The sequence below is a fragment of the Pseudarthrobacter sp. L19 genome, from assembly GCF_050859435.1.
GTDB lineage: Bacteria > Actinomycetota > Actinomycetes > Actinomycetales > Micrococcaceae > Arthrobacter.
This window is the reverse complement of record NZ_CP193935.1, coordinates 288,358-346,028: the sequence shown is the minus strand read 5'-3', so window position 1 is coordinate 346,028 and position 57,671 is coordinate 288,358. Positions and strand designations below refer to the sequence as shown.

Here is a 57,671-nt window from a genome sequence, read left to right as displayed (position 1 = left end):
GTCGGCCTCCGCGGCGGAGAACCCGGCGCTGACCGGCTCGACGCGGAGGAAGACCGCACCGGACGCCTTGGCGCGGGCCGTCAGCGAGGCCAGGGCGGCGTCGAAGGCGGGCACCGACACGGCCACGGGGCCGTAGGGGACGTACAGGAGCTTGCCGGCCGGGTTGCTTTCCTCGATGGCGAGGTAGCTCCAGCCGTCGCCCGATTCCTCGTGGACGGTGCGGCCCAGGTCGCGCTGGACGCGAGCCCAGTCCGGGCCCTGCAGGAAGTGGTCCATGATCAGGCCTTCATTCCGGTGGTCACGGCAAAGACGACGGCCGGTTCGGCGGTGTCCCCGGCCGGGTGTACGTTGACCGGCGCCTCGGCGGCGGGCACGAAGGCGCTGCCGCCGCGGTCCAGCCGGAGGTCGCCCTTCGGCGAGTCGAGCGTCACGGACCCGGCCACCACGATCAGCACCGCCGCGCCCGACTGGGCCAGCGGAACGGCCTCGCCGCCCGGGGCGAGTTCGATGCGCTGCAGCGCGAATTCCTCGAACGGCGGCCGGTACAGTTCCTGGCCCAGCATGGTCTGCTCGGCGTGCAGCTCCGGCACGCCCACGGCTTCGAAGGCGATGGTCTGCAGCAGCTCGGGCACGTCGACGAACTTGGGGGTCAGGCCGCCGCGCAGCACGTTGTCCGAGGAGGCCATCACCTCGATCCCGAGGCCGTGCAGGTAGGCGTGCACGTTGCCGGCAGGCAGGTAGACGGCCTCGCCGGGGGCCAGGGAGATCCGGTTCAGCAGCAGCGAGATCAGCACGCCGGGGTCGCCGGGGTATTCGGCGTTGAGAGTGCCGACGGTGTCGAGCGCGGCGGCGTCGGGACCCTCCGGGGTGCCGGCGGCCAGCAGTTCGACGACGGCGGCCGTCGCGACGGCCACCTCGTCGCCCCCGCCGATCAGCCGTTCGAACGCGGCGCGCAGGGCCTGGCCCTCCTCCGGTCGGCCGAGGTCCCCGACCAGCTGCGGCAGCAGGGCCGGGACCTCGCGGCCGACCTGCTCGAAGGCCCGGGCCAGGTCCTCGAACACGGCGCGGGACGCGGCCGCCGGCCGGAAGCCGCAGAGCGCCTCGAACGGGGTGAGCGCGAAGATCATCTCCGGCTTGTGGTTGTCGTCCTTGTAGTTGCGGGTCGCGGCGGCACGGTCGACGCCGGCGGCCTCCTCGCGCGCAAAGCCTGACCGTGCCTGCTCCAGGGTGGGGTGCACCTGCAGGGAGAGCGGGTGGTCGGCGGCGAGGACCTTCAGCAGGAAGGGCAGCCGCGGGCCGAACGCGGCGACGCTCTCACTGCCCAGGAAGTGGGCCGGGTCGCCGGCGATCAGCGCGTCCAGTGCCAGCGGTGCGCCGTCGTCCGCTCCCGCCGCGGTGGAGGGGGAGTCCGGGTGTGCCCCGATCCACAGCTCGGCTTCCGGGCCGCCGGAGGCCGGGCGGCCCAGCAGGCCGGCGATCGCGGTGGGGGAGCCCCAGGCGTAGGGGCGGAGGACGTTTTCGAGTGCGTACATGGATCCTTATCCTAAAGCGGGGCGCACTGGCCGTTGGTGGCGACCAGGTTGCGGATCGACTGCTCGTCGCCCTGGCGCTTGAAGTCGTTGAGCATCTCCTCGGTGATGGGTTCACCGTCCGGCGTCGTGGTCACCGGGGTGAAATCCGAGGACGACGGCGATGGCGCCGGCGACGTTCCGGGCACCGTGCGGAGGTGCGGTCGCAGCCGACAGCCCGGACATGGTTCCGGCGGCGGAGAGCGGGCCGGGGAGCGCGGCCGGGCGCAGCAGCTCATCGGTGCCGGCGGCCGCCTGCGGGGCCGGGCCAAGGAGCTTGTCCACGGCCTGGTGGATCCGGTCGAAGTCCGGGACGGTGGAGAAGTAGGCCTCGAAGTCCGGCGGCCCGATGGTCAGGCGGCGGACCGGCTGGCCCTTGGACTTCATGGCGAGGTCCACGAAACTGCCCAGCTGCCCGGCGGAGACGTTGGAGTCCACCACCTTGGTGCCCGCCTTGACGATGTCTTCGAACTTTGTCAGCAGGGTGCCCGGGTCGAGCTGCTTGAGCATGGCCTGCTGGACGCACTGCTGCCGGGCGATGCGGGCGTAGTCGTCGACGAATTCGCGGGAACGGCCGTACCAGAGGGCGTGGTAGCCGTCCAGGGTGTTGTCCCCGGCGGGGATCCAGCCCAGCGGCATGCCGTGGATGCCGTTGGCCTCGTCGATGGTCTCGCCGCTGATCGGCACCCAGCCGCCGGCCTTAATCCGGATCCCGCCCATCGCGTCGATGAGCTTGGCGAAGCCGTCCATGTCCACCAGGACGTAGGCCTGGACCTTGATGCCCAGCGTGCCGGAGACGGCCTCAAGCGTGGCCTGCGCCCCGGGATCCTCGACGCCGGGGTAGAGGTCCTGGTGCTCGTTGGTGACCTCGGTGTTGATCGCGTTGATCAGGCACTCGTCGCCGCAGTTATAGCCGTCCGGGTAGATCTTCCGCATCGGCGAATCGTCGCTGAACCGGGCGTTTTGCAGGTTGCGGGGGATCGAGATGATCGCAGAGGCGCCGGTCTTGGCATCCACGCTGATCACCGAGAGGCTGTCCGGGCGGCGGCCGGTCCGGTCCGCACCGGCGTCGCCGCCCATCATGAGGAAGTTGTAGCGGCCCTCGGAGGGCTCCATCGCGGGGCCGTCGGCGAAGATGGTGCCGATCGCCTCGCGGCCGACATTCAACAGGTAGGCGGTGTAGCCGAGCCCGCCGGCGCTAAGAACCATCGCGACGACCAGGCCGAGGACGACGGCGGCGCGGGTGCGGGCCGCGGGCAGCAGCACCGGCCGGATCAGCCGGAGCGTGTTCAGGAAAAGGGCCGCCCAGCCGATGGCGAGGGCCGCGAGCACGACCACGAGGATCAGCGAGGTGACCGGGTTGGCGACGAGGTTGATCAGCGTGGGCCGTGCGACGGCCAGCAGGATCAGCCCCAGCAGCACCAAGGCCCAGACGGTGAGGGTGACGCGCAAGGCGGCGCGTCCCAGCCGCCGGTCGCCGGCCACCAGCCGTGCGCTGCCGGGAACCAGGAGGGTCAGCAGGATCAGCAGGATCCCGCGGCGAATCAGGGTGGCGGGCGCGGCTCCCCGCGGATACCGGACAGGGTCCGTTAGACGGGTCCGCCCGGGCCGGTCAGTGTCCGGCGCGCCGGCGGATCCTTCGCTCATGGTGGGAATCCTTACCGGCCGCCCCGCGGTTCGGTGTTCTCGGCGGAGAACACCTCGGCCACCTTGGCGCGCAGGCTGGCGCCCTTGGCGGTGGCGGCGTCGTTGAGGTCCTGGGCGAAGCGCAGCAGCTCGGCGCGCAGCTCGGCGGCGAACGCGTCCGTCCCGGCGGCCAGCATGCGCACGGCCAGCAGGCCGGCGTTGCGGGCGCCGCCGATGGAGACGGTGGCCACCGGCACGCCGGCGGGCATCTGCACGATCGAGAGGAGCGAATCCATGCCGTCGAGGGTCTTCAGCGGCACGGGCACCCCGATCACCGGCAAAGGGGTCACCGAGGCGAGCATCCCGGGCAGGTGGGCCGCGCCGCCGGCGCCGGCGATGATGACCCGGATGCCGCGCTCGTGGGCGGTCTGCCCGTAGCGGATCATCTCGGTGGGCATCCGGTGGGCGGAGACGACGTCGGCCTCGAAGGGGATGCCGAACTCGGCCAGCGCCTCGGCGGCGGCCTCCATGACCGGCCAGTCCGAGTCGGAGCCCATGACGAGCCCGACGAGCGGGGCGGCGGTGGTGTCAGTGGTGGTCATTCGGTCTCCCCGGTGGTCTCGGGCGCGGCGGCCTGGGGCCGGCCGTCCCGGATGATGGCGGCGACAGCGCCGGCGCGCTGCCGGACGGAGTCGACGTCGGCGGTGGAGCCGCCGACAAGGTTGACGTGGCCGATCTTCCGGCCCGGCCGCACGGCCTTGCCATAGCTGTGGACCTTGGCGGCCGGCTCGGTGGCCAGCGCCGCGGGGTAGGCCGAGTAGAGGTTCTGGTTGGCGCCGCCGAGAAAGTTCTTCATGACCACCACCGGGCCCAGCAGGTCGGTGGCGCCCAGCGGCAGGTTCAGGATGGCGCGCAGGTGCTGTTCGAACTGGCTGGTGACGGAGCCGTCCTGGGTCCAGTGGCCGGTGTTGTGCGGGCGCATGGCCAGTTCGTTGATCAGGAAGCCGGAGCCGACGCCGGGGGTTTCGAACATCTCCACGGCCATGACGCCGGTGACGCCGAGTTCATTGGCGATCCGCACGGCGGCGTCTTCCGCCGCGGCGGCGACCTCCAGCGGGATGTCCAGGGCGGGGGCGATCACCTCGTCGCAGACGCCGTCGACCTGGATGGTGTGCACAACGGGCCAGGCACGGCATTCGCCGTCCGGGGTGCGGGCCACCATGGCGGAGAGTTCGCGGCTGAACTCGACCTTGGCCTCGGCCAGCAGCGGGGACATCGACTCGAACCAGTCGGCCGACGCGGCGGCGTCCACGGCCGAAGCGATGACGCGCACGCCCTTGCCGTCGTAGCCGCCACGCGGGGTCTTCAGCACCACGGGCCAGCCGGCGTCGTCGCCGAACGCGACGAGGGCGTCGACGTCGTCCACCGCGGCCCAGCGCGGGTTCGGCAGCTCCAGCCGGTCGATCGCGGCGCGCATCACGAGCTTGTCCTGGGCATTGACCAGGGCGTCGGGGCCCGGGTGGACGTTGACGCCGGCATCGATCAGGGCACGCAGGTGCTCGGTGGGCACGTGCTCGTGGTCGAAGGTGAGGACGTCGAGCCCGCGGGAGAACTCCAGCAGGTGGTCCAGGTCCTTGTAGTCACCGACCGGGGCTTTCGCCACCGCGGCCACCGCGGAGACGTCCTCAGCCTCGGCCAGGACACGGAGTTCGAAGCCGAGAGCGGTCGCGGCTGGGGCCATCATGCGGGCTAGTTGGCCGCCGCCAACCACGCCGATTACTGGAAAAGTCACATCGACCAGCCTACCGAACCCGGCGCCGGACGAGGCCCCGGACCCGTGATTTGGGCCGGTGAGTCCCCGCGGCGGGGCAATCTCCGGGGAAACGGCGCTAAAATAGGCCGTCGGCCACCCGGCCCCACAGACAGCAACGCCCTCGGAGGGTCATGATCACCACACTTGCAGACCGGATCCGCGGGCTCGCCTCGCTCTTTTGGCGCGAAGTAGCGAAGTTCGGAGCCGTCGGCGGTGTCGCCTTTGTCATCGACAACGGCCTGACCTACTACCTGATGCACGGCCCCATGTCCGACAGCGAGGCCAAGGCCCGCTTCGTCGGGGCCACCGTGGCCACCATCTTCTCCTGGATCGCCAACCGCTTCTGGACCTTCCGGCACCGCCGCCAGGCCAACGTGCTGCGCGAGTTTGTGATGTTCGTGCTGATCAACGGCATCGGCATTGGCATCTCCACCGGCCTGACCGCCCTCGCCAAGTACGGCATGGGCATCACCGACAAGAACATGCTGTTCCTGGCCGGCGTCGTCGGCATCCTGGTCGCAACCGTCGTGCGCTTCTTCGCCTACCGGTTCCTGGTGTTCAACAAGGAACTCGACGACGAACCGGAGTTCTCCGGCGACCACGAGATCATCGAACGCCACCCGCACGCCGCCGGTACGTTGCCGGCCGGCAGGGAAACCGGAACCCCGGGCGCGACGCCGGACCGCCGCTAGGCCCCGCAGGCCTGCTTCGCAGGGCAGGCCGTAACGGGTCAGCGGTGACTGATCCGTTCGTCGCCCAGCAGCCGCTCGGTCAGGGCGACGTCCGGGTGCACCAGCACCACGGAGCCGTCGCGGGACCAGGCCCACAGCGCCCGTGACAGCGCAGCCTCCAGGCCGTCCCCGGCCCGCACCAGCAACCGCGGCGCCGCAGCGCCGTCATTAGCGCCGTCGTCCGCACCGCCGTCGTCCGCAACCCCGCGCAGCGCCCCAAAGTCCTCGATCAGCCGGCCGTGCGGATGGTCGACGCCGGCGGCGTCCCGCAGCGCGGTTCGGTCCGGCTCCGGGTCAACGTAGGGCATGAAGAAGTCGCCGTGGCTGCGGACCTCCGCCGAGTAGTCGAGGACGCCGCTGGGGAGTTCGCCCGGCCAGCGCATCGCCAGGGCCGGCAGCGCCACGGCCAGCACGGCGTCGGCTCCGCCGGTGGTCGCGGCCGGGCCGGGATCCGCCGTGGCGAGCAGTTCGGCGTCGCCGTCCGCCAGCACCACCTCCATCCCCAGCTGCCAGGCGGCCAAGGCCAGCACCAGGGATTTCCAGTGCGCCGGCAGGTCCAGCCGCAGTCGCGTCCCCGGTTCGGCGTCCAGTTCGTCCTGCAACAGGTTGCCGGTTTTCGCCACCCAGTTATCCAGGACCCGTCCGGAGAGCTCGACGCGCTCGGCGTCCGGTCCGTACCAGGTCAGGCGCGGGGCGGTGGACTGGCCGGAACGCAGGGCCGACATCAGGTCGGCGGCGGGGATGTTCATGGCGTTCATCTTGCCACGGTGGCCGCCGCACCCGCGTGGCGGTGCCCGGAGCTACCCCGGACATGCAGCAAGTGATCTCGGTCACGCCGCCCCGTGCCGGGTATATCGATGCCGTCATTTGAGTGGCCGCCGCGGGGAGGGGGATGCCACCGATCGTGCCGGAATATCGGCCGAAAGGGAGCAGAAATGGCCATTGAGCCCCCAAAAGTGGTCAGCATGCTTCCCATTTGGCGGGGACGGGCCGCAGGCCGCGCAAAAAATCACGGGCGTGGCGTGCCTCAGGAATTCCCAAGGAATTGATTATTATCCCTGCTGCCGCTTGACTCCCCGATACTTACACACGTGTAATTAGGTAACGAAAGCCACCGCACAACAGCCGGCGCTCAACCGAGTGTCCGTGGGTCAAGCAGGGGCTGCCAATCAGAGAGGGAACGCCAATGGGGCTTGCAGAGCGTATCCATGAAGAGGAAGTTGTCGCCGGCCAGGCGACGGCCAAATACCGTTCACGCGGGGTGCCGAGCGACTGGTACGTAGACCCGGCCGATCCGGAGGCCGCGGACCGCTACAACGGCCAGACCAAGGACGCGCTGGAGGACCAGGCCACTGCCTTCCTCGCAGCCCATGAGGCTCTCCATGCGGGGAACCCGGATCTCGACGACGATCCGCTGGACCCGCCCATGGAGGTGCAGGCCCCCGACGCCGGGACCGTCACCCAGGCGATCTGGATCGGCCTCCCCGCGCAGCAGGACTTCGACGACGAAGGCGAGCTGGGCTGGCAGACGGACGCGCTGTGCGCCCAGACGGACCCCGAGGCATTCTTCCCCGAAAAGGGCGGCTCCACCCGGGACGCCAAGAAGGTCTGCGGCGCGTGCAACGTCCGCTCGCAGTGCCTGGAGTACGCACTCTCCAATGACGAGCGTTTCGGCATCTGGGGCGGCCTCTCCGAGCGGGAACGCCGCAGGCTTAGGAAGCGGGCAGTCTAATTCTTCAAGAAGTACGAGTCACCGCCGTCGTGGTAGCCCACGACGGCGGCGACTCTCCCCAGAACCCTCGCGGCCCTGGCGGCGCAGACGCGCCCCGCGGACGCCGCGATCGGGGTCGACACCGGATCCCGCGACCATTCGGCGGCCCTGTTGGCGCAGGCGCTCGGTGCCGGCAACGTCACCGCCGTCGAACACTCCCGGACCGGTATGGGCGGAGCGGTGCAGGCCGGCCTGTCCGCCCTCGCCCCGCGCCGGGGAGGGCATGGCGGCCGACGCCGAATGGATCTGGCTGCTCCACGACGATGCCGCCCCGGCCCCCGGGGCCCTCGCGGAACTGTTGCACGCCGTCGAACGCGCGCCCTCGGTGACGGTGGCGGGCTGCAAGCAGCTCGACTGGCACTCCGAGCGGCGCCTGATCGACGTCGGACTCTCCATCAGCCGCTGGGCCGAGCGGCTCACCCTGATCGAGGCGGACGAGCTCGACCAGGGCCAGTACGACGGCCGCAGCGACACCTTCGCCGTCAACTCCGCCGGCATGCTGGTCCGCCGGGACGTCTGGGAGGAACTGGGCGGATTCGACCCCGCCCTGCCCGGAACCGGCGACGACGTCGACTTCTGCTGGCGCAACCGCCTGGCCGGCCACCGCGTGGTGGTGGTCCCGGCCGCGCGCATGTTCCATGTGGCGCACCGCCCGCACGGCCAGGGCACCCCCGCCGCCGCCCGAAAGGCCCAGGTCCACCTGCGGCTCAAGCACGCCTCGGCCTGGAAGGTGCCCCTGCATGCCATTGGCGCCCTGCTGGGAACCCTTTTCAAACTTGTCCTGAGCATCGCGCTCAAGGACCCCGGCCACGGCCTGGCCCAGCTGGTTGCCACCCTCGGCGCCCTCGCCCGGCCCGCCGCCGTTCTCCGCGGCCGCCGCAACGCCGCGCGCACCCGCCGGATCCGCCGCTCCGTGATCAAGGGCCTGCAAACCCACCGCCGCGAGGTCTGGGCCCACCGGCGCTCCCTGATCGAATCCCTCGGCTCCGACGAGGCCGAGGGTATTGCGGGCCATGACCCGCTGGGGGAGCAGCCCAGCGGCGACGCCGCCGACGACTTCGCCGCCCTTGCCGCTACGGACCGCGGCTGGGTGGGAGCCGGCGCGCTGCTGGCGGTGCTGCTCGCGGCCGCGGCCTCGGTTGCGGGGCTGCTGAACATCTTCCGGGCCGACGCCGTCACCGGCGGCGCCCTGATCCCGCTCTCCACCGGGCTGGGCAGGATCTGGGACCACGCCACCGGCTGGTGGGTGGAACTCGGCGCCGGGCTGCCCGGGCGCGGGGATCCCTTCGGCTTCGTGCTCTGGTTCCTGGGCGTCCTCGGCGCCGGGAACGCCAACGCCTCGGTCGTGTGGCTGCTGTTGCTGGCCATGCCGCTGGCCGCCTTGACGGCCTGGTTCGCTGCGGGGGCCCTGACCCGGCGGCGCCGGCTGCGGTTCATCGCCGCGCTGGCCTGGGCCGGCGCCCCGGCGCTGCAAGTCGCCCTGAACCAGGGCCGACTGGGTGCCCTGGTGGCCCACGTGATGCTGCCGTTGCTGGTCCTGGCGCTGCTGCGCGCCACCGGCACCGTCCCCGGCCGCGGCCGCTTCGCGGTGCCCGCGCCGGGGGAGCGCCGCTTCACCGAGAAGCCCCCCATCAAACCCGGCATCAACGGGACGCCGTCCTGGACCGCCGCGGCCGCCGCCGGGCTCGCCCTCGCGGCCGTCACCGCCGCCGCCCCCTCGCTCCTGTTGCCCGCCCTGGTCCTGATCGTCCTCGGCGCGGTCCTGCTGGGCCGCCGGGGACGCACGCTCTGGTGGTCGCTGCTTCCGAGCCTGGCGCTCTTCGTTCCGTTCGCCCTCTCCGCCCTGGACCGACCCCGCGCCCTGCTCGCCGACCCCGGCCTGCCGCTCGGCTTCGACGCCGCGCCGCTGTGGCAGCAGGCGCTCGGCCAGCCGCTGCGCTTCGACGCCGGCGCGGGCCTCTCCGGTCTATCCCTCTTCGGTCCCGGCCCCGTGCCGTGGGCGCTGCTGCTGGCCCTGCTCGCCGGGGTCCCCGTCCTGGTGCTGGCGCTCACCGCGCTGTTCCTCCCGGGCCGCCGCGGCACCGGCCGTCGGCCCCGCCTCGCGCGCAGCCTGTGGGCCGCGGCACTCTTGCTGCTGGCCGGAAGCTGGCTCGCCGGCCACCTCGCCGTTGCCGCCAGCGCCGAGGTCCTGGTGTCCCCGTTCTCCGGACCGGCCGTGTCCGCCGCCGCCTTCCTCCTGCTCGGCGCGGCGCTGCTCGGCGCCGAGGCCCTGCTGGACGCCGCGGCCGCAGCCCGCACCCGGCCCGTCACCGCCGAGGCAGAGGCGGGGACCGAGCCGGCCGCCGACACCGCACCAGACCGGCCCACCACCTCCCGGCCGCTTCCGGCCCGCGCATCCGCCGTCCCTGTCTTCCTGGTGAAGGGAGCCGCCGCGGCCGCCGTCGTGCTCCTGGTCGCCGGGCCGCTGGCCGGGCTCGCTGCGTGGTCCGCGCACAACGTACTGCAGACCACGGCCCCGTCTGCCACGGCACCGGCCGCCGGGGCGGCCCCCACCGGAGCCGCAGGAACCGATGCTCCGGCCGCGGGACCTGCCGCCGGCACCGACGCCGCGGATGCCGCCGCCGGTAACGGGGCGCTCGGCGTATCCCGGCTGCTCCAGCCGGGCCGGGCAACGGCGCTGCCCGCCACCGCAATCGACCGCGGCGAGGGTCCCGAACAGACCCGGACCCTGGTGATCTCCACGCAGGACAACGGCGGATTCGCCGCCTCGCTGATGCGCGGCTCCGGCACCACCCTGGACGCACTGTCCGCGATCGCCTCCGCCCGACCCGTGTTCGGGGCGCCGGGCGAGGAATCCGTCCGGCTGGACGACACCGTCAACGGCACGCTCCGCTCCGTGGTCGCCACCATCGTCGCCGGCCAGGGCGTGGATCCGCGCCAGCAGCTGGAGGAATTCGGCGTCGGCTTCGTGGTGCTTTCGGCCACGGACAGCTCCGCCCAGCTGACGGCCAGCCGGATGGACGCCGTCCCCGGCCTCGTCGCCGTCGGGCAGACCGACGTCGGCTGGCTGTGGCGCATCACCCCGCTGCACCGGAGCCAGCAGGGCCCCGCCGACGCCGCGGAGGTGGCACACCGGCTGCGGATCGTCGACGGCGCCGGCGCCACCACCGGCCTGCTGCCCGCCGGACCGCTCGGCGCCGACGCGCCCGTTCCGGACGGCCCCGAGGGCCGGCTGGTGGTCCTCAGCGAACGGGCCGACGCCGGATGGAGCGCCTTCCTGGACGGCAAACGGCTCACCGCCACCACCTCGGACTGGGCACAGGCCTTCACGCTGCCGGCCCGCGGCGGCCAGCTCAGCATCCGCTACGAGAACCCCTGGGCGCTCTGGACCGGCATCGGGCAGGCGGTCGTGATCGGCCTGACCGTGCTGCTGGCCATCCCCATGCCCGCCCGCCGCCGTAGTAATGCCGGCATCTCCCGGGACGAAGCGTCCCTGCGGAAGGAACACCAGCATGCCTGACGAACAGCACCGCGCCGCCCGGCCCGAAACCTCCGGCGAAGGGCGGGCGGACGGCAGACGGGACCGCAGCGCCCGCGGCAGGGAACGCCAGGGAAAAGAGCGCAAGTCCAAGGAATCCCGGCCCACTGATTCCCAACCCACTGATTCCCAACCCACTGGTTCCCAACCCACAGGGCAGCGGCTGAAGACACTGGCCCGCCCGCTGGGTGGAGTCCTCGCAGGCGTGGTCCTGATGGCCGCGGGCGGCGGCCTGGTGGCCGCCACGGCACTGGCACCCCGGACTTCCGGCAGCAGCCCGCTGACGGCACCCCAGGCCGCGGTTCCGGCCGGTAACCTCGTGGCCGTGTGCCCGGCACCGGCCCGGCTGCTCCAGGCCACCCCGGTGGGCACCGACCCGCAGTTCAGCCCCGAGTCGGCCACGGCCAAGAGCGCCGTCTCCGCCCTGGTCCTGGGCAACGGCTCCGGCGTGCTTCCCGGCAGCCGCCTCGCCGGCCTCACCGGCGGCCCCCTGGTGGAATTGGCCAAGGCCCCGGCCGCGCCCGCCAGCCCGGCTCCGGCCCCGCGACCACCCCGCCCGCCCCTCGCGCCGCCGTCGCCCAGCGCGGGATCGACGCCGTGAGCGTCCTCAGCGCGGACGCGTTCGGGGACCAGCAGCCCTCTGCCGCCGCCGCCATGAGCTACGCCGCGGACGACGGCGACCTCCGCGGCACCGCCGCCGCGGCCTGCCAGAATCCCGCCAACGATCTCTGGCTGGTAGGTGCGGACACCTCCCTGGGCCGGACCGCCGTGCTGAACCTGACCAACGCTTCCGGCACCCCGGCGACGGTCAACCTCGACCTCTTCGGCGCCAAGGGCGTCATCCAGGCCCCCGGCAGCCGCGGCCTGCTGGTGGCCCCCGGCGCCACCCGCTCGATCGTCCTGGCAGGCCTCGCGCCGGGACAGGACAGCCTGGCCGTGCGGGTGCGCAGCACCGGCGGCCCCGTGGCCGCAGTCATCCAGCAGAGCGTGCTCCGGGGACTGACGCCCGGCGGCGTCGACTTCATCACCCCCGGCACCGGCCCCGCCACCCGGCAGGCCGTCACCGGGCTGGACATCCAGGACCCTGCGGCCCTCGGCCCGCTCACGGCCAGGTCAGGCTTCGAGGACGCCGGGCCCGCACTCCAGATCGCCGTCCCCGGCGCCGCGGACGCCGTCGTGGAGGTCAAGATGTTCGGCCGGGACGGGCAGAAGCCGCTGCCCGGCGGCGGCGTCGTCACCGCCAAGGCCGGTTCCGTCACCACGGTCCCGCTCGTGGGGGTCCCGGCCGGTCATTACACCGTCTCGGCCAGCTCGGACGTCTCCTTCACGGTGGCCGCCCGCGTGACCCGCGGGCTCAAGGCCGAGGACCCCACGGATGTCGCCTGGGCGCCGTCCGCCATCCGGCTCGGCAGCCAGCATCTGGTGCCCGTCCCGGCGGCCGGCAGCCGCTTCCTGATGTTCGGCGCCCCGGACGGGCGGGCCACCATCTCCTACACACCGGTCACCGCGGACGGCAAGATCCGCAGCGTCACGACGGCGGATATCGCCGGCGGCACGACCGCGTCCGTGCAGATCCCCGCCGACGTGGAAGGCTCAGCGGTGGTGGGTTACCTGGTGTCCGCGGCGGGGGAGGCGGCGTACGGCGCGGTCCTGCTCGAACGCGACGGCAAGGCGGACGTGGCCACCGTGCCCGTGTCCCCGGGCGCGGCCGGCCAGGAAAAGGTCGCCGTTACCCTCGGCTACTAGTAGCGACGGCGGTAGACGGGGTCGAGCGTCTCGGGCGGAACACCCAGCATCTCGGCGGTGCGTTCGACGACGACGTCGTGCACCAGGTCCGCGAGTTCCTCCCGGCTCCCGCACGCCTGCTCCACCACGCGGCGGTAGAGCGTGATCACCGGGCCCTCGCCCGCCGTCGCCGGCGCGTAGGCACCCATCGGCGCGGGCGAGCCCTCGGCCACGAGCTGCTCCAGCTGCGGCGGGATGTCCTCAACAGCGAACCGGACCCCATCCAGCGGCTTGCCCCAGATGTCGTGGAGGCGCTGGGCTGAATCGAGGACGAAGTCGTCGAAGCGCTCCGCCCGGGTCCGGTACCCCGGCAGCGTGGGCATCAGCAGCTCACCGCGCAGGCCACGGCCATGGCGGTTCCTGCGGCGTTCGCGGAAGCCCCGGACACGGCCGCCCTCGGCGGCGCCGGGCTCCGTGAGCCGCACCGTAAAGCCGGAATCGTGGGGCAAAGACTGCATACCTCGACTCTAAACCCGGCGCCCTGATTCCGCGATATGACGGGCCGTACGCGGGCGCGGGCACCTCCTGCGGTGTTTCAATGCGGCCCCGGAACCGTACGGGGGAGTAGTCTGTGGTGTCGTGGGTGCAATTCGTCTCTGTTCAAGGTCCGCCTGCCGGAATTCGGCGGTGGCGACTTTGACGTACGTTTACGCCGACTCCACCGCCGTTCTCGGCCCGCTGGCCACCTACGCCGAACCGCACTGCTACGACCTCTGCGAACAACACGCCGGGTCCCTGACGGTGCCCCGCGGCTGGGAGGTCCTGCGCCTGGCCATGCCCGCGACGCCCGCCGGGCCCGGCCCCGACGACCTGCTGGCCCTGGCCCACGCCGTCCGTGAGGCCGCCGGACGCCCGGCCGCCACCGGCCCGGGTAACGACGCGGCCCAGGCCCCCGGGCAGCGGGCCAGCCATCCCGCCCTGGAGGCCCCGGCCACCCCGGAGGGCACCCGGCGCGGCCACCTGCGCGTCCTCCGCGAACCCTCCTAAGCCCCGAATCAGCGGTAGGCTGGGGAAGAACTTTCCGTAAGCCACCGGCGCCCGACGCGGCGCCCCCAGGGAGCCTTCGCCATGCCAGGTCTTAACGTGCCATTGATCAGTTCCGAACTTCTCTCCGTGCTGCGCTGCCCGGTCACCGGCTCCACCCTGGTGCAGGAGGGCGAGGAACTCGTCGCCACCAGCCCCGACGCGCAAGGCCGCACCCTCCGGTACGGCATCGAAGACGGCATTCCGCTGCTGCTCCCGCCCGAACTCCTGGCCGCCGCCGGCTCCGCCGCGTCCGACCAGCACGACGGCGGCGCGTCCGCCGGACCCCGCCACGCCGCGGACTAGCACCTGCCCCGAGGCGTCCGCGGGGCGCCAATGAGGTGCGCCCGGCCCGCTTCCCATCGGAACCGCCCGCGGCTCCGAACCCCTGACAGCCCCGTGCTTTCAACCCGACGCTTCCAACCCGGCTACTCCAAAGGATTTTCATGACCTTCGATTACAAGATTGCCGATATCTCCCTGGCCGAGGCCGGCCGGCACCAAATCCGCCTCGCCGAGCATGAGATGCCGGGCCTGATGGCCCTGCGCGAGGAATTCGGCCCCAGCCAGCCGCTCAAGGGCGCCCGGATCGCCGGCTCCCTGCACATGACGGTGCAGACCGCTGTGCTGATCGAGACCCTCACGGCCCTGGGCGCCGAGGTCCGCTGGGCCTCCTGCAACATCTTCTCCACCCAGAACGAGGCCGCCGCGGCCGTCGTCGTCGGCCAGGGCACGGTCGAGGACCCGAAGGGCGTCCCCGTCTTCGCCTGGAAGGGCGAGACGCTCGAGGAATACTGGTGGACCGCCGAGCAGATCCTGACCTGGCCCGGCGCGGACAGCAACCCGGACCTGGGCCCGAACATGATCCTCGACGACGGCGGCGACGCCACCATGCTGGTGCACAAGGGTGCCGAGTTCGAGGCCCTGGGCTCCGTCCCGGCCGCCGGCGACGACGAGTCCGAGGAGGGCCGGGTCTTCCTGTCCGTCCTGCGCGCCTCGCTCGAAAAGGACCCGCAGAAGTGGACCCGGATCGGCTCCCGCCTGCTGGGCGTGACCGAGGAGACCACCACCGGCGTCCACCGCCTGTACCAGCTCGCCGAGCAGGGCAAGCTGCTCTTCCCGGCCATCAACGTCAACGACTCGGTCACCAAGAGCAAGTTCGACAACAAGTACGGCATCCGCCACTCCCTGCCCGACGGCATCAACCGCGCCACCGACGTCCTGATGGGCGGCAAGGTCGCCGTCGTCTGCGGCTACGGCGACGTCGGCAAGGGCGCCGCCGAGGCGTTCCGCGGCCAGGGCTCCCGCGTGATCGTCACGGAGATCGACCCGATCTGCGCGCTGCAGGCCGCCATGGACGGCTACCAGGTGGCCACGCTCGAGAGCGTGCTCGCCGAGGGCCACATCTTCATCACCACCACCGGCAACAAGGACGTCATCCTGGCCGAGCACATGGCCGGCATGCGCGACAAGGCGATCGTGGGCAACATCGGCCACTTCGACAACGAGATCGACATGGCCGGCCTGGCCCGGATCCACGGCATCAAGAAGGTCGAGATCAAGCCGCAGGTCCACGACTGGGTCTTCAACGAGGGCACCGACGGGGAGAAGTCGATCATCGTCCTCTCCGAGGGCCGCCTGCTTAACCTCGGCAACGCCACCGGCCACCCGTCCTTCGTGATGAGCAACTCCTTCGCGAACCAGACCATCGCGCAGATCGAACTGTTCACCAAGGCCGGCCAGCCCGAGGGTGAGAAGGAGTACGAGAAGCAGGTCTACGTGCTGCCGAAGATCCTGGACGAGAAAGTCGCCCGGCTGCACCTGGACGCGCTCGGCGCCACCCTGACCGAGCTGAGCAAGGAACAGGCGGAGTACCTCGGCCTCGACGTTGCCGGCCCGTTCAAGCCGGAGCACTACCGCTACTAGGAGTTCCCTGGGAACGTCCCCTGAGTCTCCCGGGAAGGCCCCGGACCCACGGCACCCGCCGCGGGCCCGGGGCCTTTTTGTGACCGTATCGTGCCTCGCCCCGGCCCGGTCCGGCGCCCGTTTGCCCCTATGCTGGCAAGGTGACGTCTGGAAGGACCCGAGTATCGTGACCGTCTCAAAAACCTGGAGCACCCGCCGCAAGGCCATCGTCCTGGCCGCTGTCTGCGTGCTGGGAGCCGGCGGAGGAGTCTTCGCCGCGGCCGGGCCGCTGGCCCACCCGTCCTTTGCCTCCGAGGCTTCCTCGCCGGAGCGGTCCACCCCGGGACTGGCCTACCCGGTGCTGCCGCCGGTGCAGCTGACCGCGGCCCCGGCGGATGCCGCCACGGCCGTGAACCCCGCCTCGCCGGTGACCCTGAAGGTCGGCAACGGACGGATCGACCGGGCCTCCCTGACCAGCGAATCCGGCGGCTCGGTGGATGGCACGCTCAGCGCCGACGGGTCCAGCTGGACCGCGTCCGGGCCGCTGAAGTTCAACTCCCGGTACACCTACACCTACACGGTCATCGACGCCGCCGGCCGGAGCACCACCTCCACCCGCAGCTTCACCACAGTCTCCACCGCCAACGAGGCCGACGCCGCGATCTACCCGCTGGATGGAATGAAGGTGGGCGTCGCACAGCCGATCCAGATCACCTTCAGCGAACCGGTCCTGAACCGCGACGCCGTCGAGAAGGCCATCAAGATCACCTCCACCTCCGGCCAGCCCGGGGAGTTCCACTGGTTCAGCAACACCATGGTCCGGTACCGGCCGGAGAACTTCTGGGCCGCCAACAGCACCATCACCATGGACATGCAGCTCTTCGGCGTCGACCTCGGCAAGGGCCAGATCGGCAACTTCAACAAGAAGGTCACCATCCACATCGGCGACAAGAAGACCGCGATCGCCGACGCCACCGCCCACACCTTCAAGGCCTTCATCAACGACCAGCAGGTCGGCGAATGGCCCACCACCATGGGCGACACCCGGTTCCCCTCGGCGCGCGGCTACTTGGTCCTGATGGAGAAGTACCGGGTGGAGCACATGAGCGCCGCCTCGATCGGCCTCAAGCCCGGTGACCCGGCCTACTACGGCGAACTGGACGTCAACTTTGCCACCCGGCTGACCCCCAGCGGCGAGTTCATCCACCAGGCCACAGACTCCGCGTTGCCCTACATCGGCAAGACCAACCTCTCGCACGGCTGCATCGGGCTGGGACCCGACGGCGCCCAGTGGGTCTTCGACAACATGACCGCCGGCGACGTGGTCCAGGTGGTCAACACCGAGGGCGACTTCGCCGCGTTCGACGACGGCTACGGCGACTGGAACATTCCATGGGCCCAGTACGCCAACTAAAGCGCCGGAGCAGGCTGCCCGCCGTCGCGGTCATCTGTCTCCTCCTGGCCGCGGCCGGTATCGGGTCCGCCACCGCCCCGGTCTGGGCCGAGGAAAAGCTGCCGTCGGAGGCGTCTGCACCGATGCGCTCGGTCAGCGGACTCGCCGTTCCCGTGCTGCAGCCCCTGGAACTCGGCGTGACACCGCTGGACGGTGCCACCGGCGTCAACCCGGCCTCGCTGCCCGCGGTCAAGGCCGTGAACGGCCGGGTGCTGGAGGTGACGCTGCGGCCCGAGGCCGGTGGCGACCCCGTCCCCGGCAGCCTCAGCGCCGACGGCTCCACCTGGACGGCGGAGCAGCCGCTCGACTTTGATACCGCCTACCGGTACCGCTTCAGCATCGTCGACGGCGCCGGACGGGCCACCGTCCGGGAGCAGCGGTTCACCACGGTGGCCGCCGCCAACGAGGCCGACGCCGCCGTCTACCCCCGCGCCGGCAGCACCCTCGGCGCCGGCCAGCCGCTTGAGATCATCTTCAGCGAACCGGTGAAGAACAAGGAGGCGCTGGAGCGGGCCGTGACGGTCACGGCATCCTCCGGCCAGCCCGTGGCCTGGCGCTGGTACTCGGACCGGCGCGCCCGGATCCGGCCGGAAACCTTCTGGGCCGCCAACGCCACGGTCAGCGTGGACCTGCGCCTCTTCGGGGTGGACTTCGGCAACGGAATGGTGGGCAACGCGGACACCCGGATCGGCTACACGGTGGGCCCGCAGCGGATCGCCGTCGTGGACGACACCACCAAAACCATGAACGTCTACATCGACGGCGCCCTCGCCCGCACCGCGCCGGTCACCCTCGGCGGGGAGGACTGGCTCTCCCCGACGGGGTACGCGGTGATCATGGAGCAGGAGCGCAGCTCCCGGTTCAACGCCGGCAGCATCGGGCTCAAGCCGGGGGACAAGGGCTACTACCCGCCCCTGACAGTCGAGTACGCCAACCGGCTCACGACGTCGGGCGTGTACGTCCACCAGGCCCTCGAGTCCGCCTGGGGCGCGGTGGGCCGGGCGAACGTCTCGCACGGCTGCGTGGGGCTGCTGCCGGCGGACGCCGCGTGGTTCTTCGCCACGATGAAACCCGGCGACGTGGTTCAGACCCTGAACACGGGCGCTCCGCCGGTTGAGCCCCTCGAGGGCTTCGGCGACTGGAACATCCCCTGGAGCGTGTATGCCAAGCGCTAGGGGAGTCCGGGGAGTTTGGCCACGAATCGGTGACGGTCCGGGGTGGCACCTCCCCGGGGCCGAAACCCTGACGGTAGGCTCGAGAACAGATATGAGGTGCGGCCCGGCTCGACGCCCGGACGCGCGGAATCCGACGGAAGCGAAGCAGCAGTGACTGAGAAGAGTGCCACCCCTCCGAACCGGCCGGAGCCCGACCTGGACCCCGCCGGGGACACGGACGAGCCCGTCTTCGAGTGGATGAAGCCCTCCGGCGCCGCCGCCTCGAAGCCGGCCCCGGGCAAGGACACCGTTGCAGAACCCGGTGAACGCCAGGGCCGCCGCGCCGAACGGCTCGCCGCCGAACGCCGCACCGACGAGCGCGCCGGCGGTGCCCCCGCAGGCGGCCGACCCGCCGGGGAAGAGGCCTACCATGAGGCGCTCCCCACCTCGGCCCTGCACGTGCGCCCGCCCCAGGAAGAAGTCGAGCGCCGCAACGCCGAACGCGAGCAGGCCGCCAACGCCAAGCCCGTGGCGCCCCGGGTCATGCAGGTACTGCTGGCCGTCTGCTTCCCGGTCATCCTGCTGGTCCTCGCCGTCCGCGCCGTGACCAGCCCGCTGTTCCTCTGGGCCGAATATAACCGCCCAGGCTTCCCCGGCGACGGCTACGGCTTCAACATCGACGACCGGATGACCTACGGCTCCTACGCCGTGGACTACCTGGGCAACTGGTCCGGCCCGCGTTACCTGGGCGAACTGGTGAACCGCAGCGGCGAGAAGCTGTTCAAGGCCGGCGAGGTCAGCCACATGGCGGACGTCAAGACCGTGATGCTCTCCTCCTTCGCGGCGGGGACGCTGCTGGGCATCGTCAGCCTGGTCGCCATCCTGTATCTGCGCCGCCGCAGCACCGGCGGTGTCCGCCGCGGGCTCTTCGCCGGCTCCATCGCCACCCTGGTGATCATCATCGGCCTGGGCGTCCTGGCGGTGCTCGGCTGGGAACAGTTCTTCACCGAGTTCCACCAGATCTTCTTCGCCAATGGCACCTGGACGTTCTCGCTGCAGGACACCCTGATCCGGCTCTTCCCGGCCCAGTTCTGGAGCGACGCCGGGATCGCGATCGGCGCCCTGGTACTGCTGGCCTCGCTGCTGACCCTCATCCTCACCTGGCCCACCCGCCGCCGCCGCGGCCTGCCGCCGCGGACCGGGAAGGCGAAGGACACCGTTGCCAGCGACGCATCGGCCGCCGGCGGTCCCGCCGACGCCGACACATCCACCGAGGCGGCGCTCAAGGGCCGCCGCTTCAAGCGCCGCGGCGCCCGGCCGCGGATGCGCCCGCAGAAGCCAAAGCTGTGCCTGACACTGCGACGGAACCGGCTACGGACGCCGCCCCGGAATCGGTCTCCAAGGGCGCAAGCGCCCCCGCCGGCCCCGCGCAGTCGTAGTCAGAACCTCGCGGCCGCCACACGCGGCCGCAGCCTGCGGCGGGGCCCGGCCCCGGCGCAGGCTTTAGCCGTAGATGCGGTCGATGTGCTCCTCGTAGTCGCGGACGACGGCGGCGCGCTTCAGTTTCAGTGACGGGGTCAGGTGGCCCGACTCGACCGTGAAGTCGGCGTCCAGGACCACGAAGCTGCGGATCGACTCGGCCTTGGAGACCAGCCGGTTCGCGTCGTCGACGGCGGCCTGCAGGGCCTCCCTGACCAGCTCGGAGGAGGCCGCCTCCGCGGCGCCCATGACGGGGATGCGCTGCGCCGCGCACCAGTTCTCCAGGCCCTCGGGGTCCAGGTTGATCAGCGCGGAGACGAACGGCCGCCCGTCGCCCACCACCACGGCCTGGGCCACCAGCTGGTGCTCGCGGATCTTCTCCTCCATCGGCCCGGGAGCCACGTTCTTGCCGCCGGCGGTGACCAGCAGGTCCTTCTTGCGGCCGGTGATGGTCAGGAAGCCGTCCTCGTCCAGGGCGCCGAGGTCGCCGGTGCGGAAGAACCCGTCGGTGAAGGCCTCGGCATTGGCCGTCTCGTTCGCGTGGTAACCCTTGAAGACGCCGATGCCCTTGACCAGGATCTCGCCGTCGTCGGCGATCCGGATGGTGGTGCCGGGGATCGGGATGCCCACGGTTCCCACCTTGGTCCGGGACGGGGTGTTGGCCGTGCACGGGGCCGTCGTCTCGGTCAGGCCGTAGCCCTCCAGCACCGGGATCCCGGCGCCGCGGAAGAAGTGCGCGTCGTTGGCGCTCAGCGGGCTGGCGCCGGAGACGGTGTAGCCCAGCTGGCCGCCGAACGCTTGCCGCAGCCGGGGGTAGAACACCTTGTCGAAGAGCCCGTGCCGGGCGCGCAGCAGCAGGCCGGGCCCGCGGCCCGCGCCGCAGGCCTCGGCGTCGAGCGCCCGGGAGTATTCGACGGCGGTGGCGGCGGCGGCGTCGAACAGCTTGCCCTTACCCGCCTCAGCGGCCTTGTGCGAGGCGCCGGCGTAAACCTTTTCGAAGATCCGCGGCACCACCAGCAGGAATGTGGGCTTGAAGGTGCCCAGGTCCTCGAGGAGTTCCTTGGCGCTACCGGTGTGGCCCAGGGTGGTGCCGGCGGCCAGGCAGACCACCTGCACGGCGCGGGCCAGCACGTGCGCCAGCGGCAGGAACATCAGCGTCCGGTTGGAGGGGCTCAGCAGGATCTCGGGCAGGAACAGGACGATGTTCTTGGCCACGGTCGCGAAGTTGCCGTGTGTGATCTCGCAGCCCTTCGGCCGGCCCGTGGTGCCGGAGGTGTAGACCAGGGAGGCGACGTCGTCCAGGCTCGCCGCGGACCGGTGCCGCTCCAGCTCGGCGTCGGTGACGCCGGTGCCGGCGGCGGCCAGGCTGGCCAGGTTGGGGGCGGCGCCGTCGAAGTCCATCCTGACCACGCCGAGGACGCGCTCGGCGAGCAGGGCCGAGGAGTCCAGGACGCCCTGGACCAGGTCCGCCTTGGCCTGGTCCTCGACGAAGACGCGGCGGGCGCCGGAGTCGTGCAGGATCCATTCGACCTGGCTGGCGGAGGAGGTTTCGTAGATCGGCACGGTCACGCCGCCGGCGAACCAGATGGCGAAGTCCACCACGGTCCATTCGTAGCGGGTGGCGGACATGACGGCCACGGTGTCGCCTGGGACGATGCCGCCGGCGATCAGCCCCTTGGCCAGGGACCGGACCTGCTCCACGAACTGCCGGGCCGGCACGTCCGTCCAGCCGTTGGGACCCTTGCGGGCATACAGGGCGCGGACCGGGTCCTCGGCGTACTGTTCCAGCAGCAGGTCCGTGACATTACTGTCCGGATCGAGCTCCACAAGCAGTCCGGTGCTGGCTTCTCTCACGTCGCGTCTCTCCCGTTCCGGGTCGGCCGGCCGGTGACCGGGTGTCCGCTAGTAATCCTGCCCTAGATCCAGGACGGCATCCACATCCGGGCCCGCCAGTCCTGGTAGGAAATCACTTCGGCCGTCCAGACCGGATAGAAGAACGCCGAGAGCAGCACCGCGCCGACGACGAAGACGGCCACCACGAGCAGACCGGAGCGCCGCCGCCACAGCGGGTCGGTCCGGCGGCCCAGCACCAGCCCCAGGCAGTAGACCAGGGCGAGGACCAGGAAGGGTTCGAAGGAGACCGCGTAGAAGAAGAAGGTGGTGCGCTCCGGGTACATGAACCAGGGAAGGTAGCCCGCGCCGACGCCGGCCAGCACCGCCCCGGCCCGCCAGTCGCGGCGGCCGATCCACCAGAACAGCAATACGCCGAGGGCGACGGCGGCGCTCCACCAGATCAGCGGGTTGCCCACCGAGAGGATGGCCGAGGTGCAGCTGGGCAGCTCGCAGCCGCCGGTGCCCTGCTTGGGGGACTCGTAGAAGAACGACGTCGGCCGGCCCATCACCAGCCAGCTCCAGGCGCTGGCCTTGTACGGGTGGTCCGCGCTGAGGCCCTGATGGAACTTGTACGCCTCCAGGTGGTAATGCGCCAGGGACCGCAGCGCGTTAGGGATCCAGCCCCATTGCTCAGACGGGTTGGCCTCGGCCCAGTGCCGGAAGTAGGCGTTGCTGGACTGGAACCAACCGGTCCAGGTGGCCAGGTAGACCAGCCCGGCGACCGGGACGATGCCCAGGAACGCCGGCAGGCCGTCCTTGAGGATGCCGCCGGCAATCCAGCCGTGCACCCCGGCGATCCGGCGCGCACTGAGGTCCCAGAACACGGTGAGGAGGCCGAAGCCGGCCAGGAAGAACAGTGCGGACCACTTCGTGCCCACGGCCAGGCCAAGGCAGACTCCCGCGGCGAGCCGCCACCAGCGCACCCCGAGCCAGGGGCCGGCGGCCAGCTGCAGCCGCGTGGGGACACCAGCCTGCAGGGTGGATGCTTGCGAGGCGGAGGCCTGCGCGGCGAGACGTGCCGCGAGCCGGCGCCGGCCGTCGTCGCGGTCCATCAGCAGCGCGCCGAACGCCGCCAGGATCCAGAACATCAGGAAGATGTCCAACAGGGAGGTCCGGGACATCACCAGGTGGTGGCCGTCCACGGCCAGCAGCAGCCCGGCCACCGCGCCCAGGGTCATGGAGCGGAACAGCTTCTGGGCGATCAGGGCGAGCAGCAGGATGGAGAGGGTGCCGGTCAGGGCCGCGCCGAAGCGCCAGCCGAACGAACTCTCCGGCCCGAACAGCCACATGCCCGCGGCGATCATCCACTTGCCCACCGGCGGGTGCACGACGTACTCAGGGCTGTCCAGAAGGATGCCCGGGTTGCCGGCGATGAAGGAATCGTTGGCCTTGTCCGGCCACGCCCGCTCGTACCCGCTGACCAGGTAGGAGTATGCGTCCTTGACGTAATAGGTCTCGTCGAAGACCAGGTTGTGCGGGGTGTCCAGCCGGACGAAGCGCAGGATGCCGCCCAGCACCGCGGTGAGGGTGGGGATCAGCCAGTACCAGAGACGCAACGACGGCGGGCAGTCCCGCCAGCTGCCGAGGTCCCCGACCAGCCGCCGGGTGAGGGCGAGGAGGGTGTAGGCCTCCTTCGGCCGGGCAATCCAGCGGTGCCCCTCGAGGTTCCGGCCGCCGCTGGCGGTGCCGGCCGAACGTCGGCGGGACGGGGCGGGCTGCTGCGTGCTTGCGTCGGCGGGGGTCGGCGCGGCCCCGGCTGACCGCATGGGGGTCTGCGTCACGAAGCCCATGCTACCGGCGGCAGCCGGCCGGGTCGGTCCCGCGCGCCGGGCGGCAGTAGGCTGGTGCTGTGGAATCCGAGCCGAGCAGCCCCCAGTCCGACGCCCCCGCAGGCACGTCCGCCGGAGCCTCTTCCGGCAGCTTCTCCGGCAGCATCTCCGGCCAGGGCCGGGTGGTCCTCGCAGCCACCCCGATCGGCAACGTCGGCGATGCCTCCGCGCGGCTGATCGGGCTGCTGGAGACCGCGGACATCGTCGCGGCCGAGGACACCCGCCGCCTGCATCGCCTGGTCCAGAGCCTTGGCATCACGGTGGCCGGGCGGGTGATCAGCTACCACGAGCACAACGAGGCGGCCAAGACCGGCGAACTCCTGGACCAGGTCCGGTCCGGCAAGACCCTGGTGATGGTGACCGACGCCGGCATGCCCTCGGTCTCGGACCCGGGCTTCCGCCTGGTCGAGGCGGCCGTGGCGGAAGGCATCACCGTCACCGCAGCTCCCGGCCCCTCCGCCGTGCTGACCGCCCTGGCCCTCTCCGGCCTGCCCACCGACCGCTTCTGCTTCGAGGGCTTCCTGCCGCGGAAGGCGGGGGAGCGGGCGGGCCGGCTCGCCGAGCTCGACGACGAGTCCCGCACCATGGTGTTCTTCGAGGCCCCGCACCGGCTGGAGCCAATGCTTCGGGCCCTGCACGAGCGCTTCGGCGCCGGCCGCCGGGCCGCCGTCTGCCGCGAACTGACCAAGACCTACGAGGAGGTCATCCGCGGGGACCTGCGCGAGCTGCTGCGCTGGGCCGAGACTTCGGAGATCCGCGGCGAGATCGCCGTCGTCGTCGCCGGGGCCCCCAAACGCGAGCCGGGAAAGCCGGAGGACCACGTGGCGGACGTCAACGCCCTGGTCGCCCAGGGCATGCGGCTCAAGGAGGCCGTGGCCGCGGTCGCGGAGGACACCCGGGTCAGCAAACGCGAACTCTACGCCGCCGTCCTGGCCGCCCGCTGAGGCCAACGCGGCAGCCCGCCGCGCCTTGTGCAGCTGCACAGCGGTCCGCCCGGTTCCTAGTGCGCAGAATCGTAGACACCCCCGAGAAACCGGCAGTACCGTGGGCAGTAGTTCGGCCCGGCCGCACCCGCCGGCGGGCCCGCCCCACCGGCCTGACGGAACCACCAGTGCGACGCCAGTCCCCGGGCCCGCCATCCGACCTTTTCCATCCAATGCCGACGAGGGAGTCATTGTGACTGTAACTGCCCAGCCCACCGTTACCGCCGAGCGGGAGGCCGCGCTGCTGGCCTCCGTGCCCACCGGCCTGCTGATTGACGGGCAGTGGCGTCCCGCCGCGTCCGGCAAGACCTTCGACGTCGAGGACCCCGCCACCGGCAAGGTGCTGCTGAGCCTGGCCGACGCCGGCCCCGAGGACGGCGCCGCCGCCCTGGACGCCGCCGCCGCGGCGCAGGAGTCCTGGGCCAAGGTCCCGCCGCGTGAGCGTGGCGAGATCCTCCGCCGGGCCTTCGACATGGTCACCGAGCGGGCCGAGGACTTCGCCCTGCTGATGACCCTGGAAATGGGCAAGCCGCTGGCCGAGGCCCGCGGTGAGGTCACCTACGGCTCGGAGTTCCTCCGCTGGTTCTCCGAGGAAGCCGTCCGCGCCTTCGGCCGCTACTCGGTGTCCCCGGACGGCAAGTCCCGCCTGCTCGTGGCGAAGAAGCCGGTGGGCCCCTGCCTGCTGATCACCCCGTGGAACTTCCCGCTGGCCATGGCCACCCGCAAGATCGCCCCCGCCGTTGCCGCCGGCTGCACCATGGTGCTGAAGTCCGCGAACCTGACCCCGCTGACCTCGCAGCTGTTCGCCGCCGTCATGATGGAGGCCGGCCTGCCCGCCGGCGTCCTCAACGTCATCCCCACCTCCACCGCCGGTGCCACCACCGGCCCGCTGATCAAGGACTCCCGGCTCCGGAAGCTCTCCTTCACCGGCTCCACCGAGGTGGGCCGCCGGCTCCTGGCCGACGCCTCCGAGAACGTGCTCCGGACCTCCATGGAGCTCGGCGGCAACGCCCCGTTCCTGGTCTTCGAGGACGCCGACATCGACGCCGCCGTCACCGGCGCCATGCTTGCCAAGCTGCGGAACATGGGCGAGGCCTGCACCGCGGCCAACCGCTTCATCGTGCACGAGTCCGTCGCCGACGAGTTCGCCGAGAAGTTCGCCGCCAAGATGAAGGAAATGACCCCGGCGCGCGGCACCGAGCCGGAGTCCAAGGTGGGCCCGCTGATCGACGCGAAGAGCCGCGACAAGGTCCACGACCTGGTCGCCGACGCCGTTGCGGCCGGCGCCGAGACCGTCATCGGCGGCGCCGCCGTCGAGGGTCCGGGCTACTTCTACCAGCCCACCATCCTCAAGGGCGTCACCGAGGGCACCCGCATCCTGAACGAGGAGATCTTCGGGCCGGTCGCCCCGATCATCACCTTCGACACCGAGGACGAGGCTGTCCGGCTCGCCAACAACACCGAGTACGGCCTGGTGGCCTACGTCTTCACCAAGGACCTCAACCGGGGCATCCGGATGGGCGAACGCCTTGAGACCGGCATGCTGGGCCTGAACGCAGGCGTCGTCTCCAACGCCTCCGCCCCGTTCGGCGGCGTGAAGCAGTCCGGCCTGGGCCGCGAGGGCGGCCTGGAAGGCATCGAGGAGTACCTCTACACCCAGTACATCGGCATCGCCGACCCCTACGCCGGCTAGTTCCGGCGAAGCCTCCGGACGGCGCCGCGGAACCCTGAACGGGTCTCCGCGGCGCCGTTCGGCGTTTGCGGGGTGGCCCGGTTGTCTCGGGCGGCTCTGTTGTCCGGGGCCGGCCGCGGCAGGCGGCGCAGGGGGCGCGTGAGGGCGTTGCGCCAGCGGGTGAACAGCGACGGCGGCAGCCACCCGGCGCGCAGCCGGGCCGCCCAGCGGGCATTGGCCTGCAGGCTGCCGCGGATCAGGGCGATCCGCTCCGCCGTGTCACCCCCGGACGCACTTCCGGACCCGCCCCCGTCCGCACCCGTTGACCGCCCCTCGACCCCGGGGCGGCCGTAGCGTTGCCGTTCGCGCTCCGCAGTCAGGGTCTCCACCGCGTCCCGGGCCGGTGCGTCCGCCCCGTCCGGGACTCCCAGCAGGGAAGAGCCCAGCAGCCGGGCTGCGAACAGCCGCGGCGAATCGCTCCCGCGCGGCGGCAGGCCGTAGTCAGCGGCGAGGTCGCGCAGTTCCGCCCAGGCCGGCCCGGCGGCGGCCGCCGGATCCTCCGCCGCGGCCCGCAACCGCCGCCGCCGCAACCCGGAACGGGCCAGGGCGGGCGTGGCCAGCAGCAGCGCCGCCAGCAGCACGCCCCCGGCGCCGTAGAGCAGCGGCCAGGGGATCTCCGGGCCCGTGGCGGTTCCGCCGGCCGCGGCGGGAACAGGCACCGGGAGGGGCGCCGCCGACGTCGTGGGCTTGGGATCGGCCGAGGGAATCAGCCCGTCGTTGTTCTCGTTGGTGCTCGCCCCGCTCGGGGCCGCCGCCTCGGTCGCATAGCCCGGGACGACGCCGCGGGAGGGCGTGGGTTCGAACGGCACCCAGCCCAGTCCCTGGAAGTACAGCTCGGGCCAGGCATGGGCATCGCGGGCATCCACCTCGTACTCCGGCAGCGCCCCCAGCCCGCCGAGCGACACCGTCGAACCGGTGGGCCGGCCCGGGGCGTACCCGACGGCGATCCGGCTGGGGATCCCCTCCAGCCGGGCCATCACGGCCATCGCCGAGGAGAAGTGGATACAGTAGCCGCTCTTCTGGTCCAGGAAGTCGGCCAGCACGGAGAGCCCGTTGCCGTCGTACCCGTTCTGGACCGGCGCCTGCAGCGAGTAGGTGAACGCCGGGGAGCGCAGGTAGGCCTGGATGGCCATCGCCTTGGCGTACTCGGTGCCGGCCCCGGCGGTGACCGTGTCCGCCGTCTGCCGCACGATCGCCGGGACGTTGCCCGGAACCCGGGTGAAGAGGTCCGGCAGGCCGCGGGGCTGCTCGGTGGCCCGGTCCAGGACGGCCGGGGTCAGCTTCGGCGCCACGGACGCCACGACGTACTGCTGGTCGCGGGAGTTCACGTCGATGCCCTTGATGCTGAGCGTCGCCGGATCCCAGCTCCACCGGCCGGTGAGGCCGCTGACGGAGGCCGGGGCGTACGGGACCGGCAGGTACGGGCTGGTGAACTGCCCGGTGTTGACCGCGGTGACGGTCCGGACCTGCTCGTCGGCGGTGACGTCGGTCCCCGGATCGATCGAACCGGTGCCCGGCCTGCGGGTGGCGTCCCGGTCATCCGGAGACCAGGAATCGCCGTCGAAACTGTCCACTGTGACCGAGCGGAGATAGGGTGCGGAGCCGGCGTTGCTGGCATAGGTGATCCGGCCGACGCCGGAGGGGCTCCGGAGGCTGTTGCCCAGGCTGATCATGGGGTTCAGGCCGGTGGCGCCGCCCCAGGGGGCGAGCCGGGAGCCCTGCGGGAAGGCACCCTGGTCGAAGCCCGGCAGCACCGCCTGCACCAGCAGCGTCAGGGCCAGCGCCATCGCCCCCAGGACACCCGCGCGGCGGAGCTGCCCGGGGGTCCGCGCGGTATCCCCGCGCAGGCCCGAGCCGGGGTGGAACCAGTGGCTGCAGGCCAGGATCATCAGGTAGCCGGCGGCCGCGGCGGCGAACGCCGGCCAGCCCACGCTCTGCGGCTTGACCAGGGCGGGGACCGCCAGGACCGCCAGGATGCCCAGCCCGCTGGTGGCGGGCAGCGCCAGCGGGCCGCAGAGGGTATCCACCAGGACCACCAGGAGCCCCAGCACCCCGCAGATCAGCAGCACGATGCCCGCGTTCGGCGCCACCGGGGTGCTCTCGCCAAGGATCGTCTCGTTGGCGCGGCGCAGGTAGGCCTGCAGCTGTCCCAGCGTCTCGGCCGTGGGGATGACCCCGGCGATGCTGGACGGGCGGAAGAACGTGCTGGTCAGGACAGCCGCGAGGGACAAGAAGCCGCCCAGGCTGACCACCACCCCCGGCAGCCGGAGCGAACGTAGCGCGGCGGTGGCGAGGGCGACGGTGAAGACGGTGGTCAGCACGGGCGGGTACCAGGCCCAGCCGCGCAGCACGCCGTTCATGCCCAGGGCCGCCCCGGCCAGCGCCACGGCGACGGAGAGCGCCATGGCCCACGGTTCCAGGCCGGCGCCGCGGATGCGGCCGGCAGGCCCGCCCGGAGTGCCGCCTGTTTCGCCACGACCGGCGCCGTCGCGGCCGGCGTCGGGACCGTCTCCGGTGGGGCCGGTCCCCGCGCCGCCCCGGGCCGGCTTATCCGTCAGCGTCATCGCCGGGCCCCCGCGCCGCGGCGGGCGTCGGCGGCCGTCGCCTCCGGGGCGGCGCCGTCGTCGTCGAACGCGGACCACGCCGCGGGCAGGGCTGTGGCGGGGAGACCGCCACCGCCCGCCAGCCGCCGCGGCGCAGTACCGCCAGCGCCTCCTCCGTCTCCGCCCCGCGCCCGGCGGCCACGAGGGCGAAGGCGTTGGCGCCGAACGCGGCCGCCGGCGCCAGGTCCCGGGCCTCGGCCGGGGTGAGCCGGCCCAGGATGGCCAGGACGGGACCGCGTAGGCGGTGAGCGGAGAGCTTGTCCAGCAGCCGGTCATCAAAGGGCCGGGGCCCGGCGTCCCCGCCGGGATGCCGGGGGCCGGTGAGCCCGATCGCGGCCAGGCTCTCGGCGATGGACTGCAGCCCGGCCGCGCCCAGGAACTCCTCGGTGTGCGGTTCCGGGGCGGAAGGGGAGTGGAGGAAGGCGGGCTCGCCGGAAGGGTCGAGGCAGCGCAGCGCGTAGCTGCGCTCGCCGAGGTGGGCGCAGACGGACATCGCGGCCGTCACGGCCCATTCGAACGAGTCGCTGCTCACCGGCTCCAGCCCGTCCGCGGGGCCGGCGTAACCGGTGCCGTGGGAGTGGGCCAGATAGCGGTGGTCCAGGATCACGGTCGCCTCCGGGGTGGTGACCGACTCCTCCTGGCGGACCATCAGCTCCCCGTGCCGGGCGGTGGCGGCCCAGTGCACCCTGCGCATCGGGTCGCCGTGCCGGTACTCGCGGGTCATGACGTCGTCGTCGCTGGGGTTGGCCCGGCTCCGGGTGGCGGTGACGCCGTCGTGGCCCCGCGCGCCGGCGAGCGAGGTGGGCGGCAGATAGACCGGGGCGGGCGTGACCGTGAGGACGTCGCCGGCGTCGATCGCGTGCCGGTGGACCGAGAGCCCGAAGGGGTCGCTGAACTCGGCGGTGACCGGGCCGATCACGAACTGCCCGCGCGTGGCGCTGCGCAGCTGGTATTCGTAGCGGCTGCTGCCGGCCGTGGCGCTGCGGGCCGGAAAGCGGAACACCGGGGACTGGCCGAACCTGGGCGGGAGCTGTTCCTCCATCAGGGCGTGCCCCGTGCCCGGTCCGGTGCGGGCCACCGCCAGCCGGACCGTGACGGCGGCGGACGTCTGGACCGGGGACGGGTCAAACTCCCGGTAAACGCTGAACCGCGGCTTCAGCACCCGGGTGCCGGCCAGGGAGAGCAGCGGCAGGATCAGCAGCAGCAGGGCCAGGGAGAGCAGGTCCCGCCGGCCCAGCACCTGGGCGGCCAGCAGGCAGAGCACCCCGGCGGCCAGCAGCCCCCAGCCGCGGGTGCTGAAGATCTGCTTCGGGATCCGGTCCCATACCCCCATGGCGGCCGGGTCCTAGCGGCGCCGGCTCGCGGGCGGACCGGCGGCCCCGTCGCCCACCGGAACCTTGGCCAGGATGGAGCGGATGACCGACTGCGGAGTCTCGCCGGCGCCGGCGGCCTTCCGGTCCAGGATGATGCGGTGCGCCAGCACCGGCTCTGCGACGGCGACGACGTCGTCGGGCAGGACGAAGTCCCGGCCCTCCAGCGCCGCAGTGGCCTTTGCCGCGCGCAGCAGCTGCAGCATGGACCGGGGGCTAGCGCCGAGCCGCAGCAGAGGGCTCTCCCGCGTGGCGCGGCCGAGCGCCACCGTGTACTCCTTGACCGCGCGGGAGACGTAGACCTGCTGGACCGTGGCGATCATGGCGGCCACCTGGGCGGCGGTGACGACGGCGGACACGGTGGCCAGCGGCGAGGCGGACTGGTGCGTCTCCAGCATCTCCAGCTCCGCCTCCCGGTCCGGGTAGCCCATCGAGATCCTGGCCATGAACCGATCCCGCTGCGCCTCGGGCAGGGGGTAGGTGCCTTCCATCTCGATGGGGTTCTGCGTGGCCACCACCATGAACGGCTCGTCCAGCCGGTAGGAGGTCCCGTCGACGGTGACCTGGTGCTCCTCCATGCACTCGAGGAGGGCGGACTGGGTCTTCGCGGAGGCCCGGTTGATCTCGTCGCCGATCACGATGTTGGCGAAGACCGCGCCGGGACGGAACTCGAACATCCGCGTCGCCTGGTTGTACACGGACACGCCGGTCACGTCCGAGGGCAGGAGGTCCGGGGTGAACTGGATCCGGCTGACCGTGCAGTCGATGGTGCGGGCCAGGGTCTTGGCCAGCATGGTCTTCCCGACGCCGGGCACGTCCTCCAGGAGCAGGTGGCCCTGGGCCAGGAGCACCGTCAGGGCCAGCTTCGCCGCCTCGGCCTTGCCGTCGATGACCGTGTTGATGCCGGCCAGGATCCGCTCGCAGGCCCGGCTGAACTCCACCGGATCCATCGGCTCCTGACCGGTGCGGGCGGCGGTGACATGCCCGGCCTGCTCCGGCGCGGCCATGGCCTCGTCAACGGTCTCGTCAAAGGTGGTGCGGCGGTGGAAATCCATCGGCAGCCTTTCAGCCCTGGGGCGGCCGGAACACCGCGGCAGGCAGATGCTGCCGGGCACCACGGTGGGCCGCCTGTGTGATATCAGCGTACTCACACAACTCACAGCGCAGACAGAGAGTTCCGGTAATTCTCCGATCCGGGCCGCCGCTAGGCTGGAAGCATGTCCTCCCCTTCCCAGGCCCCGGCCCCCTTCCGCGCGATCAGTGACGAGGGCGCCGGTACCTCCGGTCGCAAGGCCTACCCGCCGGCGCCGGAGCCGCTGCCGGTCCCGGTCATGGACAACCACACCCATCTGGACTTTCCGGACGCCGGTTCGTCCGCGGACGGGCCCGCCGTCGGCATCAAGGACGCCCTCGACGCCGCCGCCGCCGTCGGCGTGCAGGGCGCCATCCAGGTCGGCTGCGACCTGGAGTCCTCCCGCTTCACCGTCGAGGCCGTCGACCTCGACGCGCGGCTGCTTGGCGCCGTCGCCCTGCACCCCAATGACGCGCCCGACTACGCCGCCCGCGGCGAGCTGGAGGAGGCGCTGGCCGAGATCGAGGTGCTCGCCGCCCACCCCCGGGTCCGGGCCATCGGGGAGACGGGCCTGGACTTCTTCCGCACAGAGGGGGAGGGCCTGGCCCACCAGCGCTACTCGTTCCGCCGGCACATCGACATCGCCAAGCGGCTGGGCCTGACCCTGCAGATCCACGACCGGGACGCCCACGACGACGTCGTGCAGGTGCTGCGCGAGGAGGGCGCCCCCGAGCGGGTGGTCTTCCACTGTTTCTCCGGCGGCGAAGAGCTCGCGAAAACCTGCAACCGGGAGGGCTGGTACATGTCCTTTGCCGGGACGGTGACCTTCAAGAACGCCGCCGATCTGCGCAGCGCGCTGGCCATCGCCGAACCGGAGTTGCTGCTGGTCGAAACCGACGCTCCGTTCCTCACCCCACACCCGCACCGGGGCCGGCCGAATGCCAGTTACATGGTGCCGTACACGGTGCGCGGCATGGCCGAATTGACAGGCCGGGACCTCGCCGGACTCTGCGCCGGACTGGCCGAAAATACCGTGCGGGCATACGGATCCTGGGACTGACGCCGGGGTTTTTCACGCTCTCCGATGTGACGTCCCATGAATACCCGGTATGCATAATTTCTTGGCCGCTTTATAACGCTCCGGTTACAGTGGTCAACTATTAGCCGGGGTCGGGGAAGGCCTTCGGATAATTTCACTCCTTGCGGACGCGCGCTCCAGTGGTTGATCCACGTGCGCGCTCTCGTTTGGTGGTGTGGCGGTGCCCGCGTTTTCCGCAAGCATCCGGACCCGGTCCGGACCAGCCCTCGAGGGTGTTTGACGGGACACGCCTGTGCACTTTTCCCCGTGCCCGGATGGTCCAAGAGATTCGGGCAATCGTGGTCAAGTTCTTCACAACGGACGGCAAGGTCAGCGTCGTCAAGGTCGGTTCACAGCTGGTGGTCCTCATGGCCCTCGTGCTCGGCCTCGTCGCATTCGTCGGCAACAACAAGACAGTCACGCTCAACGTTGACGGCAAGGTCAGCTCCGTGCAGACCTTCGGCGGCACCGTAGGCCAGGTTGTCAAGGCCGCCAACGTCGAACTGCAGTCCGCGGACAAGGTCACGCCCGCCGCCGACGCCCATGTCCAGGACGGCTCCGTCATCAACGTCAACCTCGCCAAGGCCGTCAAGGTCAGCGTGGACGGCGCCGAGCGGACCGTGACCACCACCGCCCCCACCGTTGAGAGCCTGGTCTCCGAGCTCGGCGTCGCCAAGGCCTCGGAGGTCTCCGTCCCCAAGGACGCCCAGCTGGCCGTCTCCGGTTCCTATGTGAGCATCTCGACGCCTAAGACCGTTACCCTCGTAGCCGACGGCAAGGACCACCAAGACCACCACCACCGCCGCCACCGTCGGTGAGCTGCTGAACGGCGCCGGTATCAAGCTCGGGGCCAGCGACCGTCTCTCCCAGCCGGCCAACGCCCCCGTCGTCAACGACATGGTGGTCAAGGTGTCCCGGGTGGACACCACCAAGACCGACGAGACCACCGAGGCCATCCCGTTCGAGAGCCTGAGCTCCGACGACGCCACCCTGTTCAAGGGCGATTCCAAGGTCCTGCAGGCCGGCGTCAACGGCAGCATGAGCAAGAGCTTCAAGCTGATCCTGGTTGACGGCCGCGAAGCCTCGCGCACCCTCGTTTCGCAGAACGTCACCCTCCAGCCGGTCATCGAGAAGATCGCGGTCGGAACGAAGGAAAAGCCCAAGCCGCAGGCCGCCGCAGCCCCGGCCGCGTCCGGCAACACCGGTGCCGCCGCCCCGGCCATGATGAACGAGGCCATGTGGGACAAGATCGCCCAGTGCGAGTCCGGCGGCAACTGGTCCATCAACTCCGGCAACGGCTACTACGGCGGCCTGCAGTTCGACATCCCGTCCTGGCTCGCCAACGGCGGCGGGGCTTACGCTCCCAACGCCAGCCAGGCCAGCAAGGCCCAGCAGATCGCCGTCGCGAACACCTACTACGCCAAGGCCGGCCTCGGCCCGTGGGGCTGCGGCTGGGCGGCCTCGCGCTAACCTGACCGCGTAGACCACCCCGCCTAGAACCGACCGCGCTGCCGACCACCGCGCGATCGAATTCAAAAGGATCGAATACAGCGGGATCCCGTCAAGGCCGGCCCCGGCTCTGTCCAGCACAGAGCCGGGGCCGGCCTTGCCGTTCCCCAGGCTGTTCCCGCTCCGTTCCCCGGTCAGGTCCCCGTCGGGGGTGGCGATACCGCGGGATAGGATACCTAGGTGACTGAACCGACCTCCGCCGGGCCCGACGCGGCAACTCCCGCCACCGCCGCGACGCCTCCCGTGACCGCCCCGGCACCCCTGCTGGGCGCCACCGACATCCGCCGGATGGCCGAGGAGATCGGGGTCCGTCCCACCAAGACGCTGGGCCAGAACTTTGTCATCGACGGCAACACCATCCGCCGCATCGTCTCCGTAGCCGACATCGCCCCGGACGAGACCGTCCTCGAGGTCGGCCCCGGCCTCGGGTCCCTGACCCTGGGCCTGCTGGACGCCGCCAAAACCGTCGTCGCCGTCGAAATCGATCCGGTCCTCGCCGCGAAACTCCCCGCCACCGTCGAACGCTGGCGCCCCCACGCCGCGCAGGACTTCCACCTGGTCCTCTCCGATGCCATGAAGGTCACCGAGCTGCCGGTGGAGCCCACCGCGCTGGTGGCCAACCTGCCCTACAACGTGGCCGTTCCCGTGGTGTTGCACCTGCTCCAGCACTTCCCGAGCCTGCGCCACGGGCTGGTCATGGTCCAGGACGAAGTGGCGGACCGGCTGGCCGCGGCGCCCGGCTCCAAGACCTACGGCGTCCCCTCCGTCAAGGCCGCCTGGTACAGCGGGATGCGCAAGGCCGGGGTCATCGGCATGAACGTCTTCTGGCCCGCGCCGAAGATCCACTCCGGCCTGGTGGCCTTCACCCGCCGCGAACCCCCGGTCACGACCGCCACCCGGGAAGAGGTGTTCGCCGTGATCGACGCCGCGTTCGCGCAGCGCCGGAAGACCCTGCGCGCCGCCCTGGCCGGCTGGGCCGGCAGCGCCGCCGAGGCCGAGCGGTGCCTCCGCGCCGCGGGCGTGGACCCGACAGCGCGCGGCGAGGTGCTGGACGTGACCGCCTTCGCCCGGATCGCCGAGGCGCGGAACGCCCCCACGCCCGCCGACGCCTGAGCCCTGGGCCGCAGAGCGCGGTGCGGACCCCCGGGCCGCGTGGATATCACCTGCGCCGGCGGCTTGGAACCGCACCGCCCATGCCATAGCGTGGAGCCATGAACGCAGTGAGAGGGCGCTTCCCGGCGCGGACCGTGAGGGTCAAGGCGCCAGGCAAAGTGAACGTCTCACTGGATGTAGGGCCGCTGCGGCCCGACGGGTACCACTCGGTGGCCAGCGTCTACCTGGCCGTCTCGCTCTATGAAGAAGTGGCCGCCACCAGCACGGACACGGGTGAAATCACCGTCGGCATCAGCCCGGCCAGCACCCTCGACCTCGACGGCGTCGACATCCCCCTCGACGAACGCAACCTGGCCTACAAGGCCGCCGCCATCATGGCCGACGTCTCCGAACACTCCACCGGCGTGCACCTGGAAATCACCAAGCGCGTCCCGGTCGCCGGCGGCATGGGCGGCGGCTCCGCGGACGCCGCGGCCACGCTGCTGGCCTGCGACGCGCTCTGGAACAGTGGCCTCTCCCGCGAGGAACTCGCCCACCTCGCCGCCGAGCTCGGCGCCGACGTGCCCTTCTCCCTGCTCGGCGGCACCGCCGTCGGCCTCGGCGTCGGCGACGAACTCTCGCCCGCGCTCGTCAAGGCCCAGACCGACTGGGTGCTGGTCACCGCGGACTTCGGCCTCTCCACCCCCGAGGTCTTCCGCACCCTCGACCGGCTCCGGGCCGAGAGCGACGAGGCCATCGAGGAGCCAACCTCCGTCGATCCCCGGGTCCTCGCGGCGCTGCTCAGCGGCGACGCCGACGCCCTGAGCCGGGTCCTCGTCAACGACCTGCAGCGCGCCTCGATCGAACTCGCCCCGGAGCTGCGCGACGTGCTGGGCCTCGGCGAATCCTGCGGCGCCATCGCCGGGATCGTCTCTGGCTCCGGTCCCACCGTGGCGCTGCTGGCCCACAACCCCTCGGCCGCCGACGGGCTCGCCACCGAGCTGCGCCACCACGGCCTGGACGCCATGGCCGTCCATGGCCCGGTGCACGGCGCCCGCATCATCTCCGATACGCTCCTTTAAGAACGTTCGCAGTACGGACCCCGGCGGGGTCCTTCAGATCCAGGAAAGCAGTTCCCCGTGGCACACCTGCTCGGCGGCGAAAACCTCACGGTTTCGTACGCAACCCGCACCGTCCTCGACGGCATCACCCTCGGCCTCGAAGAAGGGGACCGGATCGGCATGGTGGGCCGCAACGGCGACGGTAAATCCACCCTGATGCGGCTGCTCGCCCTGCGTTCCACCCCGGACTCCGGCCGCGTCACCAAGCGCGGCGACGTCAACGTCGGCTACCTGGACCAGAGCGACGTGCTCGACGGCGACCTCACCGTCGGCGCCGCGATCGTCGGCGACCAGGCCGACTACGAGTGGGCCCGCAACCCGCAGATCCGCGAGATCATGGGCGGACTGGTCTCCGACGTCGACTGGCACGCCAACGTCCACTCCCTCTCCGGCGGCCAGAAGCGCCGCGTGGCGCTGGCCAAGCTCCTGATCGAGGACCACGACGTCATCATGCTCGACGAGCCCACCAACCACCTCGACGTCGAGGGCGTCGCCTGGCTGGCCCGGCACCTGAAGTCCCGCTGGCGCGCCAACCAGGGCGCCTTCCTGGTGGTCACCCACGACCGCTGGTTCCTCGACGAGGTCTGCACCAAGACCTGGGAAGTCCACGACGGCATCGTCGACCCGTTCGAGGGCGGCTACGCGGCCTACGTCCTGGCGCGCGCCGAGCGTGACCGCTCCGCCGCCGTCGTCGAATCCAAGCGCCAGCAGCTGGTCAAGAAGGAACTCGCGTGGCTGCGCCGCGGCGCCCCGCCCGCACCGCCAAGCCGAAGTTCCGGATCGAGGCCGCCAACGCCCTGATCGCCGACGTCCCCGAGCCCCGCGACACCACCGCGCTGAGCAAGATGGCCACCGCCCGGCTCGGCAAGGACGTGCTGGACCTGGAGAACGTCTCCCTCGACCTGCGCGGTGACGAGTCCGGCCGGAAGCTCTTCGACAACATCACCCTGCGCCTGGCCCCGGGGGAGCGGCTGGGCCTGGTGGGCGTCAACGGCGCCGGCAAGACCACGCTGCTGAAACTGCTCAACGGCGAGATCGAACCCACCACGGGCAAGCTCAAGCGCGGCAAGACCGTCGTCACCGCCGTCCTGACGCAGGAGGTCAAGGAGCTCGACGACGTCTCCGACCTGCGCGTGATTGAGGTCATCGAGCGGGAGAAGCGCTCCTTCAACGTCGGCGGCAAGGAATTCACGGCCGGCCAGCTGGTGGAGCAGCTGGGCTTCACGAACGAGAAGCAGTGGACCCCGGTCAAGGACCTCTCCGGCGGCGAGCGGCGCCGCCTGCAGCTGCTCCGCCTGCTGGTGGGGGAGCCGAACGTGCTGATGCTCGATGAGCCCACCAACGACCTGGACACGGACACCCTCGCCGCCGTCGAAGACGTCCTCGACGGCTGGCCCGGCACCCTCGTCGTGGTCAGCCACGACCGCTACCTGCTCGAACGCGTCACCGACCACCAGATGGCACTGCTGGGCGACGGCAAGCTCCGTGCCCTCCCGCGCGGCGTGGACCAGTACCTGGAACTGCGCGAGGCAGCCCTGGCCGGCTCCACGGTGTCCGGCGGCGGCAACCCGGTTCACCTCCGGCGGCGGCGCGGCCGCAGCTGCGGCGTCCGGCCCCTCCGAGGCGGAGAAGCGCGAGGCCCGCAAGGCCAAGAACCGGATCGACCGCCAGCTGGGCAAGCTGCAGCAGCAGGAGGACAAGGTCCACGCCCAGATGGCGGCCGGCGCCGGCGACGCAAGCAAGTTCGACGAACTCGCCGCCCTGAACGCCAAGCTCCAGGAACTCGCCACCGAACGCGAAACCCTCGAACTCGAATGGCTGGAAGCCGCAGAAACCCTCGGCGAATAATCCCCCGCTGGCCGTCGGGCTGGCTTGGGTGCCGCAGGCTGCCCTTCCCCCGCCGGCCGTCGGGCTGGCTTGGGTGCCGGAGACGGCCCTTCCCCGTCGCTTAGACACGGCACGTCGGAGCCCTCCGGTCGCTGGGCGACCTCCGGGCCCCGAGGTGCCGCGATGCGCTCCTTTCGGAAGGACCGCCTCCGGCGACGCGTCTCACTGTCGGTGGGTGAAGAGGTAGAACGCGACCTTGCGTGTGCGCTCGAGAGGGGCGCGCAGAACGTTCACCGGTGCTGTCCGCGCGAGCGGCGCCGCGGTCTTTCGCGTAGTCGCGCATCGCGGCACAACGGGCTCCGGAGGTCGCTCAGCGACCGCAGGGGCCTGTTGGGCCGTGTCTAAGCGACGGCGAAAGGCCGCTGCACCGCGGTGGTGACAACGAGCGGACTGCGGCGGCAGACTCAGCCGTCGATCTGCAGGCCCGGGTCCTTTTGGAGGCCGGTGAGGCCGTTCCAGGCGAGGTTCACCAGGTGCGCTGCCAGCTCGTGCTTGTTCGGGGTACGGGTGTCCTGCCACCACTGGCCGGTCATCGCCACCATCCCCACCAGCATCTGGGCGTACATGGCGCCGTCGGCGGCGCTGAAGCCGCGGCGGGAGAACTCGTCGGCCAGGATGTGCTCCACCCGGGTGGTGACCTGGGCCAACAGCGCGGGGAAGGCTCCGCCGGGCTGGGCCGGGGAGCGTCGCGGACCAGGATCCGGAAGCCCTCGGCCCGGTCCTCGATGTAGCCCAGCAGTGCCAGGATCGCCCGCTCCACCAGGACCCGGGGCTTCGCGTCCGCGGACAGTGCCCCGCCGACGGCACCCAGCAGTATCCCAAACTCGTGGGAGACGACCTGGCTGTAGAGGCCCTCTTTGGAGCCGAAGTGCTCGTAGATCACCGGTTTGGAGACACCGGCGGCCGAGGCGATCTCCTCGATGGTGGTGGCGTCCCGGCCGCGGGCGGCGAACAGGCCGCGGCCGACGTCGAGCAACTGCAGCCGCCGCGCGGCGCCGGTCATCCGGGGCCGCGGGATATGGCCGGGCGCCCGCCCCGGCATGCCGGTGCGGTGGTCCGCCCCTCCGGACCCGCCTGCGTTCTCACTCACAGCATCCATCATGCCCTAATCCGCGCGGCCGCCGCGGACCGCCGAGTCGCACGAGCAACATGCTTCGTGGCAGAATTGGCTCTCGTGCCAGGGCCTAACCGCCGGGCATGGTCCGCTCTGGTGTAATGGCAGCACCCCGGCCTTTGGAGCCGTGGAGTATAGGTTCGAGTCCTATGGGCGGAACTGCGGCAGCGGGTGGGGGCCCTGTGGATTCCAGTAGGATGGACAGGATGCCGAGATCCACCGAGCAGCGGCCACGAGTCAGGCCGCTGAGCAAGGAGAGCCCGTACGTGAGCCCCGAGAACACCGGCCCAGCCGCCGTCATAGTCCTTGCAGCAGGCGCCGGTACCCGGATGAAGTCCCGTACCCCCAAGATTCTCCACGAGATCGGCGGCCGTTCCCTGGTCGGCCACGCCCTGAACGCCGCGCGCGCCCTGCACCCGGAGGAACTGGCCCTCGTGGTCCGGCACGAACGTGACCTCGTGGCCGCGCACATCGCCGCGCTGGATCCCGAGGCGCTGATCGTGGACCAGGACCACATCCCCGGCACCGGCCGCGCCGTCGAGGCAGCCCTCGAGGCGCTCGATGCCCGGCATGCCGGCGGCCCGCTGACCGGCACCGTCGTCGTCACCTACGGCGATGTCCCGCTGCTCACCGGCGGCCTGCTCGCCGAACTGGTGGCCGCGCACGAGGCCGGCGGCAACGCCGTCACCGTGCTGACCGCCGTGCTCGACGACGCCACCGGCTACGGCCGCATCCTCCGCGCCGAGGACGGCACCGTCACCGGCATCCGCGAACACAAGGACGCCTCCGAGGCCGAGCGCGGCATCCGCGAGATCAACTCCGGCATCTACGCCTTCGACGCCGCCGTCCTCCGCGACGCGCTGGCCCACGTCACCACCGACAACGCCCAGGGCGAGAAGTACCTCACCGACGTCCTGGCCTTAGCCCGGGCCGCCGGCGGGCGCGTCGCCGCCGTCGTCACCGAGGACCGCTGGCAGGTCGAGGGCGCCAACGACCGCGTCCAGCTCTCCGCACTCGGCGCCGAGCACAACCGCCGCACCGTCGAGGCCTGGATGCGCGCCGGCGTCACCGTCGTCGACCCCGCCACCACCTGGATCGACGCGACCGTCACCCTCGACGAGGACGTCCGCCTGCTGCCGAACACGCAATTGCACGGCACCACCCGTATTGCCCGCGACGCCGTCGTCGGCCCTGACACCACGCTCACCGACGTCGAGGTGGGGGAGGGCGCGAAGGTCATCCGCACCCACGGCTCCGGTTCGCGCATCGGTGCCCGCGCCTCGGTGGGACCGTTCACCTACCTCCGCCCGGGCACCGACCTCGGCGAGACCGGCAAGATCGGCGCGTTCTACGAAACGAAGAACGTCACCATCGGCCGCGGCTCCAAGCTCTCCCACCTGGGCTACGCCGGCGACGCCGAAATCGGCGAGGACACCAACATCGGCTGCGGCAACATCACCGCCAACTACGACGGCGAGAAGAAGCACCGCACCATCATCGGCTCCGGCGTCCGCACCGGCTCGAACACCGTCTTCGTCGCCCCGGTCCAGGTCGGCGACGGCGCCTACAGCGGCGCCGGCGCGGTGATCCGCAGCGACGTTCCCGCCGGCGCCCTCGCCCTCTCCCTGGCCAAGCAGCGCAACGCCGAAGGCTGGGTCGCGGCGAACCGCCCCGGCTCAATCTCGGCCACCCTGGCCGAGGCGGCCGGCACCACAACTTCCTCCACTACTCCGGCACCAACAGAAGAGGGCTAGCAAACATGAGCGAAATTACGGCACACGGCGAGAAGAAGCTGGTGCTGGCCGCCGGGCGGGCGCACCCGGAGCTGGCACGCGAGATCGCCAAGGAGCTGGGCACCGAACTGCTGCCGCTGGACGCCTACGACTTCGCCAACGGCGAGATCTACGTCCGCGCCGGTGAGAGCGTCCGCGGCACCGACGCCTTCGTCATCCAGGCGCACCCGGCACCGCTGAACAACTGGCTCATGGAACAGCTGATCATGATCGATTCGCTCAAGCGGGCCTCCGCCAAGCGCATCACCGTGGTCTCCCCGTTCTACCCGTACGCCCGGCAGGACAAGAAGGGCCGCGGCCGCGAGCCGATCTCCGCCCGCCTGGTCGCCGACCTCTACAAGACCGCCGGCGCGGACCGGATCATGAGCGTGGACCTGCACACCTCGCAGATCCAGGGCTTCTTCGACGGCCCCGTGGACCACCTGATGGCGATCCCGCTGCTGGCGGACTACATCCGCACCCGGGTCGGCTCCGACAACATCACCGTCGTCTCCCCGGACACCGGCCGCGTCCGGGTCGCCGAACAGTGGGCCGAGCGCCTCGGCGGCGCCCCGCTGGCCTTCGTGCACAAGAGCCGCGACCTGACCGTGCCGAACCAGGCCGTCTCCAAGACCGTCGTCGGCCAGATCGAGGGCCGCACCTGCGTGCTGATCGACGACATGATCGACACCGGTGGAACCATTTCCGGCGCCGTCCAGGTGCTGAAGAACGCCGGTGCCAAGGACGTCATCATCGCCGCCACGCACGCCGTGTTCTCCGACCCGGCCGCCAAGCGGCTCTCCGAGTCCGGTGCCCGCGAGGTCGTCGTGACCAACACCCTGCCGATCGCCGCGAACAAGCACTTCCCGCAGCTGACCGTGCTCTCGATCGCCCCGCTGATCGCCCGCGCGATCCGCGAAGTGTTCGACGACGGCTCCGTCACCAGCCTGTTCGACGGCAACGCCTGACCGCTCGCTCCACCACGGCCGTGCCGGGCCCCGTTTAGCACATCGGGGGCCGGCACTGCTAGACTTTTCCCGATACCTTGGCGAGGGAGAGTGCCGGCAGGATTGCCGGTCTCCGTTATCGACTGGGTCTGAATCTCCTTCTGAAGTGGGCCACGCGCCCGGCGTCGAAGGTCGCTGACAGACCTCCGCCCTTGCTGAACCACCGTTCCACCAGAGGAGACGCTATGTCTGAGCAGAAGCTCGCAGCAGAAGTACGCACCGAATTCGGCAAGGGCTTCGCCCGCCGCGCCCGCATGGCCGGCCTCATCCCCGCCGTCATCTACGGCCACGGCGCCGAGCCGATCCACGTGACCCTGCCGTCGAAGGCCACCACCCTGGCCGTCCGCACCCCGAACGCCCTGCTGAACCTGGACATCAACGGCGAATCCCACCTCGCCCTGGTCAAGGACATCCAGCGCAACGCCGTCAAGCAGATCGTCGAGCACCTCGACCTGCTGACCGTCCGCAAGGGCGAGAAGGTTGCCGTTGACGTCCCCGTCACCGTCACCGGCGACGTTGCCCCGGGCAACGTCCACAACCTGGAACTGACCACCGTTCCGCTCGAGGCCGAGGCAACCCACCTGCCGACCGCCATCGAGGTCAGCGTCGAAGGCCGCGGCGCCGGCGAGCACGTTCTCGCCTCCGACCTGGTCCTGCCGAAGGGCACCACCCTGCTGGCCGACGCCGAGACCCTGGTCGTCAACGTCTCCGAGGCCGTCGAGCTCGAGCTCGAGGAAGAAGAGACTGGCGAAGAGGCTCCGGAAGCCGGCGAGGAAGCTGCCGAGGAAGAGTCCTCCGAAGCTGCCGCCGAGTAATTACGGCGAATCTTCCGGCGGCCGGGTCCCACAGGGGCCCGGCCGCCGTCGTCTGTGCCCGCCCCGCCCCGGCGGGCCGCCCTGAAAGGATCCACCCATGAGCGAAACCTGGCTGATCGTCGGCCTCGGCAACCCCGGCGCCGAATACGCCCACAACCGGCACAACGTCGGCCAGATGGTCCTCGACGACCTTGCCGCGCGGGTGGGTGGGGGCTTCAAATCGCACAAGGCGGCACGGGCCCAGGTACTGGAAGGCCGCATGGGCATCGGCGGCCCGCGCGTGGTGCTGGCCAAGCCGCTGACGTATATGAATGTCTCCGGCGGCCCGGTCTTGGCGCTGACGAAGTTCTACGACATCGACCCCGCCCATGTCATCGCCGTCCACGACGAGATCGACATCCCCTTCGACACCATCAAGCTCAAGCTCGGCGGCGGCGAGGGCGGCCACAACGGCCTGCGCGACATCTCCAAGGCCCTCGCCACCAAGGACTACCTCCGGGTCCGCGTGGGTGTGGGACGGCCGCCGGGCCGGATGGACACCGCCGACTTCGTGCTCCGTGACTTCGCCGGACCCGAAAAGAAGGAGCTGCCCTTCCTGGTGGGCTCAGCCGCCGACGCCGTGGAGGACCTCATCCGCGAGGGCCTGCTCGCCGCTCAGCAGAAGTTCCACCCCGCGAAGGCCTGACCTCCGCCCCTCCCGGCCATAGTCAAGAGTCCTCTGCTACTTCCCACGGTTTCCGCCGCGCCGCTATGATTTCGGTAATTCCGGGTCGCGGGACAGGGGTAGGCTACTGCCATGTCGACGGCTCAGGCCGCGACGTCCGGAAGCGCTAAGAGGGGGCGTGATGTCGAGGGATACGCTGGGCTTGGGGGATGCCTCCGTGACGCTGGCTCCTGGGGCGTTCCACCGTGACCGGCCCGCTGACCGTACACCCCTGGGAAACGCGCCGGTCGAACCGGGAGCGGCGCCTCCGGGCCGCCGTTCCTGGTCGGGCTTGGCACGTGGCGCCGACGCCGACCGCGTTGTTCGGGCACTGACGGCGCCTGAGAGCATGGGCGTGGTGATCACCGGCGATCGCGGAGTGGGCAAGTCGATTGTTGGGCGGAGCGCGCTGGCCGGCTTTGGCCCTGACATTTATACGCTCCAGCTGCGCAGTCCTGGCAATGGCACCGCCACGCCCTACGGCTGCCTGTCCTTTACGCTCGCCCGCCTCCCACAGAGCTCCCTTGGATCACCGACCGCTATCCTGCACGGCATCACCTCGCTGATCCGAAACGACGCCGCCGGCCGCCGATGCGTCATCCTGCTGGACAACGCCGGAGCCCTGGACGAGCAGAGTACCGGAGTGCTGCTGAATCTCCTGCAGACCGGCACGGCGCGACTCATCGCCACCGCGCAGCGCACCACGGACCTGCCGCCGGACTTCTACTGGCTCATCACCTCAGGCCAGCTTGCCGAAGTCAGGCTCTCCGCCATGACTGAACAGGAAACCCACAAGGTACTTCAGGCCGCCCTGGGACACCGGGTATCCACTGCCCTGGCCAGCCAGTTGCACGAGCTGGTCGGGGGCAGCCCCACCTTGCTCCAGGCCCTCGTTTCCGAACAGATCGAACGCGGCAACCTCGTCCTCGCCGGCTCCGTATGGACGCTCATCGACGAGGTGGTCCTGGACGGGCGCACTGCCCTGGAAGACATCGTCCGTGCACGGTACGCCCGCGAGTCGCCGGAGGCCCGGGAGGTGATCGAAGTGCTTTCCTGCGCCCGGAGCATGTCACTGTCCCGCCTTGCCCGGATGTACGGCCCGTCCCTCATCGCGGATATGGAGGAGGCAGGACAGATCGTCGTCGATCGCACCGACCGCCACGTCGTCTCCCTCGGTGACCGCTACCTGGGGGACGTTGTCCGCAACTGGCTCAGTGTGGAGCGCCGTCTGGAGCTGCGGGACAAGGTCCCCGGCCACCGGGAGGACGAGCTCGATGAACTAACCGTCCAGGACCTGCTGGCCTACGCGGCGTGGACGCACGACTGCAATGCCGAACTCGCCCCCGCCCATGCCCTCGCCGCGGCGCAGGCAGCCGTGCGGCTTTTCGACCCCAAGTTCGCGCTGAAGTGCGCCGGCAGCATCGGCTCCCGCGACCGTGAATGGCCGGAGGGCCAGCAACAAAAGGCCGCAGCGTATCTCCAGCTGGGACTGCCGCTGCAGGCGATGTCGGCCTTGGACGACATCTCCGAGGCCCAGCTGTTCGCGCTTGCGCCCCGGGCTTTCGCCGACTTCATCGCCTCAAAGGCCGATTGCATGGCATGGCTGGAAGAACGTTCGGGCGAGGTCCCGGACATGCTGCGCCGCGCGCGGCTCCGGCTCCAGGAATTCGGTCCGGACACCGACGCCGAGGAGCTGAGCTGTGCCGGCCGCTGCCTCGAGCTGTGCGAATTCAACCATTTGTCGTTCATCGGTGATTACGCGCCCATGATGGAGCGTCTCCGCAAGGCCGCCGTCGACACCGCTGCGGACGCCGCAAGCCCCGACTTCCGGTTGCGCGCCGCCATCATCCTGATGGAGGCGCTGGGCATGACGGGCCGGGAACTGGAGGCCCGGGCCGTGATGCGGGACGTCGCGGGCCAACTGGGCGAGCGCGCCAACATCCCGCGGCTTCGGGAGAACTTCGCGTGGCGGTCCTTCAACGTCCTGCTCCTCGCCGGGCAGTGGCGCCAGAGCATCGACATGCTCAAGGACGCCAGCGGCAGGGCCGGCCACGGCCTCCACTCAGGCAGCGCCGCCACCGACCTCGCCGTCGGCCTCGCCTATGTCTACGCCGGCCGCGGGCACCTGGCCCTGGATCCGCTGCTGGCCGCGATCGCCCAGCTGGAGGTCCGGCCCAGCCTGCAATCCCTGCGGCAGGCGTACGCCGCCACTGCCTTCGCCTATGCGCAGATGGGCAACTCGGTCCAGGCCACCATCTATCTTGACCGTGCCCGTTCCGCCGACGGACCCGGGCGGTTCGTCGTCAGCAGCTCCGCGGATTTCTGTATGGACATGGCCTCCCGCTGGCTGGGGGACCCGGAGGCGAAAGACCGCTTGGTCAACGCGGCCGAACGCTACGCCCGCGAGGGCCTTTTCACGCTGGCCGGCATCAGTATGCTGGGCGCCACCGTCAACGGCACGGTCAAGGATTTCCTCTTCATGGAGGAGATCGCCGGCCGCCGGCAGGGTCAGCTGGCTGAACTGTCCCGGGTGGTCGCCGTAGGGAGCCGGAAGAAGGACGCCGAAACCATGCTGGAAGCTGCCGCCCTGGCCGCAACACTGGAGCTCGACGCGGTCCAGGCCCGGTGCGCGGCCCTGGCATTCGATTTTGCCCGGGCTTCGGGCCTCCCGGGCGTTGCTACGGCGGCGCACAGCATGTTGGAGTCCCTGGCCGCGTCCGTTCCATCGCTGCCGGTGGTCCCGAAAAGCAAGGGTCCGCTGCTGACCGACCGGGAGCGGCAGATCGCAGCGCTGGCCGGCAATGGCGCCACCAACAAGGATATTGCCCAGGAAATCGGCATCTCCGTCCGCACCGTGGAAGGCCACCTTTACCAGGTCTTCACGAAGCTCGGGGTGTCCTCGCGGAGTGATCTGCTTGGACTCATCTAAAACCACCTCACCCGAGGCCAGGGACGGGCGCAGTATTGGCGTTTCGGGGCGGGCCGAGGACCTGCGCGCCGCGATGGATGCCCTGCGCGGCAGTATGCACGTTGCCGTGTTGCTGGTGGGGGAACACGGCATCGGCAAGTCCACGCTGATGGAAGCGGTTGTCGCAGAACTGGGGAACGAGGTTACTCCGATCCGTCTGCACGGCAGCCCGGCGTTGAGCAACGTCCCGTACGGAGTCCTCGGGCCGTACATCGTAGACCTCCCGGTGGAGGAGGCCACCTCCCAGCTGGCCGTACTGCGGACGTTCTGGAGCCACCTGGAAGCCCAGCGCCGCATCACAGGCCAGCCGCTGCTCCTCATCGTCGACGACGCCCACGACCTCGACGAGGCGACCGCGGCGGTGCTGGTTGAACTCGCGGCCGCCGGATGGGCGAAGCTTGTGGTGAGCGCGGCCGTCCGTCCGGGCCTACCCACCCCACTGCTGGAACTGTGGTTCGAAGGCATCGCCGAGCGGCACGACCTGCGCCCGCTCACCCTCGAGCAGACACAGGAACTCCTCAGCGATCGGCTTGGCCCGCAGGTGCTGCCGAGTGCCGCGGAAATGCTCTGGCACGCCTCCGCCGGCAACCCGCTGTTGCTGACCTGCCTGATCGACGACGCCAGAAACGACGGCACACTGAAGCAGCGCAATGGGGTCTGGCTTCTCACCCGCGCCCTGAACAGCCACGGTGAGCGGCTCACCGACGTCGTGCGCCGGCAGCTGCTCCGCCTCTCCGTGGACGAGCGCACGGCCCTAAACCTGGTGGCACTCTCCGAGCCGGTGTCCCGGAAACTCATCGAGGCCATGGTGGACGAGGACACCGTCGCCGGACTGGTCGAACAGGAACTGCTCCGGGTGACAGACGCGGCCGAGCCTGAATTGCGGCTCTGGCACACCACCTACGGGGACACCCTGCGGAACCTCGTGTCCCCGGCCCGCAGCCTGCAGCTCCGCCAAGGCCTGCTCCGCCTGATGGACCGGGAACCGGCCAGCGCCGAGGGCCTGCTGAGGCAGGTGAGCTGGTCGCTGGACTGCGGCATGGAGGTCGGGGACCGGCAGCTGCTGCGCGCCGCCGCCTTGGCCAGCGCGCTCTTCGAGGACGAACTGGCGCGCCGCGCGGCCGGCCAGGTCAAGGACCCGGACCTGCGCATGGCGGGACGGGCGATCATCGCACGGACGTACTACAACACCGCACATCACGCCACCGCGCGGGACATCCTGGAGGAGGACTTTGGCCGTGGCGGCTCCGTCACCGGTCTTCTCTCCGGCACGTTGCTGTGGGCTGCCGTCCTCACCGCACTGGGCCACAAACCTGACGAGATTGTCCGGCGCTCAGAGGAGCTGATGGTCGCGGGCGAGCGGCTTGCCGGGAACCATCCGGGGGAAGCGGACAGCATCCGGGCCGCCACTGCCGCCCGGGTCGGGTCCCTGCGCGCGCTGGCCCGGGCCCTGGCCGGCGAACGCGAAGACGACGGCGTTGAGCCACCCGGCGACCCCATCGGTGATCAGGCCGTTTCCTTTCCTGAAACTGGGGAGGCCCTGCCGGATCACCACCTGGAAAGTGCCTTTGAGCTGGCCCTGCAAGCCGAGCAATTGCTTGTCAGGGGAAAAACCGAAGGAGCCTACCAGGCCGCGACGGCGGGGATGGAAGCCGCTGGGCAGGCCGATGAGGAGGTTTCCTTCCTCACGGACTTCCTGGCCGTCCGGGCCGCCACTCCGCTCGTTCATGGGGGCAACTGGAGCGCAGCGGAGTCTCTACTTGGCGGCTTCTCGGCCAGCTATGGTGCCAGCCTGATCGCCTTCGGCGGCGGCGTCCACACAGCCGCCGGAATCATGCTGCTCTACCAGGGCCGTGCCGCCGAGGCGAAGAAGACCCTGCGGGCAGGCCTGGAGGCCCTGCGGATCGCCGACGCGCAGCAGCTTTTTGCACTGACGGCTGCTATGGCGTTCGCCGCCGCCGCTGAGGTGGGGGCCAAGAGCAAGGCCGCGGGGCTCTTGGGAGACTATGAATCCGCCCGGCCGCCGGCCTCCCGGTACCTTCGCACTCTTGCCTCCATGGCGGTGGTTTACGGGAAGGCCAAGCTGGAGGACCACGCCGATCCCCTCGGCGAGCTGCGTCGGCTGGGGAGTCCGCGGGTCCCGGGGGTGCGGGACTTGAATTCGAGTCGCTGGCCTGGCGTCTGGCCCTCGGGGACAAGAACGCCGCGGCCCGGCTGCGGGACCTCACGCCGGAGCTGGAGGGCCGCCGCCCGGCGGCTGTCTGCGCTTACGCCACCGCCCTGTGCGCCGGGGATGCTGGTGAGCTGCTGGCGGCGGCCAAAGGCTGTGAGGAAGCCGAGCTGTGGGGATTTGCCGCGCAGGCCTACGGTGAAGCGTCCGCGGCGTACCGCGATGCCGGTGACACCCTGCGCGAACGGGCTGCTGCCGCGCAGCGCCTGCGGTGCCGTGACAGGGCGTCCGTTGGCCCGGACCAGGAACAGGAAGCCGGGGAAGGTGCCTTGGACCTGCTCACCCGGCGGGAACGGGACATCGTGGCCCGGGCCGTCCGAGGCCTGAGCGATCGCCAGATCGCCGCAGAACTGCAGGTCTCAGTCCGCACCGTGGAGGGACACCTGTACCGCAGCTACGCCAAGCTGAACATCAAGGGCCGCGAGGACCTCCGGCGCCTGGCCGCCGACGACTGACCGGAGCTGAGGGATAGAACCTTCGACGTCGCGGTCACGCACCGAGTGGTCGCCACGTCAGGACTGCCCCGGCACTCAGCGGTCCGCCGGCAGGCACGGATGCGGCAGGGCGGCTGACTACTTGGTTATTTTCAGCCGCCTCGGCGAGGAACTGAGTACAGCTAAGTAAAGACCGCTCGGATACCTGTCGTTCTTTCGGGTACTACTTACGGGTGTCATCCCGGTGGCTCATCCATACGGTGGAGCTATCACTGGCTATCCATTGATTGCGAAGGTCTCTCCCATGTTCCAGCTTGACGCCGGCGTGCCTGCCGGAAGCGGTAAAAAAGACGTGCATCCACCCGCCCAGCAGACTGCGGGCGGCCGGTCCGGCAAAAACAAACACGCCAGCACATCATCGACGACGTCGTAGAGACCCTGACCTCTGGGTCCGGCTGCGGCGTCGTTTTGGTGGGCGAGCACGGAGCCGGCAAGTCCTTCATTGCCCAGCGCGCACTGGAGCGGCTGGGGGAGGACTACCTGGTGGTCCAGGTCCGCGGCAGCTCGATCTCCTCGAAGCTGCCTTACGGGGCGCTCAGTGTCTTGCTCAACGACCTCGAGTCTTCCCATCTCGAACATCCGCTCATGGTCCTGCGCGGTCTGACCCAGTTGCTGCACGCCAAGGCGCAGGGCCGCACCATCGTCCTGTTCGTGGACAACGCCCACGACCTGGACGACCTCTCCTGCATGATGGTCGCCCAACTGAGCGCGGGCGGGCACGTCACCTTGCTGGCAGCCTGCGTGGACCTGCCGCACGTCGGGGGCGACATCATGGGCCTGTGGAAAGACGATCTGCTTCGCAGGGTGGACCTGGAGCCCTTCGACTTCGCAGAGACGGCGGCCACCCTCCATCAGGAGTACGGCGGCCACTTCTCTAACGCCGCTGCCCGCGCCCTCTGGACGGCCAGCGGCGGCAACGCGCTCTTCCTTCACTCCCTCGCCCGGGAACAGATCAAGCTCGGCGTTATTGCTAAGCAGGACGGCACATGGGTCCTGGGCCCCCGCCCCATTTCACTCACCGGCGAGGTCAGGGACGTGGTCAAGGCCCGCCTCAACCGTCTCAGCCCCGGACAGCGTGATGTCTTCGAACTGCTTTCCCTGGCCGGGGCGGTGTCCCTGCAGACGCTGATGGGCATCTTTGATCCACACGACATGGACACGCTGCAGGAACGTGGCCTCATCACGGTGAGCCACGAACACCCGCCGACCGTACGGGTCTCCAACACCGTGACCGCTGCCATCGTCGGCAGCGTCGTCCCCCCGGGACGAAGCGCCGAACTGAGGCGCCGCCTGACCGCCGTCCGGGGCCCCGGCAACAGCCTAGAGCCAGGCGGACCCACCGGGGTGGCCTGGGCACTGGACTGCGGCGAGCAGATCAGTCCGGAGCTGGCCCTCGCGGCGGCACGGCGCGCCAACGGCTCCTCCGATCCCGCTTCCGCCCTTCGCTTCCTGCGCGCGGTCGAGGACTCTGCAGCGTCCCCCGGTGCGGTGATCGAGGCCGCCCGTGCCCACCTGGAATCGGGCAACGCGCCGGCCGCGCGCCGGCTGCTTCAAGACTTCGAGCTGGCTGGCTCCGGGGCGAGCATCACGGAGCGGGTGGACGCGGGAATACTGTTGGCGGGCGCGGACGGCGTCGGCAGTTCCGGCGGCACAACCGCTGATGAGCGGCTGGACAGCCTCGCGTCATGGCTCGCCACTGCCGTCGATCCCCAGAGCGTTGATGCCATTCGGGCACGGGCGAAACTTGGTCTTGCGAAGGCGCGGCTGGCCGCCCGTCACGGCCGCTACATGGACATCCTGACGGACAGGGATGCGCTGGGCGCCGACAATTTGGGGGCCGAGCAGGGAATCGTCGCGGGTGCCCTGGTGTGTGAGGCGCTAGCCGCAACGGGTGACGCCGCCGCGGCGGCGATGCTCGGACAGCAGCTCCTGGTCGCGACACGGGACCCTGACCTGTCGGACGAGGCGCTGGGGGAAGTTCGGGAACGCCTGCTGTTGTCGGCTGTCCACTCTGCCAGATTCCGGGACGTGAGCCAGCTGCTTGCGTCCGCATCGGAACTTCCCGACGGAAGCGTCAGGGTGGGGGGAGTCTTCGAGATCGGTGAGGGCATTCTGGCCCTGCACGCCGGGCGTCTCGCTGAGGCCCTGGACCTGCTGACGGCGGGAATCGAACAGCTGCGGGTCGATGGCGACTCCTCCTGCTCGCGCTGGGGAACGCTGCGGTTGCCTACACGGCGTCCCTTCAGGGGAAGCTCGACTACGCCGCGGCGGTGCTGGCCGACCACGGCACCGGGAACCCGTCGGCACCCTGGCTGACCGCGAGGTTGACGAAATATTTCGAACTCTGCGCGAAGGTTGAGCTCGGCCAGCGCGCCGCCGCCATCCGTGAACTGGCCGCGGAGGCCGAGGATGAGATCCAGAGGGGGGCCAACGGTACCGCCTTGCTCTTCCAGTCCGGGGCCGCGCGCCTCGGGGACCGCCAGTCGTGCCAGAAGCTGGGGGTAATCGCCCAACGGGTGAGCGGACCATTCGCCGCGCTCTGCCACCGCGTCGCTAACAGCCTTCGGGATGCCGACAGCGAAGCTCTGTTGGCAGTAGTCAAGGACGCCGAATCCGGCGGTGATGCCATCTTTGCCAGGGACATCGCCCGCCAGGCGGTCACGTGCGCCAGTGACTCCGGCAACCGTCTCGCGCTCCGCGTCGCACAAAGGGCCGAGCAGAAGCTCGATGAGCTGTTCGGCGGCCCGCGGAACGGAGTTCAGGCGTTGACCTCATCCGTCCTCACCGCGAGGGAATGCGAGGTGGCCGTCCGGGCCGCGGCCGGTAATTCGAACCGTAAGATCGCCGAGCAAATGCACGTGTCGGTGAGGACGGTCGAGGGACACCTCTATCAGGTGTACGCGAAGCTCCACCTCGGCAGCCGGGCCGAGCTCAAGGACGCCATTGCCGGCTCCGCCGGGCCCGCCGGTAATGCCCGCATCGGATAGCGCGTCCGTGCCCACCCCGAAGGGCCAGCCGCTGCCGGCCGAGGGGTATGAACGGAGCCTCTGATGAACGAGGGCGGGTTCGTGGAATTTTCGGGCACCATTCGGGCGGTCCTGGACGACTTGAAGGAGGAAGGCACCGCGGGGGCTCTCATCGTGGGCGGAGCCGGCTCCGGCAAGAGCACAATGATCAGCCGCGTCCTCGACAGGATCCCGACCGGGACGGACGTCATCCGGCTGGCGCCCACCCGTATGCTTGCCTCAATCCCCTTCGGAACCCTCGGTCCCTACCTGGACGGGCTGCCGGTCGAGGAGTTGGATTCCTCCGCGGCTGTCATCAGGGCGTTTACCCAGCTGTTGCGTTCGAAACAGTCGCGGCCGCTCGTGGTCGTGGATGATGCCCATCACCTCGACGCGGGAACCCTGAAGCTGGTTGCGCAGGCCGTGGCCACTGGGGCGGCAACTTTACTGGCGTCTTCTCTTCCAGTGCCCAGCATGCCGGAGGAACTCCTCGCGCTCTGGGACGCCGGGATAGCGACCAAACACGATCTCGCACCCTTTACCGTGGCGCAGGTGCACGAGTTTTGCCAGCGCAATGTGGACGCCAACGTCTCTCCCTGGATCAGCAGACTGTTCGCGGCCGTGACAGCGGGCATCCCCTTCCAACTCAAGTCCCTCCTCGACCGGTCTGCCGAAAGACATACCATCGGAGCCAGGTTCGGGCAGTGGGTCCTGCTGGACCGCCCCGATTTCAATGCCGCTCCAGCTTCGGACATTATCGATTCCCGGCTGAAATCGCTCCCGGCCGAGGAACAGGCCGTCGCCTCGATCGTTTGTTCAGCCGGCGCTCTGCCCTTGGGTGTCATACTTCGTTACGGCAGCCCACGCAGTGTGGACACCCTGGAGGCGGCAGGCATCATCGCGGTCGCCCAGGACGGCGACCGGCTCGTACGCCCCTCCAGTTTGATGGTCAGCGAGGTGGTCAGGCAACGGATTCCGGCTGCCAGAAGCGTCCGGCTGCGGGCCAGTTTGCTGGCGCTGAGCCCCGAGAAGGAGCGCCCGCCGGAAGCGTTTCTCAGTTGCTTCCGATGGGCACTGGACACCGGTGCGACGCTGAGTCCTGAGGAACTTCTTTTCGGGGCGGCGGCAGCGAACGCGGAGATGGACCAGGCGACGGCGGTCCGGGCCGCTGCCGGCGTGGCCGATCTTCTACCGGAGGCGAGAATCCAGCTTGCCTACTCACAGTTCGTTATGGGCAGACGCCGGGAAGCGGAAGAGCTCCTTGCGTGCGCGTGCCCTATTCAGGCAGGCCGCTCCGCTCTCCTCGCGGAGTTACTCGCCGGGAGACTGGGCACCGGGGGAGGGACCGCGAACGCTGGCTCAGGGGACCCCCAGAGCGACGCCGTGAGAATTCTGGTAACCCGGTCACACCGGGCCGAAATCCTCTCCGCAAGGGGCCAGGTGGTGTCCGGTGTGGAGCTTGGCCGGAAGATGTGGAGCCAGGCCCAGGACCTGGACAACGGGTTTCCACTCGTCTACGAAGACCTTCTGGCGAGGTACTGCCTCACGCTCGTTCGGGGCGGCGAATGGGCCGAGGTGGAGCGTATCGTGGCGGATTATGTCCGGCGTGCCCCGCTTCGCTTACCGCGCAGCGGCGGCTTGCTTCACGTAGTGCAGGGGTACAGCAGCCTGCGGCAGGCCCGCTTTTCAGAAACGTGGGCAACACTCACCTTTGGTATCGCCGAGTTGACGGTGTCGGACCCGTGGGGAGTGCTGCCGCTTGCGCACGTCCTGGTGGCCTATGCCGCCAGGATGACCGGGCGTCAGTCCGACGCCGACGACCACAGCCGACGATTCCGAAAGGATCCGGGATGCTACCCGGAGTCGCTGGGCCTTCTCGCCGACGCATATTGCACGGTCGCCGAAGGCGGAGATGGGACGGGCGATAGTCTGAGGCGAATCGCGGATGCAGCCAGTCGACGTCGCTTGTGCGGCGTTGAAGCCGAGGTTCTCCGACTTGCGCTGAGCGAGGGAACGGAAGCCCTGGGCGAAACCCTGGCGACCTGCAGTGCCGCGCTGGAGGGGCGCGAGGGCAGACTCCTCTCCCTCCTCGCCCGTGTTGTTAGTGCCCCGCAGGCGTCCATGCTGGCAGAGCTGAGTGATCAGGCACTGGAGTCCGGCTACCCGCTCCTGGCCTTGGAGGCATCCCGATACGCAACAGGGATGGCCGCCCGGAATCCGCAATGGTGGCGGCCGGCGGCCACCATCGATAGAAGATTGCAGCAGCGGCTGTTGGCGGCCGGGATAGCAGAGGACATCGGCGCCGTCCGCATCGGAAAGCCCACGAACCTCACCGAGCGTGAGGCGGAAGTACTGGATTTGGTTGGCCGGGGAGCGAGCAACGCAGAGATTGCCGCGGCGCTGACCCTTTCTTCGAGGACCGTCGAGGGTCACCTCTATCGGATCTTCACGAAACTGGGCGTCAGCCGGAGGGCTGAGCTGGTGGAGGACGCGACGACGGGATGGCCAGACGCGGCGAGGCGCGCCGGCGACGGGCCCGCACGGGGCACATCCCGACCAAGGCCGCGTAGTTCGCCGGAGGCGGGCACTGAATCCGGCAGTAGGTCCAAGTAGTGACGTCGCGGTCGGATGCGGCAAGTCGGGTAAGTCCTACTCGTGCACCGCAACAAGCGCCCTGATTAACTTAAGTCAGTCAAGCGAAGCCCGCTGGGGGGCAAAGGTGGCTTAGATGTGAAGCACGTTAGCATTTGACGCACCGTAGCATGTGACGCACCAACTGAACCGACTTCCTTCGATGGAATCGTACGGGGCCTTCGGGCAGCCGTACCCCTAAGACGGAGCCGGCGGCGTCAGAGCCTTCTGAGACCGAGGCTCTCCCCCAGCCGCCGCCGGCTCCCTTTACGGTCTCCCCGCCCGGTGCATCGGGCGGCAGATGCAAGGACCAAACGCCCCGCCCGGGAACCCAAGGCCCGCTGGCGGGGCGTTTGTCTGCCCGGGGTAAGGGGGCCTCCGTGGGGCATCCGGCCAGGCCGTGGAATAATTAGGCTAAATCTGTGTAACGTAATCGGTCGCCCACGCCGCGCTCACCCGCAGGGCGGACGCCGACGCAGCGACTGCCGATCAGGAGTTCCACCCATGGTTGCACCACCAGCCCACCTGCCCAGCCCGGCCCCGGCCTTGGGAAACGACGAGGTCCTGAGGATCCGCAACGACTTCCCGATCCTCAACCGGCCCGTGAACGGCCAGCCGCTGGTGTATCTGGACTCCGGGGCCACCTCTCAGAACCCCATCAGCGTGCTCGAGGCCGAACAGGAGTTCTACGAGCAGCGCAACGCCGCCGTGCACCGGGGTGCCCACCATCTGGCCGTGGAGGCCACCGACGTCTTCGAGGACGCCCGGGAAACCGTCGCCGCGTTCATCGGCGCCGGCGACGACGAACTCATCTGGACCTCGAACGCCACCGAGGGCCTGAACCTGCTGAGCTATTCCTTCCTCAACGCCTCCCTGCCGGGCGCCCCGGCGGAGGCTGCCCGGTTCGCGCTGGGGCCAGGCGACCGGATCATGGTCACCGAGATGGAGCATCACGCCAACCTCATTCCGTGGCAGCAGCTAGCCGCCCGGACCGGCGCCACCCTGGACTACATCCCCGTGGACGACGCCGGTGTCCTGGACCTGGAGGCCGCCGCCCGACTGATCGGACCCCGCACCCGGGTCCTGGCCTTCACCCATGCCTCCAACGTCCTCGGCACCATCAACCCCGTCGCGGACCTGGTCGCGCTGGCCCGGGCCGCCGGCGCGCTGGTAGTCCTCGACGCCTGCCAGTCCGCCCCGCACCTGGAGCTCGACGTCAAGGCCCTGGACGTGGACTTCGCCGTCTTCTCCGGGCACAAGATGCTCGGGCCCACCGGGATCGGCGGCCTCTACGGTCGTTCGGAGCTGCTCAACGCCATGCCCCCTTCCTCACCGGCGGGTCCATGATCACCACGGTTACCATGGACCGCGCCGGCTTCCTGCCCAGCCCGCAGCGCTTCGAGGCCGGCACGCAGCGGATCTCGCAGGCGGTCGCGCTCGCTGCCGCGGCGAACTACCTGACCGAGACCGGCCTGGCCCGGATCCACACCTGGGAGGCCACACTCGGCCAGCGGCTCGTCGAGGGCCTTGAGGCTATCCCCGGTATCCGCGTGCTGGGCCCCGCCGCCGGCCGGGAACGGATCGGTCTGGCCGCGTTCGACGTCGCCGGCGTCCACGCCCACGACGTCGGGCAGTTCCTGGACAGCCGCGGCATCGCCGTGCGCGTGGGCCACCACTGCGCCCAGCCGCTGCACCGCCGTCTGGGCCTGACGGCGAGCACCCGCGCCAGCACCTACCTGTACAACACCACCGACGACGTCGACGCGTTCTTGGACGCCGTCGCCGGCGTCCGTCCCTACTTAACGCCTGAGGACCGCCCGTGAGCCTTGACCAGCTGTACCAACAAATAATCCTCGAGCACGCCAAGGAACGGCACGGCAACGGCCTGGACACGGGGGCGGAGTTCCCCGCGGGGGCCGCGTCCGGCCAGTCGCACCAGCTGAACCCGACCTGCGGCGACGAGATCACCGTGCGGGTGTCCGTGGCCGGCGGGAAGGTCAGCGACCTCCGCTGGGAGGGTGAGGGATGCTCGATCTCGATGGCGTCCGCCTCGGTCCTGACCGACCTCGCCGAGGAGCTCGACACGGCGGAGCTGCAGCGCATCATCGACAGCTTTCGGGAGGTGCTGCGCTCCCGCGGCAAGGTGGCCGCGGATCCGGAGATCCTCGGGGACGCGGCGGCGTTTGAGGGCGTGTCCCGCTACGCTGCGCGGGTCAAGTGCGCCATGCTGGCCTGGGTTGCCGCCGAGGACGCCCTGGGACAGGCTTCGCAGCCCACGTAGTTCCCACGAGATCCCGGCTCCCGGGCCGTTAACACTGCACGTCAGCCCCATAGGGCCTTTCGGCCCGGCCAAGTAGCAAAGCGAGTGGTCAAAGTTCGCGTAATCGCGTATTTGTCCCCCTCGCCGTACCTTACCCACCCAAAAGACGCGTAGGGCCCACTCGTGCCCGAAGTAGTCCGTCGTTTCTACGCTGAATCATGTTGGGGCATAGTCCACACGCGGAGTCACCACTACTCCGGGGAGCTGGCGCCGCACCGGACCCGAACCAGGGACGGGCGGTAGCAGCGTTACCCCGAGAAGCCGACTCCAATGAGTGAGCTACCCCCGCTTCTGTATCGATCGTGGCTGGGATGAATCGTTCGGATCTCACACTCTCCCTTTTGATGCGTTTGCGGCAAAAACGGATTCGACGGAAAGCACGCTCACTGGGAGGTCGGCGAACCATGGCACCGAACACTAAGACAAAAAACCGCAGGGCCAAGGCGCCTGCCCCGACCCAGTTGGTGGACGCCTCGCATCAATGGACCGATGAAGTCCAGGTCGAGCTGGCACCGATGCACACCGGGGACGTCATTTCGGCGGGGGAGGGAGCCGCCCGGGAAGTGGCCTTCGACTTCGATGTGGCCATCGTTGGACT

Annotated in this window: 36 protein-coding genes, 1 tRNA gene and 8 pseudogenes (2 of these 45 only partly in view); 32 read left to right on the top strand and 13 right to left on the bottom strand. The window is 70.4% G+C overall.

Translation table 11 applies throughout. The annotated features are described in order from the left end of the window. From ACRQ5B_RS01530 to ACRQ5B_RS01510, 5 genes and pseudogenes are all read right to left on the bottom strand, one after another. Window positions 1-276 carry the 5' end (the start) of a lipid II:glycine glycyltransferase FemX gene (locus tag ACRQ5B_RS01530; protein WP_432396248.1) on the bottom strand. The gene continues 684 nt to the left of window position 1, outside the view, so 276 of the gene's 960 nt are visible here — the first part of the coding sequence; it begins with the start codon at window positions 274-276; its stop codon lies beyond the left edge, outside the window. Window positions 277-278: 2 nt separating this feature from the next. Then, window positions 279-1,532 carry a mannose-6-phosphate isomerase, class I gene (gene manA, locus ACRQ5B_RS01525; RefSeq protein WP_432396245.1) on the bottom strand — a complete coding sequence of 418 codons (1,254 nt, stop codon included), beginning with the start codon at window positions 1,530-1,532 and terminating at the stop codon, window positions 279-281. A gap of 11 nt (window positions 1,533-1,543) precedes the next feature. Then, a pseudogene (locus tag ACRQ5B_RS01520) lies at window positions 1,544-3,215 on the bottom strand (LCP family protein). An 11-nt stretch (window positions 3,216-3,226) separates the two neighbouring features. After that, window positions 3,227-3,796, bottom strand: coding sequence for a 5-(carboxyamino)imidazole ribonucleotide mutase (gene purE / locus ACRQ5B_RS01515; protein ID WP_400159308.1), 570 nt, complete (start codon window positions 3,794-3,796; stop codon window positions 3,227-3,229). Continuing rightward, on the bottom strand, window positions 3,793-4,938 hold the full coding sequence (locus tag ACRQ5B_RS01510) for a 5-(carboxyamino)imidazole ribonucleotide synthase (protein WP_432398661.1): 1,146 nt from the start codon (window positions 4,936-4,938) through the stop codon (window positions 3,793-3,795). Before ACRQ5B_RS01510 ends, purE begins: the two co-directional genes overlap by 4 nt. A gap of 200 nt (window positions 4,939-5,138) precedes the next feature. Between ACRQ5B_RS01510 and ACRQ5B_RS01505 the strand changes: the two genes are divergently transcribed. Further along, a complete protein-coding gene (locus tag ACRQ5B_RS01505; RefSeq protein WP_432396241.1) occupies window positions 5,139-5,699 on the top strand; it encodes a GtrA family protein in 561 nt (186 codons plus the stop codon). A gap of 38 nt (window positions 5,700-5,737) precedes the next feature. Here ACRQ5B_RS01505 and ACRQ5B_RS01500 read toward each other — a convergent pair whose 3' ends face one another. Next, window positions 5,738-6,487: a TIGR03089 family protein gene (locus tag ACRQ5B_RS01500; protein ID WP_432396239.1), complete on the bottom strand. Its 750-nt coding sequence runs from the start codon at window positions 6,485-6,487 to the stop codon at window positions 5,738-5,740. 437 nt (window positions 6,488-6,924) lie between these two features. On the opposite strand from ACRQ5B_RS01500, the gene ACRQ5B_RS01495 reads away from it, so the two are divergent. The 4 genes and pseudogenes from ACRQ5B_RS01495 to ACRQ5B_RS01480 all read left to right on the top strand — a co-directional run bounded on the left by ACRQ5B_RS01495 (window position 6,925) and on the right by ACRQ5B_RS01480 (window position 12,793). After that, window positions 6,925-7,470 carry a WhiB family transcriptional regulator gene (locus tag ACRQ5B_RS01495; RefSeq protein ID WP_412882437.1) on the top strand — a complete coding sequence of 182 codons (546 nt, stop codon included), beginning with the start codon at window positions 6,925-6,927 and terminating at the stop codon, window positions 7,468-7,470. A 29-nt stretch (window positions 7,471-7,499) separates the two neighbouring features. Further along, window positions 7,500-11,029 (top strand): annotated as a pseudogene (locus tag ACRQ5B_RS01490) (glycosyltransferase family 2 protein). Continuing rightward, a complete protein-coding gene (locus ACRQ5B_RS01485; protein WP_432396236.1) occupies window positions 11,022-11,648 on the top strand; it encodes a hypothetical protein in 627 nt (208 codons plus the stop codon). Before ACRQ5B_RS01490 ends, ACRQ5B_RS01485 begins: the two are co-directional and overlap by 8 nt. Further along, entirely contained in the window at window positions 11,645-12,793 is a 1,149-nt protein-coding gene (locus ACRQ5B_RS01480) for a DUF5719 family protein (protein WP_432396233.1), read from the top strand. Before ACRQ5B_RS01485 ends, ACRQ5B_RS01480 begins: the two co-directional genes overlap by 4 nt. Here the strand turns inward: ACRQ5B_RS01480 and ACRQ5B_RS01475 are convergent. Beyond that, window positions 12,790-13,290 (bottom strand): metallopeptidase family protein, encoded by a 501-nt coding sequence (locus tag ACRQ5B_RS01475; protein WP_412882440.1) that lies wholly within the window; start codon window positions 13,288-13,290, stop codon window positions 12,790-12,792. The genes ACRQ5B_RS01480 and ACRQ5B_RS01475 overlap by 4 nt on opposite strands. 121 nt (window positions 13,291-13,411) lie before the next feature. On the opposite strand from ACRQ5B_RS01475, the gene ACRQ5B_RS01470 reads away from it, so the two are divergent. From ACRQ5B_RS01470 to ACRQ5B_RS01445, 6 genes and pseudogenes are all read left to right on the top strand, one after another. Beyond that, window positions 13,412-13,819, top strand: a complete 408-nt coding sequence (locus tag ACRQ5B_RS01470; RefSeq protein ID WP_432396230.1) for a DUF3499 domain-containing protein — start codon at window positions 13,412-13,414, stop codon at window positions 13,817-13,819. Window positions 13,820-13,915: 96 nt separating this feature from the next. Continuing rightward, window positions 13,916-14,161 carry a hypothetical protein gene (locus tag ACRQ5B_RS01465; protein WP_432396227.1) on the top strand — a complete coding sequence of 82 codons (246 nt, stop codon included), beginning with the start codon at window positions 13,916-13,918 and terminating at the stop codon, window positions 14,159-14,161. A gap of 140 nt (window positions 14,162-14,301) precedes the next feature. Then, window positions 14,302-15,780 carry an adenosylhomocysteinase gene (gene ahcY, locus ACRQ5B_RS01460; RefSeq protein ID WP_432396224.1) on the top strand — a complete coding sequence of 493 codons (1,479 nt, stop codon included), beginning with the start codon at window positions 14,302-14,304 and terminating at the stop codon, window positions 15,778-15,780. A gap of 166 nt (window positions 15,781-15,946) precedes the next feature. Further along, entirely contained in the window at window positions 15,947-17,173 is a 1,227-nt protein-coding gene (locus ACRQ5B_RS01455) for an Ig-like domain-containing protein (protein WP_432396221.1), read from the top strand. Then, window positions 17,152-18,387 carry an Ig-like domain-containing protein gene (locus tag ACRQ5B_RS01450; RefSeq protein ID WP_432396218.1) on the top strand — a complete coding sequence of 412 codons (1,236 nt, stop codon included), beginning with the start codon at window positions 17,152-17,154 and terminating at the stop codon, window positions 18,385-18,387. The genes ACRQ5B_RS01455 and ACRQ5B_RS01450 overlap by 22 nt, the downstream gene beginning before the upstream one ends. 150 nt (window positions 18,388-18,537) lie before the next feature. Continuing rightward, window positions 18,538-19,596, top strand: a pseudogene (locus ACRQ5B_RS01445) (TIGR01906 family membrane protein); the annotation flags it as partial. 273 nt (window positions 19,597-19,869) lie between these two features. On the opposite strand, the gene ACRQ5B_RS01440 reads toward ACRQ5B_RS01445, so the two are convergent. Both ACRQ5B_RS01440 and ACRQ5B_RS01435 read right to left on the bottom strand, forming a co-directional pair. Further along, window positions 19,870-21,699: an AMP-dependent synthetase/ligase gene (locus ACRQ5B_RS01440; RefSeq protein ID WP_432396215.1), complete on the bottom strand. Its 1,830-nt coding sequence runs from the start codon at window positions 21,697-21,699 to the stop codon at window positions 19,870-19,872. Window positions 21,700-21,761: 62 nt separating this feature from the next. Next, the gene (locus tag ACRQ5B_RS01435; protein WP_432396212.1) at window positions 21,762-23,528 is read right to left on the bottom strand and encodes a dolichyl-phosphate-mannose--protein mannosyltransferase; all 1,767 of its coding nucleotides are present in this window, start codon (window positions 23,526-23,528) and stop codon (window positions 21,762-21,764) included. A 143-nt stretch (window positions 23,529-23,671) separates the two neighbouring features. Here ACRQ5B_RS01435 and rsmI point away from each other — a divergent pair, with 143 nt between their 5' ends. Together rsmI and ACRQ5B_RS01425 are read left to right on the top strand one after the other, a co-directional pair. Next, complete coding sequence (gene rsmI / locus ACRQ5B_RS01430) at window positions 23,672-24,511, top strand: 16S rRNA (cytidine(1402)-2'-O)-methyltransferase (RefSeq protein ID WP_432398659.1); 840 nt, start codon at window positions 23,672-23,674, stop codon at window positions 24,509-24,511. Window positions 24,512-24,743: 232 nt separating this feature from the next. Continuing rightward, a complete protein-coding gene (locus ACRQ5B_RS01425; RefSeq protein WP_364136874.1) occupies window positions 24,744-26,243 on the top strand; it encodes an NAD-dependent succinate-semialdehyde dehydrogenase in 1,500 nt (499 codons plus the stop codon). On the opposite strand, the gene ACRQ5B_RS01420 is transcribed toward ACRQ5B_RS01425, so the two are convergent. The 3 genes and pseudogenes from ACRQ5B_RS01420 to ACRQ5B_RS01410 all read right to left on the bottom strand — a co-directional run bounded on the left by ACRQ5B_RS01420 (window position 26,240) and on the right by ACRQ5B_RS01410 (window position 31,310). Next, on the bottom strand, window positions 26,240-28,846 hold the full coding sequence (locus ACRQ5B_RS01420) for a transglutaminaseTgpA domain-containing protein (RefSeq protein WP_432396209.1): 2,607 nt from the start codon (window positions 28,844-28,846) through the stop codon (window positions 26,240-26,242). The genes ACRQ5B_RS01425 and ACRQ5B_RS01420 overlap by 4 nt on opposite strands. Beyond that, window positions 28,843-30,218 (bottom strand): annotated as a pseudogene (locus ACRQ5B_RS01415) (DUF58 domain-containing protein). Before ACRQ5B_RS01415 ends, ACRQ5B_RS01420 begins: the two are co-directional and overlap by 4 nt. A gap of 12 nt (window positions 30,219-30,230) precedes the next feature. After that, window positions 30,231-31,310 (bottom strand): AAA family ATPase, encoded by a 1,080-nt coding sequence (locus ACRQ5B_RS01410; RefSeq protein ID WP_432396206.1) that lies wholly within the window; start codon window positions 31,308-31,310, stop codon window positions 30,231-30,233. Between the two features lie 162 nt (window positions 31,311-31,472). Between ACRQ5B_RS01410 and ACRQ5B_RS01405 the strand changes: the two genes are divergently transcribed. The 5 genes and pseudogenes from ACRQ5B_RS01405 to ACRQ5B_RS01385 all read left to right on the top strand — a co-directional run bounded on the left by ACRQ5B_RS01405 (window position 31,473) and on the right by ACRQ5B_RS01385 (window position 37,975). Beyond that, entirely contained in the window at window positions 31,473-32,387 is a 915-nt protein-coding gene (locus ACRQ5B_RS01405) for a TatD family hydrolase (protein WP_432396202.1), read from the top strand. Between the two features lie 317 nt (window positions 32,388-32,704). Beyond that, window positions 32,705-33,875 (top strand): annotated as a pseudogene (locus ACRQ5B_RS01400) (ubiquitin-like domain-containing protein). A gap of 327 nt (window positions 33,876-34,202) precedes the next feature. Continuing rightward, on the top strand, window positions 34,203-35,027 hold the full coding sequence (gene rsmA, locus ACRQ5B_RS01395; RefSeq protein WP_432398657.1) for a 16S rRNA (adenine(1518)-N(6)/adenine(1519)-N(6))-dimethyltransferase RsmA: 825 nt from the start codon (window positions 34,203-34,205) through the stop codon (window positions 35,025-35,027). Between the two features lie 98 nt (window positions 35,028-35,125). Continuing rightward, window positions 35,126-36,088 (top strand): 4-(cytidine 5'-diphospho)-2-C-methyl-D-erythritol kinase, encoded by a 963-nt coding sequence (locus ACRQ5B_RS01390; protein ID WP_400159322.1) that lies wholly within the window; start codon window positions 35,126-35,128, stop codon window positions 36,086-36,088. A gap of 57 nt (window positions 36,089-36,145) precedes the next feature. Beyond that, window positions 36,146-37,975 (top strand): annotated as a pseudogene (locus ACRQ5B_RS01385) (ABC-F family ATP-binding cassette domain-containing protein). A gap of 443 nt (window positions 37,976-38,418) precedes the next feature. Here ACRQ5B_RS01385 and ACRQ5B_RS01380 read toward each other — a convergent pair. Beyond that, window positions 38,419-39,017 (bottom strand): annotated as a pseudogene (locus ACRQ5B_RS01380) (TetR/AcrR family transcriptional regulator). Between the two features lie 198 nt (window positions 39,018-39,215). On the opposite strand from ACRQ5B_RS01380, the gene ACRQ5B_RS01375 reads away from it, so the two are divergent. From ACRQ5B_RS01375 to ACRQ5B_RS01310, 14 genes and pseudogenes are all read left to right on the top strand, one after another. Continuing rightward, a tRNA-Gln gene (locus ACRQ5B_RS01375) sits at window positions 39,216-39,287 on the top strand. Between the two features lie 107 nt (window positions 39,288-39,394). Beyond that, window positions 39,395-40,882 (top strand): bifunctional UDP-N-acetylglucosamine diphosphorylase/glucosamine-1-phosphate N-acetyltransferase GlmU, encoded by a 1,488-nt coding sequence (gene glmU / locus ACRQ5B_RS01370; RefSeq protein WP_432396199.1) that lies wholly within the window; start codon window positions 39,395-39,397, stop codon window positions 40,880-40,882. 5 nt (window positions 40,883-40,887) lie between these two features. Then, the gene (locus ACRQ5B_RS01365; protein WP_290258513.1) at window positions 40,888-41,868 is read left to right on the top strand and encodes a ribose-phosphate diphosphokinase; all 981 of its coding nucleotides are present in this window, start codon (window positions 40,888-40,890) and stop codon (window positions 41,866-41,868) included. A gap of 224 nt (window positions 41,869-42,092) precedes the next feature. Beyond that, window positions 42,093-42,722 carry a 50S ribosomal protein L25/general stress protein Ctc gene (locus ACRQ5B_RS01360; protein WP_432396196.1) on the top strand — a complete coding sequence of 210 codons (630 nt, stop codon included), beginning with the start codon at window positions 42,093-42,095 and terminating at the stop codon, window positions 42,720-42,722. 97 nt (window positions 42,723-42,819) lie between these two features. Then, window positions 42,820-43,407: an aminoacyl-tRNA hydrolase gene (gene pth / locus ACRQ5B_RS01355; protein WP_432396193.1), complete on the top strand. Its 588-nt coding sequence runs from the start codon at window positions 42,820-42,822 to the stop codon at window positions 43,405-43,407. 367 nt (window positions 43,408-43,774) lie between these two features. Then, on the top strand, window positions 43,775-46,354 hold the full coding sequence (locus ACRQ5B_RS01350) for a LuxR C-terminal-related transcriptional regulator (protein WP_432398656.1): 2,580 nt from the start codon (window positions 43,775-43,777) through the stop codon (window positions 46,352-46,354). After that, window positions 46,341-48,950, top strand: coding sequence for an AAA family ATPase (locus tag ACRQ5B_RS01345; protein ID WP_432396190.1), 2,610 nt, complete (start codon window positions 46,341-46,343; stop codon window positions 48,948-48,950). Before ACRQ5B_RS01350 ends, ACRQ5B_RS01345 begins: the two co-directional genes overlap by 14 nt. Then, the gene (locus ACRQ5B_RS01340) at window positions 48,926-49,078 is read left to right on the top strand and encodes a helix-turn-helix domain-containing protein (RefSeq protein WP_432396187.1); all 153 of its coding nucleotides are present in this window, start codon (window positions 48,926-48,928) and stop codon (window positions 49,076-49,078) included. The genes ACRQ5B_RS01345 and ACRQ5B_RS01340 overlap by 25 nt, the downstream gene beginning before the upstream one ends. A gap of 393 nt (window positions 49,079-49,471) precedes the next feature. Further along, a complete protein-coding gene (locus ACRQ5B_RS01335) occupies window positions 49,472-51,433 on the top strand; it encodes an AAA family ATPase (protein WP_432398654.1) in 1,962 nt (653 codons plus the stop codon). Next, window positions 51,388-52,104: a response regulator transcription factor gene (locus ACRQ5B_RS01330; protein WP_432396184.1), complete on the top strand. Its 717-nt coding sequence runs from the start codon at window positions 51,388-51,390 to the stop codon at window positions 52,102-52,104. Before ACRQ5B_RS01335 ends, ACRQ5B_RS01330 begins: the two co-directional genes overlap by 46 nt. A 63-nt stretch (window positions 52,105-52,167) precedes the next feature. Further along, window positions 52,168-54,735: a LuxR C-terminal-related transcriptional regulator gene (locus ACRQ5B_RS01325; protein ID WP_432396181.1), complete on the top strand. Its 2,568-nt coding sequence runs from the start codon at window positions 52,168-52,170 to the stop codon at window positions 54,733-54,735. Between the two features lie 522 nt (window positions 54,736-55,257). Beyond that, window positions 55,258-56,576, top strand: a pseudogene (locus tag ACRQ5B_RS01320) (aminotransferase class V-fold PLP-dependent enzyme). Beyond that, window positions 56,573-57,034, top strand: a complete 462-nt coding sequence (sufU, locus tag ACRQ5B_RS01315; protein WP_432396178.1) for a Fe-S cluster assembly sulfur transfer protein SufU — start codon at window positions 56,573-56,575, stop codon at window positions 57,032-57,034. The pseudogene ACRQ5B_RS01320 and the gene sufU overlap by 4 nt, the downstream one beginning before the upstream one ends. 443 nt (window positions 57,035-57,477) lie before the next feature. Next, a protein-coding gene (locus ACRQ5B_RS01310; RefSeq protein WP_432396175.1) for a hypothetical protein crosses the window boundary here: on the top strand, window positions 57,478-57,671 show its beginning. The gene runs 391 nt beyond the window's last position; 194 of the gene's 585 nt are visible here — the first part of the coding sequence; the start codon lies at window positions 57,478-57,480; its stop codon lies off the right edge, out of view.

What these genes read in the sequence shown, in the direction of transcription:
- manA (WP_432396245.1), bottom strand. Translation starts at nt 1,532, where the DNA reads ATGTACGCACTCGAAAACGTCCTCCGCCCCTACGCCTGGGGCTCCCCC.
- purE (WP_400159308.1), bottom strand. Translation starts at nt 3,796, where the DNA reads ATGACCACCACTGACACCACCGCCGCCCCGCTCGTCGGGCTCGTCATG.
- ACRQ5B_RS01510 (WP_432398661.1), bottom strand. Translation starts at nt 4,938, where the DNA reads ATGATGGCCCCAGCCGCGACCGCTCTCGGCTTCGAACTCCGTGTCCTG.
- ACRQ5B_RS01505 (WP_432396241.1), top strand. Translation starts at nt 5,139, where the DNA reads ATGATCACCACACTTGCAGACCGGATCCGCGGGCTCGCCTCGCTCTTT.
- ACRQ5B_RS01500 (WP_432396239.1), bottom strand. Translation starts at nt 6,487, where the DNA reads ATGAACATCCCCGCCGCCGACCTGATGTCGGCCCTGCGTTCCGGCCAG.
- ACRQ5B_RS01495 (WP_412882437.1), top strand. Translation starts at nt 6,925, where the DNA reads ATGGGGCTTGCAGAGCGTATCCATGAAGAGGAAGTTGTCGCCGGCCAG.
- ACRQ5B_RS01485 (WP_432396236.1), top strand. Translation starts at nt 11,022, where the DNA reads ATGCCTGACGAACAGCACCGCGCCGCCCGGCCCGAAACCTCCGGCGAA.
- ACRQ5B_RS01475 (WP_412882440.1), bottom strand. Translation starts at nt 13,290, where the DNA reads ATGCAGTCTTTGCCCCACGATTCCGGCTTTACGGTGCGGCTCACGGAG.
- ahcY (WP_432396224.1), top strand. Translation starts at nt 14,302, where the DNA reads ATGACCTTCGATTACAAGATTGCCGATATCTCCCTGGCCGAGGCCGGC.
- ACRQ5B_RS01450 (WP_432396218.1), top strand. Translation starts at nt 17,152, where the DNA reads ATGGGCCCAGTACGCCAACTAAAGCGCCGGAGCAGGCTGCCCGCCGTC.
- ACRQ5B_RS01435 (WP_432396212.1), bottom strand. Translation starts at nt 23,528, where the DNA reads ATGGGCTTCGTGACGCAGACCCCCATGCGGTCAGCCGGGGCCGCGCCG.
- ACRQ5B_RS01420 (WP_432396209.1), bottom strand. Translation starts at nt 28,846, where the DNA reads ATGACGCTGACGGATAAGCCGGCCCGGGGCGGCGCGGGGACCGGCCCC.
- ACRQ5B_RS01410 (WP_432396206.1), bottom strand. Translation starts at nt 31,310, where the DNA reads ATGGATTTCCACCGCCGCACCACCTTTGACGAGACCGTTGACGAGGCC.
- ACRQ5B_RS01405 (WP_432396202.1), top strand. Translation starts at nt 31,473, where the DNA reads ATGTCCTCCCCTTCCCAGGCCCCGGCCCCCTTCCGCGCGATCAGTGAC.
- rsmA (WP_432398657.1), top strand. Translation starts at nt 34,203, where the DNA reads ATGGCCGAGGAGATCGGGGTCCGTCCCACCAAGACGCTGGGCCAGAAC.
- ACRQ5B_RS01390 (WP_400159322.1), top strand. Translation starts at nt 35,126, where the DNA reads ATGAACGCAGTGAGAGGGCGCTTCCCGGCGCGGACCGTGAGGGTCAAG.
- ACRQ5B_RS01365 (WP_290258513.1), top strand. Translation starts at nt 40,888, where the DNA reads ATGAGCGAAATTACGGCACACGGCGAGAAGAAGCTGGTGCTGGCCGCC.
- ACRQ5B_RS01360 (WP_432396196.1), top strand. Translation starts at nt 42,093, where the DNA reads ATGTCTGAGCAGAAGCTCGCAGCAGAAGTACGCACCGAATTCGGCAAG.
- pth (WP_432396193.1), top strand. Translation starts at nt 42,820, where the DNA reads ATGAGCGAAACCTGGCTGATCGTCGGCCTCGGCAACCCCGGCGCCGAA.
- ACRQ5B_RS01350 (WP_432398656.1), top strand. Translation starts at nt 43,775, where the DNA reads ATGGGCGTGGTGATCACCGGCGATCGCGGAGTGGGCAAGTCGATTGTT.
- ACRQ5B_RS01325 (WP_432396181.1), top strand. Translation starts at nt 52,168, where the DNA reads ATGAACGAGGGCGGGTTCGTGGAATTTTCGGGCACCATTCGGGCGGTC.